The sequence below is a fragment of the Sphingobium sp. LSP13-1-1.1 genome (assembly GCF_040676415.1).
In the GTDB taxonomy this organism is placed as follows: domain Bacteria; phylum Pseudomonadota; class Alphaproteobacteria; order Sphingomonadales; family Sphingomonadaceae; genus Sphingobium.
Genome location: NZ_JBEGHU010000010.1, coordinates 1 through 56520 on the forward strand (window position 1 = coordinate 1; position 56520 = coordinate 56520).

At 62.7% G+C, this 56520-nt stretch carries 54 protein-coding genes and 1 pseudogene (1 of these 55 only partly in view); 20 read left to right on the forward strand and 35 right to left on the reverse strand.

The genetic code is table 11. The features are described from left to right. Positions 1 to 399: 399 nt before the first annotated feature. Positions 400 to 852 carry a PA2169 family four-helix-bundle protein gene (locus MRBLSP13_RS06970; protein ID WP_363753608.1) on the reverse strand — a complete coding sequence of 151 codons (453 nt, stop codon included), beginning with the start codon at positions 850 to 852 and terminating at the stop codon, positions 400 to 402. Positions 853 to 958: 106 nt separating this feature from the next. On the opposite strand from MRBLSP13_RS06970, the gene MRBLSP13_RS06975 reads away from it, so the two are divergent. From MRBLSP13_RS06975 to MRBLSP13_RS06985, 3 genes are all read left to right on the forward strand, one after another. Continuing rightward, complete coding sequence (locus tag MRBLSP13_RS06975) at positions 959 to 2674, forward strand: FAD/NAD(P)-binding protein (protein ID WP_363753610.1); 1716 nt, start codon at positions 959 to 961, stop codon at positions 2672 to 2674. 204 nt (positions 2675 to 2878) lie between these two features. Then, complete coding sequence (locus tag MRBLSP13_RS06980; RefSeq protein WP_363753612.1) at positions 2879 to 4966, forward strand: catalase; 2088 nt, start codon at positions 2879 to 2881, stop codon at positions 4964 to 4966. After that, positions 4963 to 5424, forward strand: a complete 462-nt coding sequence (locus MRBLSP13_RS06985) for a hypothetical protein (RefSeq protein WP_363753614.1) — start codon at positions 4963 to 4965, stop codon at positions 5422 to 5424. Before MRBLSP13_RS06980 ends, MRBLSP13_RS06985 begins: the two co-directional genes overlap by 4 nt. A 20-nt stretch (positions 5425 to 5444) precedes the next feature. Here the strand turns inward: MRBLSP13_RS06985 and MRBLSP13_RS06990 are convergent, their stop codons facing one another. The 4 genes and pseudogenes from MRBLSP13_RS06990 to MRBLSP13_RS07005 all read right to left on the reverse strand — a co-directional run bounded on the left by MRBLSP13_RS06990 (position 5445) and on the right by MRBLSP13_RS07005 (position 9223). Next, the gene (locus MRBLSP13_RS06990; protein WP_363753616.1) at positions 5445 to 6290 is read right to left on the reverse strand and encodes a M3 family metallopeptidase; all 846 of its coding nucleotides are present in this window, start codon (positions 6288 to 6290) and stop codon (positions 5445 to 5447) included. Next, positions 6179 to 7366, reverse strand: a pseudogene (locus MRBLSP13_RS06995) (M3 family metallopeptidase); the annotation flags it as partial. The pseudogene MRBLSP13_RS06995 and the gene MRBLSP13_RS06990, both read right to left, overlap by 112 nt. Positions 7367 to 7463: 97 nt before the next feature. After that, the gene (locus MRBLSP13_RS07000; RefSeq protein ID WP_363737695.1) at positions 7464 to 8279 is read right to left on the reverse strand and encodes a transglutaminase-like domain-containing protein; all 816 of its coding nucleotides are present in this window, start codon (positions 8277 to 8279) and stop codon (positions 7464 to 7466) included. Positions 8280 to 8284: 5 nt separating this feature from the next. Continuing rightward, positions 8285 to 9223, reverse strand: coding sequence for a transglutaminase family protein (locus tag MRBLSP13_RS07005; protein WP_363737693.1), 939 nt, complete (start codon positions 9221 to 9223; stop codon positions 8285 to 8287). Here MRBLSP13_RS07005 and MRBLSP13_RS07010 point away from each other — a divergent pair. After that, positions 9217 to 10011, forward strand: a complete 795-nt coding sequence (locus MRBLSP13_RS07010) for an N-formylglutamate amidohydrolase (RefSeq protein ID WP_363753618.1) — start codon at positions 9217 to 9219, stop codon at positions 10009 to 10011. The two genes, MRBLSP13_RS07005 and MRBLSP13_RS07010, sit on opposite strands and share 7 nt — an antisense overlap. Before the next feature lie 258 nt (positions 10012 to 10269). Here the strand turns inward: MRBLSP13_RS07010 and MRBLSP13_RS07015 are convergent, their stop codons facing one another. From MRBLSP13_RS07015 to MRBLSP13_RS07025, 3 genes are all read right to left on the reverse strand, one after another. After that, positions 10270 to 10398: a hypothetical protein gene (locus MRBLSP13_RS07015; RefSeq protein WP_363737689.1), complete on the reverse strand. Its 129-nt coding sequence runs from the start codon at positions 10396 to 10398 to the stop codon at positions 10270 to 10272. Between the two features lie 25 nt (positions 10399 to 10423). Next, complete coding sequence (locus tag MRBLSP13_RS07020; RefSeq protein ID WP_363737688.1) at positions 10424 to 11248, reverse strand: transglutaminase-like domain-containing protein; 825 nt, start codon at positions 11246 to 11248, stop codon at positions 10424 to 10426. A gap of 648 nt (positions 11249 to 11896) precedes the next feature. Next, positions 11897 to 12796, reverse strand: a complete 900-nt coding sequence (locus MRBLSP13_RS07025; RefSeq protein ID WP_363753621.1) for a TolC family protein — start codon at positions 12794 to 12796, stop codon at positions 11897 to 11899. Between the two features lie 283 nt (positions 12797 to 13079). Here MRBLSP13_RS07025 and MRBLSP13_RS07030 point away from each other — a divergent pair, with 283 nt between their 5' ends. Further along, complete coding sequence (locus MRBLSP13_RS07030) at positions 13080 to 13373, forward strand: helix-turn-helix domain-containing protein (protein WP_363737684.1); 294 nt, start codon at positions 13080 to 13082, stop codon at positions 13371 to 13373. An 11-nt stretch (positions 13374 to 13384) separates the two neighbouring features. Continuing rightward, positions 13385 to 14641 (forward strand): type II toxin-antitoxin system HipA family toxin, encoded by a 1257-nt coding sequence (locus tag MRBLSP13_RS07035; protein ID WP_363753624.1) that lies wholly within the window; start codon positions 13385 to 13387, stop codon positions 14639 to 14641. A gap of 229 nt (positions 14642 to 14870) precedes the next feature. On the opposite strand, the gene MRBLSP13_RS07040 is transcribed toward MRBLSP13_RS07035, so the two are convergent. The 14 genes from MRBLSP13_RS07040 to MRBLSP13_RS07105 form a co-directional block, all read right to left on the reverse strand. After that, complete coding sequence (locus MRBLSP13_RS07040; RefSeq protein ID WP_363753626.1) at positions 14871 to 15107, reverse strand: helix-turn-helix domain-containing protein; 237 nt, start codon at positions 15105 to 15107, stop codon at positions 14871 to 14873. Between the two features lie 238 nt (positions 15108 to 15345). Beyond that, positions 15346 to 15567 (reverse strand): DUF2274 domain-containing protein, encoded by a 222-nt coding sequence (locus tag MRBLSP13_RS07045; protein WP_363753628.1) that lies wholly within the window; start codon positions 15565 to 15567, stop codon positions 15346 to 15348. A 9-nt stretch (positions 15568 to 15576) separates the two neighbouring features. Next, positions 15577 to 16773: a TrbI/VirB10 family protein gene (locus MRBLSP13_RS07050; protein ID WP_363753631.1), complete on the reverse strand. Its 1197-nt coding sequence runs from the start codon at positions 16771 to 16773 to the stop codon at positions 15577 to 15579. Further along, entirely contained in the window at positions 16770 to 17735 is a 966-nt protein-coding gene (trbG, locus tag MRBLSP13_RS07055; RefSeq protein ID WP_363737676.1) for a P-type conjugative transfer protein TrbG, read from the reverse strand. Before trbG ends, MRBLSP13_RS07050 begins: the two co-directional genes overlap by 4 nt. Then, positions 17732 to 18565 carry a conjugal transfer protein TrbF gene (trbF, locus tag MRBLSP13_RS07060; protein ID WP_363753633.1) on the reverse strand — a complete coding sequence of 278 codons (834 nt, stop codon included), beginning with the start codon at positions 18563 to 18565 and terminating at the stop codon, positions 17732 to 17734. The genes trbG and trbF overlap by 4 nt, the downstream gene beginning before the upstream one ends. 5 nt (positions 18566 to 18570) lie before the next feature. After that, positions 18571 to 19875: a P-type conjugative transfer protein TrbL gene (gene trbL / locus MRBLSP13_RS07065; RefSeq protein ID WP_363753635.1), complete on the reverse strand. Its 1305-nt coding sequence runs from the start codon at positions 19873 to 19875 to the stop codon at positions 18571 to 18573. 127 nt (positions 19876 to 20002) lie between these two features. After that, entirely contained in the window at positions 20003 to 20758 is a 756-nt protein-coding gene (trbJ, locus tag MRBLSP13_RS07070) for a P-type conjugative transfer protein TrbJ (protein WP_363753637.1), read from the reverse strand. Beyond that, on the reverse strand, positions 20755 to 23232 hold the full coding sequence (trbE, locus tag MRBLSP13_RS07075) for a conjugal transfer protein TrbE (RefSeq protein ID WP_363753639.1): 2478 nt from the start codon (positions 23230 to 23232) through the stop codon (positions 20755 to 20757). The genes trbJ and trbE overlap by 4 nt, the downstream gene beginning before the upstream one ends. After that, positions 23226 to 23501, reverse strand: a complete 276-nt coding sequence (locus tag MRBLSP13_RS07080) for a VirB3 family type IV secretion system protein (RefSeq protein WP_363737666.1) — start codon at positions 23499 to 23501, stop codon at positions 23226 to 23228. The genes trbE and MRBLSP13_RS07080 overlap by 7 nt, the downstream gene beginning before the upstream one ends. Next, positions 23498 to 23833 (reverse strand): TrbC/VirB2 family protein, encoded by a 336-nt coding sequence (locus tag MRBLSP13_RS07085; protein ID WP_363753642.1) that lies wholly within the window; start codon positions 23831 to 23833, stop codon positions 23498 to 23500. Before MRBLSP13_RS07085 ends, MRBLSP13_RS07080 begins: the two co-directional genes overlap by 4 nt. Before the next feature lies 1 nt (position 23834). Continuing rightward, on the reverse strand, positions 23835 to 24827 hold the full coding sequence (gene trbB, locus MRBLSP13_RS07090; protein ID WP_363753644.1) for a P-type conjugative transfer ATPase TrbB: 993 nt from the start codon (positions 24825 to 24827) through the stop codon (positions 23835 to 23837). Further along, the gene (locus MRBLSP13_RS07095; RefSeq protein ID WP_363753646.1) at positions 24827 to 25231 is read right to left on the reverse strand and encodes a CopG family transcriptional regulator; all 405 of its coding nucleotides are present in this window, start codon (positions 25229 to 25231) and stop codon (positions 24827 to 24829) included. Before MRBLSP13_RS07095 ends, trbB begins: the two co-directional genes overlap by 1 nt. Positions 25232 to 25238: 7 nt before the next feature. Next, the gene (locus tag MRBLSP13_RS07100; RefSeq protein WP_363753648.1) at positions 25239 to 27263 is read right to left on the reverse strand and encodes a conjugal transfer protein TraG; all 2025 of its coding nucleotides are present in this window, start codon (positions 27261 to 27263) and stop codon (positions 25239 to 25241) included. A gap of 161 nt (positions 27264 to 27424) precedes the next feature. Continuing rightward, complete coding sequence (locus tag MRBLSP13_RS07105; RefSeq protein WP_363753650.1) at positions 27425 to 28330, reverse strand: HEPN domain-containing protein; 906 nt, start codon at positions 28328 to 28330, stop codon at positions 27425 to 27427. A 219-nt stretch (positions 28331 to 28549) separates the two neighbouring features. Between MRBLSP13_RS07105 and MRBLSP13_RS07110 the strand changes: the two genes are divergently transcribed. The 11 genes from MRBLSP13_RS07110 to MRBLSP13_RS07160 all read left to right on the forward strand — a co-directional run bounded on the left by MRBLSP13_RS07110 (position 28550) and on the right by MRBLSP13_RS07160 (position 42715). After that, complete coding sequence (locus tag MRBLSP13_RS07110) at positions 28550 to 29737, forward strand: Fic family protein (protein ID WP_363753652.1); 1188 nt, start codon at positions 28550 to 28552, stop codon at positions 29735 to 29737. Between the two features lie 122 nt (positions 29738 to 29859). After that, positions 29860 to 30090, forward strand: coding sequence for a type II toxin-antitoxin system prevent-host-death family antitoxin (locus tag MRBLSP13_RS07115; RefSeq protein WP_363753654.1), 231 nt, complete (start codon positions 29860 to 29862; stop codon positions 30088 to 30090). Next, entirely contained in the window at positions 30090 to 32099 is a 2010-nt protein-coding gene (locus tag MRBLSP13_RS07120; protein WP_363753656.1) for a type I restriction-modification system subunit M, read from the forward strand. The genes MRBLSP13_RS07115 and MRBLSP13_RS07120 overlap by 1 nt, the downstream gene beginning before the upstream one ends. Beyond that, a complete protein-coding gene (locus MRBLSP13_RS07125; RefSeq protein WP_363753658.1) occupies positions 32096 to 33331 on the forward strand; it encodes a restriction endonuclease subunit S in 1236 nt (411 codons plus the stop codon). Before MRBLSP13_RS07120 ends, MRBLSP13_RS07125 begins: the two co-directional genes overlap by 4 nt. Next, a complete protein-coding gene (locus MRBLSP13_RS07130; protein ID WP_363753660.1) occupies positions 33328 to 34650 on the forward strand; it encodes an AAA family ATPase in 1323 nt (440 codons plus the stop codon). The genes MRBLSP13_RS07125 and MRBLSP13_RS07130 overlap by 4 nt, the downstream gene beginning before the upstream one ends. Beyond that, the gene (locus MRBLSP13_RS07135; RefSeq protein ID WP_363753662.1) at positions 34647 to 35267 is read left to right on the forward strand and encodes a hypothetical protein; all 621 of its coding nucleotides are present in this window, start codon (positions 34647 to 34649) and stop codon (positions 35265 to 35267) included. Before MRBLSP13_RS07130 ends, MRBLSP13_RS07135 begins: the two co-directional genes overlap by 4 nt. Before the next feature lie 5 nt (positions 35268 to 35272). Continuing rightward, entirely contained in the window at positions 35273 to 38305 is a 3033-nt protein-coding gene (locus MRBLSP13_RS07140) for a type I restriction endonuclease subunit R (protein ID WP_363753664.1), read from the forward strand. Then, a complete protein-coding gene (locus MRBLSP13_RS07145; protein ID WP_363753666.1) occupies positions 38298 to 38441 on the forward strand; it encodes a hypothetical protein in 144 nt (47 codons plus the stop codon). The genes MRBLSP13_RS07140 and MRBLSP13_RS07145 overlap by 8 nt, the downstream gene beginning before the upstream one ends. Then, on the forward strand, positions 38428 to 40647 hold the full coding sequence (locus tag MRBLSP13_RS07150) for an AAA family ATPase (RefSeq protein WP_363753668.1): 2220 nt from the start codon (positions 38428 to 38430) through the stop codon (positions 40645 to 40647). Before MRBLSP13_RS07145 ends, MRBLSP13_RS07150 begins: the two co-directional genes overlap by 14 nt. Then, positions 40644 to 41390 (forward strand): PGN_0703 family putative restriction endonuclease, encoded by a 747-nt coding sequence (locus MRBLSP13_RS07155; protein ID WP_363753670.1) that lies wholly within the window; start codon positions 40644 to 40646, stop codon positions 41388 to 41390. Before MRBLSP13_RS07150 ends, MRBLSP13_RS07155 begins: the two co-directional genes overlap by 4 nt. Continuing rightward, the gene (locus MRBLSP13_RS07160) at positions 41387 to 42715 is read left to right on the forward strand and encodes an McrC family protein (RefSeq protein ID WP_363753672.1); all 1329 of its coding nucleotides are present in this window, start codon (positions 41387 to 41389) and stop codon (positions 42713 to 42715) included. Before MRBLSP13_RS07155 ends, MRBLSP13_RS07160 begins: the two co-directional genes overlap by 4 nt. Before the next feature lie 94 nt (positions 42716 to 42809). On the opposite strand, the gene rlxS is transcribed toward MRBLSP13_RS07160, so the two are convergent. The 11 genes from rlxS to MRBLSP13_RS07215 form a co-directional block, all read right to left on the reverse strand. Continuing rightward, positions 42810 to 44798 carry a relaxase/mobilization nuclease RlxS gene (rlxS, locus tag MRBLSP13_RS07165; RefSeq protein ID WP_363753674.1) on the reverse strand — a complete coding sequence of 663 codons (1989 nt, stop codon included), beginning with the start codon at positions 44796 to 44798 and terminating at the stop codon, positions 42810 to 42812. Positions 44799 to 45141: 343 nt separating this feature from the next. Then, positions 45142 to 45501, reverse strand: coding sequence for a hypothetical protein (locus tag MRBLSP13_RS07170; RefSeq protein WP_363753676.1), 360 nt, complete (start codon positions 45499 to 45501; stop codon positions 45142 to 45144). A gap of 321 nt (positions 45502 to 45822) precedes the next feature. After that, a complete protein-coding gene (locus MRBLSP13_RS07175) occupies positions 45823 to 46452 on the reverse strand; it encodes a lytic transglycosylase domain-containing protein (protein WP_363753679.1) in 630 nt (209 codons plus the stop codon). Then, positions 46440 to 47012 (reverse strand): S26 family signal peptidase, encoded by a 573-nt coding sequence (locus MRBLSP13_RS07180; RefSeq protein ID WP_363753682.1) that lies wholly within the window; start codon positions 47010 to 47012, stop codon positions 46440 to 46442. Before MRBLSP13_RS07180 ends, MRBLSP13_RS07175 begins: the two co-directional genes overlap by 13 nt. After that, a complete protein-coding gene (locus tag MRBLSP13_RS07185) occupies positions 47005 to 47229 on the reverse strand; it encodes a helix-turn-helix transcriptional regulator (RefSeq protein ID WP_363753685.1) in 225 nt (74 codons plus the stop codon). The genes MRBLSP13_RS07180 and MRBLSP13_RS07185 overlap by 8 nt, the downstream gene beginning before the upstream one ends. 359 nt (positions 47230 to 47588) lie before the next feature. Further along, on the reverse strand, positions 47589 to 47909 hold the full coding sequence (locus tag MRBLSP13_RS07190) for a DUF736 domain-containing protein (protein ID WP_363737631.1): 321 nt from the start codon (positions 47907 to 47909) through the stop codon (positions 47589 to 47591). Positions 47910 to 48224: 315 nt separating this feature from the next. Then, a complete protein-coding gene (locus MRBLSP13_RS07195) occupies positions 48225 to 48548 on the reverse strand; it encodes a hypothetical protein (protein ID WP_363753688.1) in 324 nt (107 codons plus the stop codon). 2 nt (positions 48549 to 48550) lie between these two features. Beyond that, on the reverse strand, positions 48551 to 48994 hold the full coding sequence (locus MRBLSP13_RS07200; RefSeq protein ID WP_363753691.1) for a hypothetical protein: 444 nt from the start codon (positions 48992 to 48994) through the stop codon (positions 48551 to 48553). 107 nt (positions 48995 to 49101) lie between these two features. After that, positions 49102 to 50985: a ParB/RepB/Spo0J family partition protein gene (locus MRBLSP13_RS07205; RefSeq protein ID WP_363753693.1), complete on the reverse strand. Its 1884-nt coding sequence runs from the start codon at positions 50983 to 50985 to the stop codon at positions 49102 to 49104. A 110-nt stretch (positions 50986 to 51095) separates the two neighbouring features. Then, the gene (locus MRBLSP13_RS07210; RefSeq protein WP_363753696.1) at positions 51096 to 51512 is read right to left on the reverse strand and encodes a DUF2958 domain-containing protein; all 417 of its coding nucleotides are present in this window, start codon (positions 51510 to 51512) and stop codon (positions 51096 to 51098) included. Further along, complete coding sequence (locus MRBLSP13_RS07215) at positions 51509 to 52666, reverse strand: ArdC family protein (RefSeq protein WP_363753698.1); 1158 nt, start codon at positions 52664 to 52666, stop codon at positions 51509 to 51511. The genes MRBLSP13_RS07210 and MRBLSP13_RS07215 overlap by 4 nt, the downstream gene beginning before the upstream one ends. Positions 52667 to 53190: 524 nt before the next feature. On the opposite strand from MRBLSP13_RS07215, the gene MRBLSP13_RS07220 reads away from it, so the two are divergent. Then, positions 53191 to 53460 carry a hypothetical protein gene (locus MRBLSP13_RS07220; RefSeq protein WP_363753701.1) on the forward strand — a complete coding sequence of 90 codons (270 nt, stop codon included), beginning with the start codon at positions 53191 to 53193 and terminating at the stop codon, positions 53458 to 53460. Between the two features lie 271 nt (positions 53461 to 53731). Here MRBLSP13_RS07220 and MRBLSP13_RS07225 read toward each other — a convergent pair whose 3' ends face one another. Both MRBLSP13_RS07225 and MRBLSP13_RS07230 read right to left on the reverse strand, forming a co-directional pair. After that, positions 53732 to 54844: a DNA alkylation repair protein gene (locus tag MRBLSP13_RS07225; protein WP_363753704.1), complete on the reverse strand. Its 1113-nt coding sequence runs from the start codon at positions 54842 to 54844 to the stop codon at positions 53732 to 53734. 63 nt (positions 54845 to 54907) lie between these two features. Beyond that, positions 54908 to 55801, reverse strand: a complete 894-nt coding sequence (locus MRBLSP13_RS07230) for a LysR family transcriptional regulator (protein WP_072894990.1) — start codon at positions 55799 to 55801, stop codon at positions 54908 to 54910. Positions 55802 to 55920: 119 nt separating this feature from the next. Between MRBLSP13_RS07230 and MRBLSP13_RS07235 the strand changes: the two genes are divergently transcribed. Together MRBLSP13_RS07235 and MRBLSP13_RS07240 are read left to right on the forward strand one after the other, a co-directional pair. Beyond that, positions 55921 to 56250 (forward strand): nuclear transport factor 2 family protein, encoded by a 330-nt coding sequence (locus MRBLSP13_RS07235; protein WP_072894987.1) that lies wholly within the window; start codon positions 55921 to 55923, stop codon positions 56248 to 56250. Continuing rightward, positions 56247 to 56520, forward strand: partial view of an SDR family oxidoreductase gene (locus tag MRBLSP13_RS07240; protein WP_363753706.1) — the 5' portion only. It continues 530 nt past the right edge of the window; only the first 274 of its 804 coding nucleotides appear in the window; its start codon is at positions 56247 to 56249; its stop codon lies off the right edge, out of view. The genes MRBLSP13_RS07235 and MRBLSP13_RS07240 overlap by 4 nt, the downstream gene beginning before the upstream one ends.

Genomic DNA, 56520 nt, shown 5'->3' on the forward strand with positions numbered 1-56520 from the left:
GTAAACCTGTCCGGGGCGCAGGTGGCGCTTGAGTTCGCTGAGAGCCGACATGTCATATCTCCTGCGCCCCAGATAAGCGCTTGGAGTATGTGATGCAACGATTCTCATTAAAAACTCATGCAGATGAAGCCATGCGCGAACAGCATAGCGCGCAATCCTGTGCCCGCCGAACGAGCGTTGAGCCGCTTCGCCACCGTGGCGGATACCCCAAGGGGTTCAAAACGAACGACGCAGCAGCAGGGAAAGAGACTTGATCATATGGATTGGCGTACACTCGGAAGCGGTGAAGCCCGCAATAAGCACGGTACGCAAGGGAGGCAGGGCTATCACAGCCAGCGTCATTCAACCATAGCTGTCTTGCTCCATAGATGGGGGCGGGGGCTTCCCCCGCCACCCTCTTCAATCCCGCAGCGCGTGCTTCAGGTCGCGCATTTCGTCATGGCCTTCCTTGACCGATGCATAGGCGGTCTCGATCAGTGAGCGGACGGCGGGGGACAGTTCCCGATCCGCCAGCGCGTCCTCGAACTTAGCCTTGATATGGTCTTCTCCGGCCTCGACCTCGTTGACGATCGCCTTGTCGTCATGGCCGGTAACTGCCGCCTTGAGGTTGATGAAGAGGCGGTGGGCGCCCCCCGCGATGGTGCCGTCGTCTTCGGGCTTGCCACCCAGCGTCGCGACCTCCTGCTGCAGCCGTGTCGCGACTTGCTGGCGCTCGCTTGCGCGCGAAGTGAACAGCGCGCCGTAACGGCCGGTCTCGCTCTCCTTGGCGGCTTCACTATAGCCTTTCACGCTGTCGAGGGTGGTGGCGATGAGACCGTTGAGGGTGGAAATGTCGTGGCTGTTCTCGGACATGATAATTCCTGTCATTAAGGACGGCGCTGGGGCAACGCCAACACCCCTTAACGACGGGCGGCCGAGAAAAGTCCCATCGACATTGACCTGGATCAGCACGATTTGCGTGACGGTCCCGGCACCGAACAACATTGCCGAACATTATGCAGGCATGAACCCAACCATCGCCTTCGTCGGAGCCGGCCCGACGACGATCTATACGCTCAATGCGCTTATCGACCATGCGTCCGTACCTTTCAACCTCACCATCTTCGAGGAGCAGGCGGGCGTCGGTCGCGGCACGCCGTATCGACCGGGCTGGAACGATCCGGCCATGCTTTCGAACATATCCAGCGTGGAGATCCCGCCGCTCGCCGAAAGTCTGGTCGAATGGCTCGGTCGTCAGTCCAATGAGAGACTTGTCCGGCTGGGCATAGAACCATGCGAGATCGACGATCGCGCCTTCTACCCCCGCCTCGCCCTCGGCGAATATTTCGTCGATCAGCTCCACGCGCTCATCGACCGGGCCAGGAGGAAAGGGATCGACGTCACTGTCCGGACCAACTGCAAGGTGATCGACGCCTCAAGCGGCCCCGTCGGCATGACGCTGTCGGTCAGACCGAAGCGAGGTCCGTCATTCGAACAGGCCTTTACCCATGTCGTGCTGGCCACCGGCCACCAGTGGCCGGCCGAGCCGGAGGTTCGCCCAGGCTATTTCCTCAGTCCCTGGCCAGCCTCCGCCCTTGCCGGCATCCCACCCGTCCCGGTCTGTATCCGGGGATCATCGCTCAGCGCTATCGACGCTGCGGTGGCTTTGGCGGTGATGCATGGGGAATTCGTCGAGGCGGCGGACGATATGCTGTCCTACACGCCGTTGCCTGGGACGGACGCCTTCGCCATCACCATGATTTCCCGCAAAGGCCTGCTGCCCGAAGCGGACTTCTATTTCCCCCTTCCCTACGAGCCGCTGGCCGTCTGCAACCGCGAGGCGATGGCAAGGTTGGCGGAGGACGGTGGCGGCGACCTTCTCAACCGGGCCTACATGCTCTTCAGGCAGGAGCTGACTGAGGCCGACCCGGACTATGCGCGGAGGCTGCAAGTGGCGCAGCTTGACCTTGAGGGGTTCGCCGAACGCTATTTCGCCGAGCGGATGGCCACGCCGACATTCGCGTGGGCGGAAAGCAACCTTCGCGAGGCCCAGGCCAATTACGAAGCCCGCTACACCGTCCCCTGGCGCTACGCGATCCTGCGCATGCACGAAGTGCTGGAAACGCTGGTCCCACATCTGAACGATGAGGAATTCGAACACTTCTCTCGATTCCTCGCTCCTGTGTTCATCGACGACTATGCGACAGTGCCTCACGAATCCGTCAAGCGGATGCTGGCGCTGCATCGCGCGGGAAAACTGGACGTGATCGCGGTGGGCGAGCAGTACCGCGTGGACAGCCACACCCTCGAAGGCGGCGCCACCCTCATAAAGGACGGCGAACGCACGCACTATCCCGTGTTCATCGAGGCCATGGGCCAGCGCTCGCTCCGCGCCAAGGATTTTCCCTTCCCTTCACTCCGCCGCCAGGGCGTGATCCGCGACGTCAATCCGGCGAATGGCGACAGTCCGTCGCGCGGCATCGTCATAGACGATGCGTTTCATCCGATTTCCGAAGACATTCCCGAGGACCAGATCTTCTGTCTCAGCCTGCCCTTCCTCATGGGCCGCCACCCTTTCATCCAGGGCATAACAAGCGCGCACGACATGGGCGAAGTGGTCGGGGAAAGGCTGGCCGCTGCCATTGGCCGTTGTCACGACGATAATGCCACGCTGGTGGAGCGGACTGCCGTTTGAAGCTGCTCGAAGATCCACACTGCCTCCCCACCCCGTCCGACAATGAGGGAACGGCATGGCAATCGACCTGGGTTCCGCTGATGCAGATCAGTCTGACCTGAGAATGATCCGCAACAGGGACGGACCTGCTTTTCGGACGTTTGGATGATCGAAGGCCGGTGTCCGCCGCGCCGACCAGACATCCCATCATGAAAAGGACGCCCGATGGCCAACCGCACTTCAAACACGTCGCCTTCACAGGGTGGAGAAACGCATCAGACGGCGGCCAGGGGCGCCGGCGCCGATGCCATCCTCACCACCAATCAGGGCATCGCCGTTTCCGACAATCAGAACAGCCTGCGATCGGGCACGCGCGGCCCTACCTTGCTGGAGGATTTCGTCCTCCGCGAAAAGATCTTCCACTTCGATCATGAGCGTATACCCGAACGCATCGTTCATGCCCGCGGGACGGGCGCGCACGGCTATTTCGAAGCAACCGACGATATTTCCGACCTCAGCAAGGCGGCGCTCTTTACCAAAGGCGAGAAGACCGAGGTCTTCGTGCGCTTTTCGACCGTGGCGGGCGGCGCGGGGTCAGTAGATACGCCGCGCGACGTGCGCGGCTTCGCGGTAAAATTCTACACGCGCGAAGGCAATTGGGATCTGGTCGGCAATAATATCCCCGTCTTCTTCATCCAGGATGCGATGAAATTCCCGGACTTGGTCCATGCCGTGAAGATGGAGGCCGACCGCGGCTATCCGCAGGCCGGCAGCGCGCACGACACCTTCTGGGACTGGGCGAGCCTGATGCCCGAGACCACGCACATGCTGATGTGGGCGATGTCCGACCGGACCCTGCCGCGCAGCCTGCGCATGATGGAGGGGTTCGGCGTCCACACCTTCCTGCTCGTCAACGCGGCCGGCAAGACGCATTTCGTCAAATTCCACTGGAAGCCGAAACTCGGCCTGCAATCGACCATTTGGGACGAGGCGCTGAAGCTGCAGGCGGCCGACAACGACTATCATCGCCGTGACCTGTTCGAATCGATCGATGCTGGCGATTTTCCCGAATGGGAACTTGGCATCCAGGTCTTCGACAAGGCCTTTGCCGACGCCCAGCCTTATGATGTGCTCGACGCGACCAAGTTGATCCCGGAGGAGGATGTGCCTGTGCGCATCATCGGCCGGCTGGTGCTGGATCGCAATGTCGACAATTTCTTTGCCGAAACCGAGCAGATCGCCTTCTGCCCCGGCAATATCGTACCGGGCATCGATTTTTCCAACGATCCGCTGCTTCAGGGACGGCTCTTCTCCTATCTCGATACGCAGAAGTCCCGGCTGGGCACGGCCAATTTCCACCAGATTCCGGTGAACGCGCCACGCTGCCCGTTCCAGAATTTCCAGCGCGACGGGCACATGCAGATGGCGGTGCCCCAAGGCCGGGCCAACTACGAACCCAACAGCCTTTCCGACCATGGCGAGAACGGCGGTCCTCGCGAAAGTCCGCAAAGCGGCTTTGCGACATCGACCGCATTTTCAGGTGAAGAGGAAACTGGCGAGAAGCTGCGGGTGCGCGCGGAAAGCTTCGCCGATCATTATAGCCAGGCGCGGCTGTTCTACCTATCGCAGAGCGAGAATGAACAGGCCCATATCGCCTCCTCCTTCGTATTCGAGCTGTCGAAGGTGGCCGTTCTCGACCAGGTGCCAGCGCGCCTGGTCGCCAATTTGCGCAACGTCGATGAGGATCTGGCGAAGCGGGTCGCCGATGGACTGGGCATCGCACTGCCCAAGGCCGCGCCGGCGGCAAAGGCGCCGGTAGACATGGCATCCTCCGATGCGCTTTCGATCCACAAGAATATGAAGGCCACGCTGGAGGGCCGGGCGATCGGCATATTGATCGCGGATGGCACCGACGCGCAGGAACTGGACAGCCTGATCGCGGCGATCGGAAAGGCCGGGGGCAAGGCCCTGGTCGTCGCGCCCAAGGTTAGCGGCGCCAAACTGTCCGACGGCAAGATGCGCAAGGCCGATGGCCAGCTGGCCGGGTCGCCGAGCCAGATTTTCGACGCGGTCGCGATCATCCTGTCACAAGAAGGATGCGCCGCGCTGGTGAAGGAGGCGGCCGCCGTTCAGTTCGCGATGGATGCCTTCGGCCACCTCAAGGCGATCGGCGCGAGCGACGCCGCCAAGCCGCTGCTGGACAAGGGGGGCGTCGAGCCGGACGAAGGCGTGGTCGGAACAGGCGAGGCCTTCGTAAAGGCGGCAGCATTGCGATATTATGCACGCGAACCCGCGCTGCGGACGCTCGCATGAGCGCGCCGCAGACGACCTCACCGCTCGCGACCTGGTCGCAAATGTTCGTAATCGGCTTCGACCTGCAAAGGACATGGATGAAGGCGACGGAGACGCTCCTGACGTCGCAGCGTGCCATCGATGCCCGAACCATCCTTATTTGCAATGCCGGTCGGTCTCCCCTGACCGGCGATTATCGCGAACTGTCGCGCATGGTGCCGGAGAAGATCGAGGCCTTTACGCAAAGCGGGGCGGCGCTGACGCAGAACATAGCTGTCATGCATCAGGCGTTCCTGTCGCAAGGGCAAGCGATGGCGGCGGCGATGCTGTCAGGCAATCCCTTGTGGATGCTTCAGGGCCGCAGCCAGGCGCTGCGGTCGATCGATGCCGTTTCGCGCATGGCAGCAGTGACCTTGGCACCGATCCACAAGACGGCGACGGCTAATGCCCGGCGGCTGAAGAAACGCGAGAAACAATAGAACAGCGGATCCGCCTCAAATCAGCCGGATAACAGATGCCGTACCCTCATCAGGGCTTTTGGATCGGGACCGCGACCACGAAAAGCATGAAATGAGGCCATGGGGTCACGGCTGTCGCCCCGTTCCAGGATTTCCTGCTTGAAGCGATGCGCCAGGCCCGTGTCGAATATGTCGCCGGATTCAACAAAGGCCTCAAAGGCATCGGCGTCCAGCGCCTCGGACCAGGCATCACTGTAATAGGCGCTGGCGTAGCCGCCATCGAAGATATGCGTGAAACAGGGAAAGCGGTGCCGCAGGCCGATTTCCCGTGGCATGCCGAGCCTGTTCAGTTCCGCATCGATGAAGGCGCGGGGATCGGCGGCGGCATCCGGCGCGCGGTGGACTGCGAGATCGACCAGGGCGCAGCTGATCAGTTCGACCGTCGCAAATCCCTGGCCATAGGCTTCCGCTTCATGGATCGCCGCGATCAGCGCATCGGGCACGCCAAATCCCAACAACACCTCCCGGCTGACGATCCAGTTCTCCATGAACTTGCTGGGGAACTCGACGAAGTCCCGCGCGACGGCGGTGCCCGACTGGCTGGGATAGGTGACGCGGGACAGCAAGCCGTGCAAAGCATGGCCGAATTCGTGGAAGAGCGTGCGCGCCTCATCGATCGAGAGGCGAGTGGCGGCGGTGTCGGGCGGCGGCGCGGCGGCGCGGCGGCGAAATTGGCGACCAGATAGACGATCGGCCGCACGTCGCCGTCCATGTTTTCCTGCACGCGCAGGCTGCCCATCCAGGCGCCGCCATGCTTTTCCGGGCGGGCGAAATAGTCTGTGAAGAGCAGACCCACCGGCGCATCTCGATCGTCGCGCACCTCCCAAGCCCGGACATCGGGATGATATCCAGCGATGTCGGCCCGGTGAATGAAGCGCAGGCTATAGAGGCGTGCTGCGGTATCGAACGCCGCCTGCCGCACCGCGTCCAGCCGCAGATGCTGCGCCACCGCCGCTCCGTCCAGCGCGTAGCGTGACCGGCGGACCTTCTCCGCATAATAGCGCCAGTCCCAGGGTGCGAGCGCAAAGCCGCCGCCTTCGCTGTCGATCAGCGCCTGCAATTCCGCCGCTTCCTCGGCGGCGCGGCGCTTGGCGGGCTCCCATAGCTGCAACAGCAACGCATGGGCGGCATCGGGCGAATGCGCCATGCTGTGTTCCAAGGCATAATGTGCGTGATCGGCATAGCCGAGCAGCGTGGCGCGCTCGCGCCGCAGAGCCAGCGTCTCGGCAATCAGCGGCCAGTTGTCGTGGGCGCCCCCGTCGCAGCGATCGGTGAAGGCGCGCCACAATCGTTCGCGAACGTCGCGTCGCGCCGAAAAGGTCAGGACGCTCTCATAGTCCGTGCGGTCGAGCGTGACATGATAGCGGCCCGGTGCGCCGCTCGTGGTGGCGCGCCCGGCGGCCGCTGCGCACAGCGCTGGCGGCAAGCCTGCGAGATCGTCAGCGCCCAGGTCCAGTATCCAGGCGCCGGTCGCGGCCATCACATTATGCCCGAACTGCACGGCGATCGCGGCGAGGCGCGCGTCGATGTCCGCGAAGCGCGCCTTTTGCGCCGGCTCCAGCATCGATCCGCTGCGAAGGAAACCGGCATGGGTCGTTTCGACCAACCGGATCTGCGCGTCATTCAGGCCGGCGTCATGCCGCCCCGCATGAGCCGCCGCGATCCGCGCGGCGAGCCTGTCATCATGGCCGATTTTGGTGGAATGAGCGCTCAGCCGCGCCGCAATGTCGCCCTCGATTGCACGAATGTCGGGCGTCGCTTGCGTGGAGGACAGTGTCCAGAAAAGCCGGCGCACGCGCGCTAGCGCCTCGCCCGACCGTTCCAGCGCGGCGATCGTGTTGTCAAAGTCCGGCGCGGCGGACTGGTCGGCGATCGCCGCGATCTCGGCACGATGCCACGCCATGGCCGTATCGAAAGCCGACGGGAAATCTTCGGGCCGCACCTGCGCGAAGGGCGGCGCGCCGAGCGGACCGTCCCATGGCCGCAACAGGACGGGGAGATCAGTCAATCGATTGCACCTCGTCACAATGGACCTCGAACAGGGTCAGCGTCGCCGGACCAAAGGCCGTGGTCAATGCGACATCGGTGGCGTCACGTCCGCGCGCCATCAGGATGCGGCCGATCCGGGGACGGTTGTGGCGGGCATCATGCGTATACCATTGGCCATCGATATAGACGTCGAACCAGGCGCTGAAATCCATCGGCGCGTCCACCGGCGCAATGCCGATATCGCCCAGATAGCCGGTGCAGTAACGGGCCGGAATGTTCATGCACCGGCACAACGTGATGGCGAGGTGGGCAAAATCGCGGCAGACGCCCTGCCGCTCCTGATAGCCATTCCAGGCGGTCTTGTCAGGCCGTGCATGATGATAGCCGAACTCGATGTGATTGTGGACGAAATCCACGATCGCATCGACACGCTCGCTGGCCGTCCCATAATGGGCGAAATTGGCCCAGGCCACGTCCATCAGCCGGTCGGTCTCGCAATAGCGGCTGCCGAGCAGGAAGATCATCACATCGTCCGGCAGATCTTCCACCGGCATCTGCGGCCCCGTCGGCGCGCGGCGATCCGGCGCGCCGCTGTCCTCGATCACGAAATCGCAGGACAGTGTGACGCCGCCTGGCGGAACGGTGAGGCGCGTGGCCAGGTTCCCGAAACCGTCTTCATAATGATAGAGCGGAATGTCGGGGCTGATCGTCAGCCTCTGCGCCGTTTGCAGGTCCTGATGGCGCGAGGGATGCAGGCTCAGCATCGCCATCATCGCGGTTCGGGTCTCGGCCTGGAAGCTGATGTCATATCCGCAACGGATCAGCATGCATGTCACTTTCCTGAAGAGCCGACGGGTCGGCTGTTGATGGCGCCATGGGAAGAGCGCGGGAATTTGGCGGGATCGGCGCGAGAGACATCGACGGTGACGTCCATGCCCAGATAGCTGGCGGGCAAGCCGAACCAGGTGCCGGACAATGGCAAGGCCTGATAGGGATCGCGCGCGATGGCGACGCGGATCAGGCCGCGATTGCCGATGATGCCGTTGGTCGGATCGAATTCGACCCAGCCCGAACCGGGCAGGAAGATCCGCACCCAGGCATGGGTGTTGCCGCCGCCCAGGACGTCTTCCTTGCGCGAGGGATTGTAGACATAGCCCGACACGAACCGCGCGGCGAAGCCGAGCGCGCGCACCGCCTCGATCATCAGTACGGCGAAGTCGCGGCAGGTGCCCTGCCGCTTCCTCAAGGTCTCGATCGGCGACTGGGTGCCCTTTTCGTGCCGGGGCACATAGGTGAAATCGCGCTTGATGCCGGTCGCGATGGCCGTCAACAGGGCGACGGTCTCCGTATCGCCATGATTGCTGACGAAACCGCGCGCCCAGTTGTCGACGATCCGTTCGGGGTCGTGATGCTGGCGCTCGATCGACCGGAGCAGATCGGGCATGTCCTCGGACGAATAGGTGAACGGAAACAGCCGCGCATAGGGTTCGACGTCGACCTGCCCTTGCGCCAGAGGCGCATGTTCCAGCGTCGTCTCGCTCGTGACGGTCAGTTTCGACGTCCGCCGCTCGAACAGCGCCATCGCCACCGAATTGCCGAACACATCATGCAGCCAACGCAATTCGCTGGGCTTGGGATCGATATCAAGGCGAGCAGACAGCAAATGCTGGTCAAACGCCTCGCGTGGGCGCATCATGATGCGATGTTCACCCAGCGATACCGGCGCCTTGTAGCGATAGTCAGTAACATGGCGGATCGTCAGCAATGGCATGGAATGGGATCCTGACGGTCGGGCGCGCAGTGGACGGACTGTTGGGCCCGGATGATCCGGCGCCGTTCACTCTGTTTAACGCAGGGGGCGCCGCGCCGTTCCTGCTGATCGGCGATCATGCCGGTTCGGCCATTCCCAGCGCGCTCGGCGACCTGGGACTGGGGCCTGCCGATCGGACTCGCCACATTGCGCTGGATATCGGCGTGCTTGGCATGGGACGGAAACTGGCGCTGTTGCTCGACGCGCCTTTTCTGCATCAGACCTATTCGCGCCTCGTCATCGATTGCAACCGCGATCCAGATCGGCCGGACGCGATGCCGGCGGTGTCCGATGGCATCACTATCGCGGACAACGAAGGACTGGACGCGGTCGCGCGGCAGGCGCGGATCGAGGAGATTCATCGGCCCTATCACGCCGCGCTCGAAGCCATCATCGACGCGCGCCTCGCGGCCGGTCGCCAAACGATCCTGCTGTCACTGCACAGCTTTACGCCGATCATGAACGGTATGACCCGGCCCTGGGATATCGGTATCCTGTATTGGCATGGTCGCATCGACATGGCGGTGGCTATGCTGCATGCCCTGGCGCAACGGGGCGATATCACAGTCGGCGACAATGCGCCCTACGCAATGGACGACACCGACTATACCATACCCCGCCACGCCATTTCGCGCGCATTGCGCTATGCCGAGATCGAAGTCCGGCAGGACATGATCTCGACCCAAGCCGGCCAGTCTAGCTGGGCGCAGCGACTGGCCGATACTATTCTGGCAGCGGCGAGCGCCTAGCGCCAACGATGTTGATGGCTATCTCGCGATCACGGGCGTTTAACCAGTAGTCGCTCGATGGACTGGAGCCCCCCCCTCGCTGGCCATGGCAATCTGGATCGGTCGGCCCGAAAGATCGTCCAGGTGATCGTTTGAGAAAAGCGATAGCGGCCGATACGCCCAGCCTTTCCAGGGCGAGCTTTGTCACGCGGCTCTGGCGGCTGGCCTCCCCATCGGAAAGCTTCACCGCGCCACGCTGTGTAAACGTGTGTCGCATCATCAATTCTTCAATGTCACGATACCGACGACACCGGGCTTGGTCGATGGATTGGACGCATTAGTCTTGCCCGGTTTTTCGGCCTTGGGCTTGCGTACTTCGCGGTTCGATCTCTTCTGGCTCTTGGCCATTCGCAGTCTCCTGGCTGATTGAATATCAGGGCACAATATGCCCGAGGCGATCCTCGTCGGTGTAGATGTCGAAGCGCGTAAGCCTTGCAGTGCCGAAGGTCGTGGTCAGCGCCACGTCAGCCGCATCCCGCCCGCGGGCCATCAGGATGCGGCCACGCCGGGGACGGTTGTGGCGCGCATCGAACGTGTACCATGTGCCGTCGAGATAGACCTCGAACCAAGCCGAGAAGTCCATGTCGCCAACAAGGGCCGGCAAATCCATGTCGCCCATGTAGCCGGTACAGTATCGCGCGGGGATGTTCATGCAACGGCAGAGAGCCATGGCGAGGTGCGCATAGTCCCTGCAGACGCCGACGCGTTCTTCGTTTGTATCCCATGCCGTGCGTGTCGATCGCGCGGCCATATAGTCGAAGCGGATATGCTCATGCACATAATCGCAAATTGCTTGAACCCGTGACCAGCCGGGTGCCGTGCGGCCAAAAAGCGCCCAAGCCTGATCGGACAGGCGGTCCGTCTCGCAATAGCGGCTACCCAGCAGAAAGTGCAAAGCATCGTCGGGAATTTGCTCCAACGGTACCTGCATGGCGCTCGATGCGATGACATCGGGCAGAAAGCTGTCCTCGATCACAAAGCCGCAGGATATGGCGATGCCACCCCGCGGCATCGTCAGCCGTGTGCAGATATTGCCGAACCCATCGACATAGTCATAGGCGGCCACATCGGGCTGGGTGAATATCCGCTGGGCGCTGCGAAGATCCCGGTTCCGGCTGGGGTGGATGCTGAGCATGGCCAGCATCGGCACGGCCTCTTCGGCCGCAAAGGCGATATCATATCCAGCCCGAATTAGCATTCATGATCCTTAGTCTGCCGGATCAAAAGCACCGGGTCGCGGCTGAAATATTGACGCCATGATCAGCGACAATTGCTCAAGAGGGCAATTGCGTCATATCTGGACGAGCCATCAGGTCGAAGAAGATATGAGATTAAATGGTCCTTGCCTTCATGCATTTCAAGCCACCGCGTGGAATAAAACGGAATTAATTGGCCACCGATGCGACAAGCATAAGCCAAATGCCTCCACCTTGATCTGATCGATTGAAATGGCCTGGTACTCACAGCCCAATGAAGCCGCGACATCAGATGGACTTAAGACCACTCTGGAGCTTGTCAGCATCGACCGCCCGTTACAGATCCTTGGGATCTATCGTGATGGTTTGAACCCAACTGGACTTGTAACGGTTTTGTGCCGGTCACTTGAGAGTTTAAGGCTCGTTCACATGACGGCATGCAATCGAGCCATCTATCCAAAACACCGCACGGGTGCGTTCTGGGAGTTAGGCGGACCGCGTTGGATAATGCGAGGCGAACCGTACGCCGCAGGCAGAGGCACGAGCAATTGCTTGGCTCTCCCCAGCTTTTTGGCGATCCAGCATGGGACATGCTCATTGAACTGAAGGCAGGTGCTGATGTGCGCCTGCTGTTGCCATCGCGCGCCCGATTATGCCTCAATATCCCGCCAACCACCTCCGAGGGATTTGAAAAGGTCGACACGCAACGATGACAGGCGCTGGAGCGAGGCCGCTTCCGCGGCCCGCGCGTCCAGCAGTGCCGTCTGCGCGACCAACACATCGAGAAGACCGACAGACCCCGCGCGATAACGCGCAGTGGCAAAATCGAAGGCGCGCTGGGAACGGGTCCGCGCTTCTCCTAGTATGGAGAGTCTTTCCTGTTCGCGCGCGGCATTGCTGAGCGCCTGCTCCACCTGCTTGAGCGCCGTGATGACGGCCCCGTCGAAGGCAGCCAATGAGGCGTCGCCCTGCGCCTCCGCCTGACGGATGCGGGCACGCGCGACGCTGACATTGGGGAAGCTCCAGCTGAGTAGTGGCCCGACCGAGAAGCTGAGACTATCATTGCCACGCACGCTATCGTTGCGGAAGAAATTCCCCGATCCGCCCAAGCTGATCTTGGGATAAAGCGCGGCCGTAGCCACACCGATCCGCGCGGTGTCTGCCGCCAGCTGCCGCTCAGCCTGCCGCAGGTCTGGGCGACGGCGCAACAGTGATGCGCCGTCGCCCACCGGTAATGCCACTGCGGCGGGTGGTTTCGTGCATTGCTGTGCAGCAAGGGGAATGTCGGCAGGCGTACTGCCCAGCAGCGCGGCGAGTTCGAACAGGGCAGCCTGATGCTGCGCCTCCAGCGACGGAATGGCTGCGCGGGCGGTCGCAGCAGCAGCAGCCCGCTCGACATCGAAGCGTCCGACGGATCCCGCCTTCTCCTGCGCTGTCACCAGACGCAGACTTTCATTGCTGGCGCGATAGCTGTCCTGCGCGACATTGAGCGCATGGGCGTAGGAACAGGCGTCGAGATAGGCGCGGGTCGTTTCCGCCGCCACCGTCACGCTTTGCGCAAGCAGGGCGAACTAAAGCGCACGCGGTATTTCTTGAACCTCGGTGAATGATGGCAGGAAGGTGACGGACGGTCTCGACCTATGGCCCCGCCGAAACCCACAACGGTCTGCACCTCTCTCCGCTCCCGAAACGACCATGCCATCGGCGATGACTCGTTTACGTATCTCATTGGTCGATATGATATGAAAAGGGATCACTGAATTTGACGTGCTGGCCGAAGAAAGATATGTAGACGCTTCATGTGATTTCATTTTGAATCGTATGGGGATCATAGTGAGTGCTCAATCCGAAACCCTGCGCGAACTAGGCGAACTCCTACGGCAGGCGAGGCTGGCCGCCGGATTGACGCAAGAGCAGGTGGCCGATCTGGCTGGCATATCCCGTCCACGCTATCGCGATATCGAAACGGGCATTGCTGCTGCGCGTGCCACGACGCTCATGAATGTCGCTCGTGCGCTTGGGCTGGAGATGATGCTGGTGCCGCAAGCGATGGTCCCGGCCGTCCGGGCGTTGTTACGTCCGCATGACGACGACGACCTGCCCGCCTTTGTCTCACACCCCGATTGAAGACGAATATCATGGCTCAAACGTCTCAGGCACCTCAGGCGATCCAGTCCCTAGATGTGTTCCTGAATGCGCTGAAGGTCGGTGTGATCGTCAGGACACCCGGTGACTTCAATGCGTTCAGCTTTGAAGAGGCCTATCGGACAACTGGCGGTGTACCGATTCTCAGCCTGTCCTTCCGCGCGGCCACCGGGGGCTTGCGCAAGGATCCAAAGCCGGTGAGCGGGGCATTGCCGCCCTTCTTTGCGAACCTGCTGCCAGAGGACAAGCTGCGCGAGGCGATGGAAAAGCATCATGCAGGCGCCGTCCGTCCGGGCAATGACTTCGACCTGTTGGCCGCGCTCGGCGCAGATCTACCGGGAGCCGTCCGGGTTCTACCCAGTGACGGCATGAAAGTAACGCCGCAGGACAGTGCAAAGGGAAAACCGAAGGCGCGTTTTTCGCTCGCCGGTGTGCAGATGAAGCTGTCGGTGATGAAGAACACAGGCAAGGGCGGCGGACTGACGCTTCCGCTCGATGACGGCCAAGGGCAATATATCGCGAAGTTCCCCTCCACGGCATTTCCGGGTGTGTCCGAGAACGAGTTTGCCAATCTCGCCTTGGCGGCCGCGATCGGCATGGACGTGCCCGAGCGCGAACTGGTCGAGAAATCCGATTTTGAAGGCATTCCGGAGGATTTCGACACGCTGTCGGAAGGCAAGGTTCTTCTCATCAGGCGTTTTGACCGTGGCCCACGGGGTGAGCGAATCCACATCGAGGACTTCGCTCAGGTGTTTGGCGTCTATCCCTCCCGTAAATATGAGGGGGCGGCCTATCACGATGTGGCCGCCGCCGTGAACGCGGCGGTTTCCCCTGCTGCCGCGCTCGAATTCGTGCGCCGGCTCGTGCTGGCGGTGGTGACCGGCAATGGCGACATGCACCTCAAGAACTGGTCGCTGATCTATCGTGATGACGGCAGCACGCCTGCTCTCGCGCCGATCTACGACATGTTATCGACCATCCCCTACATTCCCACAGACAGCATAGCGTTGTCGCTTGGTGGTGAGCGGTCGTTCAAGGCGCTATCGGCGCCGCGCTGGAAATCCTTCGCGAACCGAGCAAGGCTGCCCGAGCCGGCGGTTCTCCAAGCCGTGGTGGAGACGGTGGCTCGCGTCAACGAGCATTGGTGGCAGTTGCCGGAGCGCGCCGTCGTCCCTGCGAAGGTGCTCGAGCGTATCGACGCGCATGTGAAAGTCATGACGCCGATCCTGAACTCCTGCGCGGAAAAATAAGCACGGAAGAAACTCGGACGATATTGTTGTCATCGCAGGCGGCGGCGAGTTCGTTCCACTGCAGCCCTCTATGTCTTGCGTTCTTCCCAAACGATCTTGGCGAGAGGATGACTATCCATATTCCCGATCGGGAATATGACGCTCCTATCGATCTTTCGCCGCCGCATTCATTCCCGATCGGGAACATTTTTTTGCGTCGCCGCGCGTACGCCCTCGACAATTTGTTGCTTCAGCCTTCAACCAGCCGCCTCAAGCAGCGATAGGGGATGAATGTCGATCTGCCGATCTTGACGGTCTCGATCTCGCCGGACTTGATTAACTCGTAAAGCGTCGATCGGGGGATGCCTGTGAGCTTCACCGCCGTGGAGACCCGCACGCTGATCGGCTCGGTCGGCAATGTCTCCATAGCGGCAAGGGCTTCCTGCCTCGCCTGTCTGCGCTCTTCGATGGTCGGTGATCTCGTCATGGCCGCGATCGCAGGCAATTGAGCGTCATAGTGTGACCCTTCCTGCTAGCCAGCCTTTCGAACGCGGCTACATGCAAGGGTTCGCTGCGCTGGAACGAGGTCCACGCGCCGTTGTCGAGCGCATAGCGGTATCCTTTGGTGCGAAGGACACCGCGTGTCGATGCCATCAGCCGCCATCCGGCGGCATGCAGGGCGTCCAGATTGCGGCGTGTCCCAGTGCGGGAAGCGTAGGCGATCATCATCGCACCGGGACACGCCGGGAGCGCAGGAATGCCCGGTCGCTTTCGAGGAATGCGGCCAGCATTGCTGGAACAAGTTCTGCAATCGGCTCTTCGCGCCCGTAGAACTCTGCATAGAGCGCGGCATAATCCTGGAGCATTTGATGCAGGTCTGGCGTGACGGCAATGGACAGCTTGATCGCCGTCCTGTCCGGCAGCTTGGGGAGCTTGAGTTCCAGCATGTGTTCCTCCTAATTGCGCCACGGTGCGAGTATGAGATCACGGTGCACAATCAGCCGTACCGGCGCGCCAGGTCGGATCGTGATCGTCGGCTGGACAGCCAAATTGCGGGATGTGATCTGGTCGCCGGCGCGGGACACGTTCTGCTGCGTGGATTCCCGGATCGCCTGGACCAGATCGCTTTCGCCGGTGAATGTCAGGTTCGCGCCTACGCCGAGCAGGGTCGATATCGCCACGCCCCTAAGCAGGGCCCAGGTGTGAAAATCAACCTTGTCCGACAGGCCCGCATATCCAGACGGATCGGTAGCCGGCACATTGTCGATCCGGATAGAACCGCCGTCGGGCCTGACGATCCGCTGCCAGATGATGAGCGCGCGGCTCTGCCCGAATGCCACGACCGAATCGTAACTGCCGATCAGCCGCGCGCCTTGCGGAATGAGCAGGATCCGCCCGGTGGCGCTGTCATAGGTGTTCTCGGTGACCTGCGCGGTGACCAGCCCCGGCAGGTCGGAGCGCAGGCCGGTGATCAGGCTCGCTGAAATCACACTGCCCGCCGACAGGGTGTAGGGCGATGGCGGCGGCGTTAAAAGATGGGGATTGACGTCGCCGCGCGGATCGAGGTTTCCGACGAAGGCTTCTTTGCGCCCCTGCGCATTGGGATCGTTCGTCGGATCGAGCGCCAGTTTCGGCAGACTGGGCTGAGCACTCTCTCCGGCTGATACGCTGGGCGTCGGCGCATCGACGGCAGTGGCCGCTTGCCGGCTCTGCACCAGCAAACCGGACTCGCGCGCGGCTTTCAATTCGGCAAGTTGGCGCTCACGCTCGGCTGCTTCGGCCTGCTGGCGTTGTTGGTCGCTCGGGTTGATCTCGGTCGCAAGTTGCTGCTGGCGATCGAGGATCGGCTTGCCGAGGTCGCCGGGAAGCGGCGGCCCGAGCCGAGGCACGTCGCCATAGCTCGTCGGCAAGCCGTTCAGCGTATCGCTGGCGGGACGCAGATCGGGTTGGGACAGTTCCTCCTGCCCCGCGACACGGTGGAACAGGCGTGGCTTCAGCGCCAACCAGGTCACCGCCACGAGGCTGACCGATCCTAGCGCCGCGATGGCGATGATGACGCCGCGCTTGAACCGGATCGCGCGCGGTGGGCGCGAACGGAGTGCCAGGCTCTCGGGATCGAGCTTGGCAGGCTGTGTCGTCGTCGCCTCGGTCACGACGGCCTCCGCCGGCTGGCCGTTTCACCGGTCCGGCTGATCCGCACCACGTCCTGGTGCTTGAGCCCGAGCCGCAGCTCCGCCGCATCGAAGATCCGGTCGACGACATAGTAGCGACCCTGCACGCGGTAGTTGACCAGCTCGGCGTTGCCCTTGGCATCGACCAGGAACAGCGGCGGCGCCTCGCTTTCGCCGAGACTGGCGGGGAACTGGATGAAGGTCTGGCGCCCGTCATCGAACGCGCGCAGCGGCCGCCAAACCGGCTTGTCGCCGGTGATGGCATAGCCGAAATGCAACTGGTCGACGGCAAGCCCCGAAGCCACCGGCTGCGCCGCCCGCGCCGGTTCGGCCGCGGCCTTGAGCGCGATCAGCGCGTCCTGCGGATAGGTCCACGAGAGCGCCGACATGGCCGTGCGCACGGTGCTGCTCAGCGCCAGATGATAAGTCCGCCGATCAGTGGTGATGATCACATTGGTAGCGAGCCCAGCATTGAACGGCTTCACCAAGACATGCGTGCGTCTGGTATCGCCCGAACCGCTCGTTGTATCACCGATCACCCAGCGCACGGTATCGCCCGCCGCCACCGCCACCAGCGTCTCGCCGGGCTGGAGCGCGATGTCGGTGACCTGCCCGGGCGCGGTCAGCACATGATAAATGGCGCCCTCGCTGTACGGAAAGACCTGCACAGCATTGAGATAAGCGCCGGTCGCCGGTTCGAGCGTCGCGGCGCGATTGGCGGCCCGGACACGCAGTTCGGCTGGCGAAGGGGAAATATGGCGACGGCGCGGGACCGGCGTGGCGGCCTTCGGCGGAGACGATACGACAGGTGCGCCCGGCGGTGCCGCGACCGCAACCGACGGCACCGCTGCGTTCGCGGGTAATGCCGGAATCGTCGGCGCGTTCTGGGCGAGAGCGGGAGCCGCGAAGGCAAGTGACATCGCCGCTAGAAGGGCGGTTTTCATAGCTGGGTCTCCTGATTTGTGGCGGCGCCGAGGTTGGGATCGAGCGGCGATCCGGCGGGGATCCTTGCCGGCAGCGGCAGTGCTGAGCGCGCTGGTGCAATGGCTGTTGGGGTCGCTAGGGACGAAACGGTGGGTTCGAGCTCGCGGCTCCAGTCGATCGCATCGACATAGATGCCGAGCGGGTTCTTCCTCAGCGTATCGGCGCTGGTCGGCGGCACCATCTGGATAGTCAGGATCGCGGTCCAATGCGAGGTGCCTGCCTGGGCTCCGCGCTCGTAGGCGGTCTCGACCCATTTGATCTGGAACGACTTGTCCGATGCACGCACCACGCTGGTGACCTGCACCGAAACGGTGCGCTCGCCGATATGACCGAACGGATCGGCGGCGCGGGCGTAATCGCCCAGGAATATGCTCCCGCGCTTCGTCGTGAAATCATAGGCCGAAAGCCAATCCTGCCGCATGAGTACCGGATCGAGCGTGACCGACCGCACGTGCTCGATAAACCGGGAAAGGAACCAAGCGATCTGCGGGTCGGTCGGCTGATAATCCTTGTCGGCGGGGTGGACTGCGCGCGCCTCGCCAAGCTTGTCCACCTCGACCACATAGGGGACGATGCGGCTTTGCAGCGACTGCCAGAGCAGGCCGCCCGAAAGCGCAGTGGTGAGGCCGAGGCAGCCGAAGGCCATCAGCCGCCAGTTACGTGCCTGGACGCGGGCCGAGCCGATGCGTTCGTCCCAGAGTTGGCCTGCGCGTTGATAGGGTGTCTCGGGCTGAGGTGTATGTCCATATCGCTGGACGGCGCGCCTGAAAAATGTCGAATTCGAGATCATGAGGATCAGTCCTCCCTTTCCTTGATGTCGGGGGTTGCGCCGTGACCACCACGGTCGCCGGATTGCACGGCGTGGATGGCGGTCTGGCGGTGATGGCGGGCGCTCTGCTGCGCCCTCATGGCCCGCGCCCATCCGGGCATGGACGAAGCGCTATCCGGGGTTTGCGTGGCGGCGGATGCGTCACGTCCTGCCATGGCGTTGAACGCGGCCTGGCGGCCGGACTCGGCGGCCTCGCCAAGACCCAGCGCGGCCGACATCCGTGACCGCGCGGCGCCGGCCGCGGCGCTCGCCATGCCGCCGATCCCGGCGCCGATGCTGGAGGAGCCGGCGCCTTCCTGACCGAGGGTGTAGGCGGTCGAGGCTGCCGATCCCATCGCCGTGCCCGCACGCACCGCCCCAAGGCCAGCGGCGGCAAGGCCGCGAGCAGCACCGGCCGCTCCGGCACCGCCGAGGTACAGGGCTCCGCCTGCGCCAAGCACGGTGCCGAGCGCTGCGCCGGCCCCCAGCTGCGGCGCGCCCGCGACAAGACCCGAGGCGATGCCGGGACCGAAAATACCGAGCCCGAACAGAGCAAGGCTTGCCAGCACCAGGCTCATGGCCTGTCCGATATCGGGTTCCTGGCCCTGGAGGGCAGTCGTAAACTGGGTGAAGTAGTTCGAGCCGATGCCGACGATGACCGCGAGCACCATGACCTTGATGCCCGAGGAGACGACATTGCCCAGCACACGCTCGGCGAGGAAACTGGTGCGGTTCCACAGCGCGAAGGGCACGAGGATGAAGCCGGCGAGGCTCGTCAGCTTGAACTCGAGGATGGTGACGAACATCTGCACGGCGAGGATGAAGAACGCGAGGATCACGATCACCCACGCGACCAGCAGGACCACGATCGTCAGGAAGTTGTCGAAGAAGGTCGTGAAGCCCAGATACTGGTTGACCTGTTGCAGCAGCGGCCAGGCGGCGGAGAATCCGGTTCCGGCAAGGCGGCCGGGCTTCAGCAGATCGGCAGCGGTGATCGTGCCGCCGCCGGCGGTCAGCCCGGCCTGCGCAAAAGATCGGAAGATGATGTCCGACAGCGTGGAGAAGCTGTTGATGATGAACGCGAAGGCGCCAATGTAGAGGATCTTGCGGATCAGGCGGCCGAGCACATTGTCCTCGCCGCCCAATGCCCAGAACAGTCCGGCCAGCGTGATATCGAGCGCGATCAGCGTGCGCGTCAGGAAGCCGACGTCGCCGCCGAGCAGGCCGAACCCGCTATCGATGTAGCGGATGAAGGCTGCCATGAATTGATCGATGACGTTGAGATCGCCCATACGCTTTGCGTCCTGATGCTTGGTTCAAAGGATGCCGCGGGCCCCGGACTCGGGGAGCGGAAGCCGGACCCCGCGGCGACGGCGGCGACAGAGGCGCGGGGATCGCCGCCGCCCTGGTCGGCCGAGCCTACTGGGGGGTGTAGGCGCTGCCGGACCCGAGGAATTTCGCCGAAGCGCTCTGGGCGTCGGTGCGCGATTGGGACTGGTTCGCCCGTTCGATCGCCTCGGCGCGGTATTGCGCCGCCATCAGCGTCTGGATCTGGAACTGCTGCTTGGCGACGAGTGCGAGGAGCTGGTTGGTCGCCTGGCTGGCCTGCAGCGCGCCTTCGGCACTCTGGCTCCGCGCCACGATGCCGGTCAGCACCGCCTGGTCGGCGGCGATATTCTCGACGACCTGCGCCTGCACGGTCATGGTCTGTTCGAAGGCCGCGCGCGCGGTATCCATCCGCGCCCGGGCGCTTTGCACCTGCTGGCTGGTGGTCAGGCTTTGCGCGAAGCTGTCGGGGTAGAGCGAGCGGAACTGCTGGTCGAGGCTTGCGACCTTGAACTGGATGCCCTGCGCCTGGCCCATCAGCTGGTCGATCTGTTGCATGGTCTGCTTGAGCGCCTGCAACTCGGGAAAGCTGATCGTAGTCAGGTTCTTCGCCTGATTGATGAGGCCCTGCGCCTGGTTCTGCAGCATGTGGATCTGGTTGTTGATCTGCTCGAGCGTGCGCGCGGCAGTAAGGATGTTCTGGCTGTAGTTCGACGGATCGAAGACGACGATCGCGTGGGCAGGGTCGCTCATCGCCAGCGTGGCGAGGGTGAGCGCGCCGGTGACGGCACAGCCGAGCACTCCGGCGATGAGGGGCTTCTTGAAGGGCAGCGTTCTGGTCATGGTCATTCTCCGGGGGCTGGAGGTTGGGGAGCGGTGGATCGGGCGGCGCCGGGAAACTCGCCGATGAGGTCGGCCGCCCAGGCGAGATCGGCGGAGCGCAGGAAGTGACCGGCGAAGCCGTCCGCGCCGTGCTCGGCGAGAATGCCGTCAATCCGCTTCTGGCTGGCGGGATCGGAGGTGCCGCAGAGCGCCAGCGCGATCGGACCCAGGCCGAGTTCGAACAGGCGATGGCCGCGCGCCGATTGCAGATAGTAATGCCGCTTGGGGGTGGCGCGGCTGACCAGTTCGATCTGCCGGTCGTTGAGACCGAAGCGCTCGTAGGCGGCGTGCGACTGCGGCTCGATGGCGCGGTCGTTCGGGAGCAATATGCGCTGCGGGCAGCTTTCGATGATGGCCGGCGCGATGCTGCTGTCGGCAATGTCGGCGAGGCTCTGCGTCGCGAAGAGCACCGCCACGTTCTTCTTGCGCAGCGTCTTCAGCCATTCGCGGATGCGGGCGGCAAAGAGCGGATGGTCGAGGAAGATCCAGGCCTCGTCGAGCACCAGCAGCGTTGGCCGCCCGTCGAAGCGTTCCTCGAGCCGGTGGAAGAGATAGGTCAGCACCTGGGCGACTACCCCGGATTGCCCCATCAGCGCCTCGGTCTCGAAGCACTGGACATCGGCCAGCGCGAGATGCTGCTCGGCCGCGTCGAGCAGGCGACCATAGGGTCCCTCGAGCGTATAGGCCGTCAACGCGGTGCGAAGCGCGTTCGACTGGAGCAGCATGGCGAGCCCGGTGAGCGTGCGCTCCTGCGGGGGCGCCGATGCGAGGCTGTTCAGCGCCGACCAGACGGCGTCCTTGACCTCGGGCGTGACCACGACCTTTTCATGCGCCAGCAGCGCCGCAATCCATTCCGCCGCCCAGCTGAGTTCGCCGGCATCGTCGATCCGGCGCAGCGGCTGGAACGCCAGGGCATCCTCGCCGTTAGGGCCGCCCTCCGCGCCGAGCCCGAGGGCATGGTGCGCGCCGCCCATCGCCAGCACCGCCGCGCGCGCCGAGAAGCCCTTGTCGAAGACATAAACCTGCGAGCGGGCGTAACGCCGGAACTGCAGCGCGATCAGTGCGAGCAGAACCGACTTGCCGGCGCCTGTCGGCCCGACGACGAGCATGTGTCCGACATCGCCGACATGGGTCGACAGGCGGAACGGGGTCGATCCGCTGGTCTGCGCATGGAGCAGCGGAGGCGCCCCGAGGTGACGGTTCTCCGGCGGCCCCGCCCAGACCGCAGACAGCGGCATGAGATGGGCGAGGTTCAGCGTATGGACCAGCGGCTGGCGGACGTTTGCATAGGCTTGGCCGGGGAGCGAGGACAGCCAGGCCTCGACCGCGTTCAGGCTCTCGCGAACGCAGGTGAAGCCGAGGCCGTTGACGATCCGCTCGACCGCGCGGACCTTGTCTTCCACCCGCGTCCGGTCGGTATCGGCGACGGTGATCGTGGTGGTCAGATAGCCGAAGGCGAGCATGTCTGCCCCGAGCGCCTGCAGCGCGAGATCGGCGTCGACCACCTTGTTGTCCGCGTCGGTATCGAGGAGCTGGACTGGCTGGTTGTACATCACCTCGCGCAGCAGCGCGGCGATCGACTTGCGCTTGTTGAACCATTGCCGCCTGATCCTGGTCAGCGCCTTGGTCGCGTCCTGCTTGTCGAGCGCGATGAAGCGGGTGACCCAGCGATAGCCGAAATCCTGGTGGTTGAGCGCGTCGAGGATTCCCGGCCGGCTCAGGTTCGGGAAGCCCAGCACGGTCAAGGTGCGCAGATGGGTTCGGCCGAGCCTCGGCTCGAGCCCGCCGACGAGCGGCGTGTCGGCGAGCAGCGCATCGAGATAGATTGGCGTCTCGGGTGCCGCCACCGAATGGCTGCGATCGGAAATCGTGCTGTGGAGATAGGTCAGCGTCTCGGCATCCTCGAGTGCCCGGACTTCGGCCATGAAGCCGGAGAGAAGGTCGAGGATGCGATCAGTTTCGGCGATGAAGCCGGCAAGGCTTGCGCGCCAGTCGCGGCCCTGCGCATCATCGGGCCGCTCGACCAGGCTCCGTCCGGCAGCATCGCTGCTGTCGGCGGGCGGCAGCCATGTCAGGGTACCGTGATAGATGCTCTCGAAATGCTGGCCTTCGGCTTCGAACCCGGCACGCCGTTCCTGATCGACCAGCCAGGATGCGGCATCGGGAAAGGCGCCGTCGGGGTAGCCCTGGCTGCCGCGCCGTTCTGCTTCGAAGAACAGCGCCCAACCCGTGCCGAGGCGCTTCAGCACATTGTTGGCGCGCGCGCAGGCCGACACGAGTTCGGCCTCGGTCGCGCTTTCGAGATCGGGACCGCGAAAGGCAAAGCTGCGCTGGAAACTGCCATCCTTGTTGAGGACGACGCCGGGCGCCACCAGCGCGGCCCAGGGAAGATGATCGGCGAGGCGGTCGGCCCGCGACCGGTATTCAGCGAGGTTCAACATGCCAGATATCCCTTCTGGCGCAGGTGGCGGAGCAGCACGGGCGCGAAATCGGGATCGCGGCGGGCGGCGAACACCGCGATGCTGTGGCCGACTGCCCAGAGCGCGATGCCGACCAGCCATTGCTGGAGGCCGAGACCGACTGCGGCGGCGATCGTGCCGTTGACGATCGCTATGCCGCGTGGTGCGCCACCGAGCAGGATCGGCAAGCCCAGACTGGCGTGGATCGGCGCCTCGAAGCCAGCAACATGACCGTTGTCGATGTGACTCACGCGACGAGCGCCCCGCCGCCGAAGCTGAAAAAGGACAGGAAGAAGCTCGACGCGGCGAAGGCGATCGACAGGCCGAAGACGATCTGGATCAGCCGACGAAACCCGCCCGCCGTCTCGCCGAACGCCAGCGTCAGGCCAGTCGTTATGATGATGATCACCGCGACGATCTTGGCGACGGGTCCCTGCACGGATTCCAGCACCTGCTGGAGCGGCTGCTCCCATGGCATGCCGGAACCGCTGGCCTGGGCCGTGCCGGTCAGGATGAGCGAAAGGCCAAGCGCCAGACCGGTCAGGAAAAAGCGGTCACGATTGGGAATGGGAAAGATGCGCATGTCAGTCTCCTGTGTTGTCAGGGGTTGGGGAGAGATCGACGACGGCGTAGCCGCCATCGGGGTCGAGGCCCGCGACGCAGGCGATCGTTTCGATGCGTCGCGCGGTGCCGCGGCCAGCGATGAAGACGATCAGGTTGATCGCCTCGGCGACCAGGCGGCGCGGTACGGTGACGACGGCTTCCTGGATGAGTTGTTCGATCCGGTAGAGCGCAGAAGACGCGCTGTTGGCGTGGACGGTCGCGATTCCGCCGGGATGGCCGGTGTTCCAGGCCTTGAGCATGTCGAGTGCCTCGCCGCCGCGGACCTCGCCAACGATGATGCGGTCAGGCCGAAGCCGCAGCGTCGAGCGCACCAGGTCGCCCATCGTGACAGCACCGGCCCGCGTCCGCAGCGCCACCGTGTCGCGGGCGGGCGACTGCAGTTCGCGGGTGTCCTCGATCAGGATGACCCGCTCGTCGAGATGCGCCATCTCGGCGAGCAGCGCATTGGCGAGCGTGGTCTTGCCCGAGCTGGTCCCGCCGGCGATCAGGATGTTCCGGCGATCGAGCACCGCGAGAGAAAGCATGCGCGCGGTCTCCGCCGGCATGATGCCGTCGGCGACATAGTCCATGAGCGTGTAGACCCGCGCCGCGGGCTTCCGGATCGAGAAGCATGGCGCTGTCGAAACCGGCGGCAGAATGCCTTCGAAGCGTTCGCCGGCGCCTTGTCCATGCGGCGGCAGTTCGGCCGAGACGATGGGCTTGTCGCCATGGACCTCGGTACGGGCATGCGACGCCACCAGTCGGATGATCCGCTCGACCTGGGGTGCATCGAGCTTCACATCGGTATCGACCCGGCCTTCGCCGAGAATATCGACGCGCAGCGCGCCGTCGGGATTGACCATAATTTCGATGACGCGCGGATCGGAGAGCGCGGCAGCGATTGCCGGCCCCATCGCGGTGCGCAGCATGGCGCGGCGACGGTCGGCAGATACCGTGTCGGACCCGGCGGGCATCACGACTTGCCTCCCTTTGGTTCGGGCGGCGCCAGCGTGCGCGTGCCTGCCGCGATCTGGCGGCCGACTTGGGCGACGAAAGATTCGAAGCGGTCGCGCCCGATGGCGCCGCCTGCGGCATCGGCCTCCGGCAGCGGCGCCGTCACCATCAGCTGGTAGCGGACGAACAGCGACAGACTTTCCAGTAGCACGTCGATGTCACGGCGAGCGCCGTCGAGTTCGCGCGACAGCCGGTCGAGGCGGACCTTCAGAAGATCGTCGATTTCCTTTGTGCCCCGGCGCGCCAGCCAGTCGCGGAGCGCGTCGTTGACCAAGTGGCTCTTGTTGCCGCGATTGCCGGCGGAGAGCGCTTCGAGCGCGTCGCCGATCTCGCGATCGAGATAGAGGTTCTGGCGGACCTTCATCGCCGCCTCACATGCCGGGCACGAGGTCGCGGTGGGCGCCCTCGTTGATCGCATAACCGCGGGCAACGGCGCTCAGGCCCTGTGCCTGGTCCATGGCGCGTTTGTCGGCCGCGACATTGTCGTCGTCCGGAACGAGCTGGGGATCGCGCGTTTCGGCGGCGTCGACGCTCTTGCCTGATTGCTCGGGAAGGCCGGGATGACGCTGCTGTTGCATGCCGCCATCGTCCTCACCGCCCACGGCATCGTCGGCCTGATGCAGCCGGACATCGATGCCGCGCACTTGGTCGGACCAGTCATCGCCGCGCGGCTTGGGGCAATCGGCATAGCGGCCCTGAGTCAGCTTCGGTGCAGGCGCAACACGTGCGGTGAAATTGTGATCGCTGAAATAGCGCAGCTTGCGCGCGCGGATCGGTGCAAGCCCCGACACGAGCACGATCTCCTCGTCGGGCGAGAGCTGCATTACCTCGCCGGGCGTCAGGAGCTGGCGGGCAGTCTCCTGGCGGCTGACCATGACATGGGCAAGCCAGGGCGCGAGGCGATGGCCGGCATAGTTGCGCATCGCGCGCTGCTCGGTCGCGGTGCCGAGCGCATCGGAAATGCGCTTGGCGGTGCGCTCGTCGTTGGTCGCGAAGGCGACGCGGACATGGCAATTGTCGAGAATGGCGTTGTGCTCGCCATAAGCCTTCTCGATCTGGTTGAGGCTCTGGGCGATCAGGAAGGCGCGGATGCCGTAGCCGGCCATGAAGGCAAGGCTGGTCTCGAAGAAGTCGAGGCGGCCCAGCGCGGGAAACTCGTCGAGCATCATCAGCAGTTGGTGACGGCGCGGGGATGTGCCGGGCTGGTCCAGCCGCTCGGTCAGGCGGCGGCCGATCTGGTTGAGCACGAGCCGGACCAGCGGTTTGGTACGGCTGATGTCCGATGGCGGGATGACGAGATAGAGCGACAAAGGCTGCTTGGCCTCGATCAAGTCGGCGATCCGCCAGTCGCAGCGCGAGGTGACTTCGACGACGGTCGGGTCGCGATAGAGGCCGAGGAATGACATCGCGGTCGACAGCACGCCCGAGCGCTCGTTCTCGCTCTTGTTGAGCAGCTCGCGCGCGGCCGAGGCAACGACCGGGTGGACCTTGGGATCCTTGTCATCGCCGAGATGATTGGTGGTCATCATCCGGCGCAGCGTGGCGACGAAGCTGCGCTGCGGGTCGGACAGGAAGGTCGCGACCCGCGCGAGCGTCTTCTCTTCCTCGGCATAGAGAATGTGAAGGATCGCGCCGACCAGCAGCGAATGGCTGGTCTTTTCCCAATGATTGCGGCGTTCGAGTGCGCCCTCGGGATCAACGAGGATGTCGGCTATATTCTGGACGTCGCGCACTTCGTTTACGCCGCGCCGGACTTCGAGCAGCGGATTGTAGTGCGCCGAGGCGGCGTCGGTGGGGTTGAATAGCAGACAGTGCGAGAAGCGCGCGCGCCATCCGGCGGTCAGCGTCCAGTTCTCGCCCTTGATGTCGTGAATGACCGCCGAGCCGGTCCAGGAGAGCAAGGTGGGGACGACGAGGCCCACGCCCTTGCCCGATCGGGTCGGCGCGAACGCCATGACATGCTCGGGGCCGTCATGTCGCAGATAGCGGCCGCAGAGCGTGCCGAGCATGACGCCATGATCGCGATGTAGGCCGGCGCGCACGATTTCGCGGCGGCTTGCCCAGCGGGCGGAGCCGTATGTGGTGACATTGTTCGACTGGCGCGCACGCCACAGCGACCCGAAGATCGCCGCCGCGCAGCCAATGAAGCCGCTGGCGCCGGCGAGCATGCCCGCCCGGTCGAAGACATGCGGGGCATAGGCGTCATAGTGATACCACCAGGGGAACAGCGCCCAGGGATGATAGACCGGCAGGCCATCGAGCCGGAACCAGGGCGCACCCAATTCGGGCTGATAGGCCAGCATAGCTGCTGCCCATTGTGTCGCCGCCCAGATGCCCAGCAGGACGATGGCGAAGACAACGTTGATCTGGCCGATGAGCAGTTTGGTGGGTGTCACGTCGAGGCTCCCGCCCGCCGGACAGGACCGGTTCGGGCGGTTTCAGCCTCGGTGACAGGCCCCGAAAATTGAACGGTGCTGATGGGCGCAGATGGGCTCGGGGCGGCTTGTTCCGGTCAGATGCCGGAACGGAAGGCTATCAGGGAGTGGGTGCCTGGCGGTTAGAGGCCGGCGTCAGCCTTCAGTGTTTCGAGGCGTTCGCGCGAAACGGTTTCGACGATGTCACGCAGGTCATGGACCGACTGCGACAGGGCGTCGAGATCGGCATTGCCGATCTCATAGCTCGCCGAATAGCGGGCCTCGACATAAGCGCGCTTCAGCAGCTCGAACCGGCGGCGGTCGATCCGTGTGGCGCGGGGCCAAGCCTCGATCAACCGTGGTTCACTGTCCTCGGCAAGCGAACGCAGGAACTTGATATTGTGCGAACGGGGGAAATATAGGGTCCGGACCAGCAGGAAGCAGATATAGGCGCGTTCTGTTGTTTGATGCAGCAGAAAAGCTGCGTCCTTTTGCTCGCCTTCCTGCGTTGCGAATGCTGCAAGCTTGATACCGCTATCGACCTTTGCCAGCCAATCTTGAAAATATGCCGACGCCATCTCATACCCATCGGCCGCCGTAAGCGGATTCGGCATGGCGAGCGCGCTGCCCGGCAATTCGTAGAGCACGATCCCGTCACGGGCGATATCAGTCCAGAAATACTCACCCCGGCTCAACGCCTGGTTCACATCGTCCAGCGTGTGGACGATGATGTTGACGGGGCGCGCGATCGTGCTGTCATGCAGAATTTTGTCCTCGGCGACATACCAGTAATCGGCAATGTCAGTGAGGTCCGGGTGGCTGACGATGACGAGCAGGTCGAAATCCGACTGGTAGCCGTTCTCCGGCTCATCCACCCAGTCGGTCCGGGCATAGCTGCCGAACAGGATGATCTTGAGGATCTTGCCGTTCTTCTTCCACGGCTGGTTTGCGCGCGCGATCGCATCGGCAAATTCGCCCATGAGCGTTTGCTTCACGCGGTCCAGTTCGCTTTGCTGGACCGGGGGCAGATGATCGATATCACTTCGCACGCAGGGGATTCTCGCGGCAGACCATGAAGTTGGCAAGCCTTGACCACATCGACGGGTGCGCCGATGATCGCGCGTCACGCACCAACGCTATCCCGCGTGTGTTCCGGATGATCGCGCACCTTGCTGCCTCCCTTATTTAAGCCTGCTTATCTTAGCGCATTTGCTAATTAAGTGAAGTGGTGATTGCTTTAATAAGGCGCGCCATGCATATTGGCGCTCATGGCTGAGCCAGAACCGAATCCGCGGCTGGGCCGTTTCGTGGAGACCCTCGTCGCCGGGGAGATGGTCAGGGCATTCGTACCGCCGCCGCTCCCGCCCGAGCCACCGATCGACGTGCTGGCGCTGCTCGACCGGCTCAGCCTTGCGGAGCGTGCCCTGGGCCGCCTCGACGGCATCACCATGCTGCTGCCGCGTCAGGAACTCTTCCTCTACATGTACGTGAGGAAGGAAGCGGTGCTGTCATCTCAGATCGAAGGCACGCAATCGACACTCTCCGACCTGCTTCGCTTTGAAACCGAAGTGCAGGCCAGTCAGCCGATCGACGATATCCGCGAGGTCTCCAACTACGTCGATTCCATGATGCACGGCCTCGAACGGCTAGAGGAAATACCGCTCTCGCTTCGTCTGATCCGCGAGATGCACGGGCGCCTGCTGCAAAGCGGCCAAGGTGGCACCAAAAGCCCCGGCGAATTCCGCCGGTCGCAGAACTGGATTGGCGGCACCCGCCCCGGCAATGCGCTGTTCGTCCCGCCTCCAACCACGGAACTTGATGGCTGCCTCGACGCCCTCGAGCACTTCATGCACGAGGAGGAGTCTCGCCTGCCGGCGCTCATCAAGGCGGGCCTACTTCACGTCCAGTTCGAGACGATCCACCCATTCCTCGACGGCAACGGCCGCATCGGCAGGCTGTTGGTGACATTGTACCTGTGCGTCAACGCCGTGCTGCGCAAGCCGCTGCTCTACCTCAGCCTGTATCTGAAGACCCATCGGAATGATTATTACCGGCTGCTGCAGGAGGTCCGCGAACGGGGAGCCTGGGAGGCTTGGCTCGATTTCTTCCTCGCCGGCGTGGCCGATACCGCCAACCAGGCATTTGACGCTGCCACCCGCATCGTTGACCTGTTCAAGGAGGATCGCGACCGCATAACGACCGAAAGTGATCGTACCGGCTCGGCCCTGAGAGTTCATGACCTTTTCCAGCAGAACCCGTTTCTCAATGCAAACCAACTGGTTGACCGGACTGGCTTATCGGCGCCGACGGTCAACGCGGCGCTAGCCGACCTTGAACGCTTGGGGGTGGTTGAGGAAATCACGGGCAGGCGACGTGGCCGCGTTTTCAGCTACCGCAGATATCTTGCGATCCTCAGCGAGGGTACGGAGCCCTTGCCCTCGCGAAAGATGGGGTGACAGCTTAGCCCTGACGATCCGGAATGGCTACGTCGAACAGATTTCAGCGCTTTGATCACGATGGCTAAAATCACGGGTGGCCTGCGTCGCTTGGCGCAAGGCCATGTCCGTGCACTGTGGAAATGCGCATTGCCTATCAACCCATTATGGCTAAAGTAGCTCCAACTCTGGAGGGGTCCATGCAGCACATGTCGGCGCGCGACGCCAAGAACGGCTTTGGTCGGCTGATCGATTTGGCCCGGGCCGCACCTGTGTCTATCGACAAGTACGGCAGACCGGTCGTCGTGGTTCTATCGGTGGAGGAATATGAGCGGCTGTCAGCTCAGAGGGATAAGAACGGAACGAACGCCTGATGGCCACGCACACTGACCTTGCCAACCTAATCTGGGAAATCGCCAACCTGCTGCGCGGCCCCTATCGCCCGCCGCAGTATGAACGCGTGATGCTGCCGCTGGTGGTCCTGCGTCGTTTCGATTGCGTGCTGTCCGATACGAAAGATGCGGTGGTTGCCGAGGCCAAACGCCGCGAGGGCAGCAAGATTCAGGGCGGTGCGCTCGATAGCAAATTGAACCAGGTGGCTGGCCATCGCTTCCACAACCGTGCGCCATACGACTTCAAGAAGCTGCTGGGCGATCCCAACGACCTTCGTCAGCATCTTCAAAGCTACATCGACGGGTTTTCTGCGAATGTCCGGAAGATCTTCGACTACTTTGAGTTCACCAACGAAATCGAGCGGATGGACGAAGCAGGCATCCTGTTCCTAATCGTCAAGGAGTTCGCAAACGTCGACCTCCACCCCAACAAGGTCAAAAATGACCAGATGGGGCTGCTCTTTGAAAACCTAATCCGGCGCTTTAACGAGCTGGCAAACGAAACGGCTGGTGACCACTTCACGCCGCGCGAGGTCATCACGCTCATGGTCGACCTGCTGTTCTATGATGATGACGACCTGTTCGTGAAGGAAGGCGCTGTCCGCACCATCCTCGATCCGGCGTGCGGCACGGGGGGAATGCTAGCTGAGGCGCAGGCCTATATGCGGCGGCACAATTCGCCTGCGAAGTTGTATGTCTATGGCCAGGATTACAACAAGCGCGCCTTCGCCACCGCCGCGTCAGACATGCTGATGAAGCAGGTGGACCACAATGGGCACGGCGAGAACATTCAGTTCGGTGATACCTTTACCGACGACAAGTTCGCGGATGAGGGCAAGAACCGGTTCGATTACTTCATAGCTAATCCGCCTTTTGGTGTGGATTGGAAGAAGCAGCAGAAGGAAATCGTGGCTGAGCACGAGCGCGGCAAGTCCGGCCGCTTTCATGCCGGGCTGCCGCGTGTGAACGATGGGTCATTGCTGTTCCTGCAGCACATGATCTCGAAGTTCGAAGACTATGCTCCTTCCAAACAGAAATACGGTTCCCGCGCGGCCATCGTCTTCAGCGGTTCGCCATTGTTCACCGGCGGCGCTGGCGGCGGGGAAAGCAACATCCGCAAGTGGATCGTCAAAGAGGACATGCTGGAGGCGATTATCGCCCTGCCTGAACAGATGTTCTACAACACCGGCATTGGCACCTACATCTGGATCGTCACCAACCGGAAGGCGAAGCCTCGCAAGGGCAAGATTCACCTGGTCGACGCGCGCGACACCTGGATCCCAATGCGCCGCAGCCAGGGTGACAAGCGGCGCAAGATCGGCGAAGGCCCCACGTTGGAGGGCGATGACCGTCCGGAAGAGCCGGATCAGATTGCCGACATCGTTCGCCGCTATGGCCAGTTCGCCCAAAGCGAATATTCAAAGATCTTCGACAATGACGACTTTGGCTACACCCGGGTCACGGTCGAACGGCCCTTGCGGCTGCGCTATCAGATGACAGTGGAGGACAAGGCACGCTTCCTCGATGCCGCACCGCACCTGCTCGACGACATCCAGGCGATCGACAAGGACCTTGGCCGCGACCTGTTGATGGATTGGAATGCCGTGTCAAAATCCATCGAGCGTATTCTGAAGAAGCGCGGATCAAAATGGCGTGCGGCGGACGAAAAGCTGTTCCGCAGCGTGTTCACCACCAAGGACCCTGCCGCCGAAAAGGTGCGCAAGGGCAAAGGCTTCGAGCCCGATCCCGATCTGCGCGATTTCGAGAACATCCCGCTCAAGGTCGATATCGACGCCTTTTTCGCGCGCGAAGTGCTGCCCCATGTTCCCGATGCATGGATGGATCGGACCAAGGACAAGATCGGCTATGAAATCAACTTCAACCGCCACTTCTACAAGTTCACCCCGCCCCGTCCGTTGGCAGTGATCGATGCCGAGCTGAAGCAGGCGGAAGAGGAAATCCTACGCCTGTTGCGGGAGGTGACAGAGTGAGCGCGTTTGCGAAAATCGCCATTCGTCATCTCTTTTCAATCGGAAGCGGTGCAACGCCGGAGAGTGGCAATCCCGACTACTGGGACGGCGATATTTTTTGGGTAACGCCTGAGGACGTAAGTGCGGCGAAAGAAGGGAAAATATTCGGTACTAAACGCCGCATCACAGATGAGGGTTTGAGTAGTTGCAGCGCGCGATTATCGCCGCCTGAAACTATCGTTCTTACCAAACGCGCACCCATCGGACAAATCGCTGTCGCAGAGGTCGAACTCTGCTCCAATCAAGGGTGCTTCTTGCTTGAGCCAGGATCAGGCGTTGACCCCCAATTTTATTTCCACTGGATCAGTGCGCATTCCGCCTATTTGCAGATCCTGGGCCGTGGTTCGACATTCATGGAGCTAAGTACGGACGATCTGAAGTCCTTACGCGTTCCGCATCCTCCTATCGATGTTCAAAACTCGATTGCCGGATTTTTGAACGAAAATACCGCGCAAATCGATACCCTGATCGAGGCCAAACAGAAGCTGCTGGGCCTATTGGCCGAAAAGCGGCGGACGCTGGTGGCAGAGGCAGTGATGCGCGGGCTGGACCGCTCCGCCCCCTTGCGTCCCTCCGGCATCGACTGGCTCGGCGACATTCCGGCCCATTGGGAAATTGAGCGGTCCCGCTGGCTGTTCAACGAACGTGATGAGCGTTCGGAAACCGGCGAAGAGGAAATGCTGACCGTCTCCCACATTACCGGCGTCACGCCCCGGTCCGAAAAAGACGTCAACATGTTCGAGGCAGAGACGACCGCAGGGTACAAGCTGTGCTTCACCGGCGACCTCGTCATCAACACACTTTGGGCATGGATGGGCGCGATGGGCACGGCCCCGGTCGATGGTATCGTCAGTCCCGCCTACAACATCTACACACCTGGCCAACGTTTGCTGCCCGCCTATGTCGACGCACTGGTCCGCATCCCTGTGTTCGCACAGGAAGTGACGCGATACTCCAAGGGCGTCTGGTCATCCCGCCTACGCCTTTACCCGGAGGGCTTCTTCGAAACTTTCTGGCCCGTGCCACCGCTTGACGAACAGGAGCAGATCGTCTCCCGCATTGCTGAGGAGCGCGCGAAAATCGACAAGCTGGCAACGGCCACCGAACGCTCCATCGCCTTGCTGAAAGAACGCCGCAGCGCCCTGATCACCGCCGCCGTCACCGGCCAGATAGATATTCCGGAGGACGCATGAAGATTACGGGTCTGGCGCTATTCAACCTGCGGTCGTTCGAATTCGCAGAGTTCAAATTCAACCCTCAGTTCAACCTGATCGCCGGCATTAACGGCGCGGGCAAGAGCACCGTGCTGGATGCAATCCGTACTTGTGCGTCGCACATCCTCCCTGCGCTCAGAAAAGGCCCGTCCCGGTCATTCGGGTTCACGGTCGACGATATTCACGACAACTCACCCATCGCCGACGCGACTTTGCACTTCACGATCGATAACGAGCCTTGTCGCTTTTCTCTGCGCGAATGGCGGGAGCCAAGAGCATTCGACAATGCCGAAAACCTGGAAAAGCTTCGGCGGGAAATCCTGGAATCTGAACGCTTGGGCGATCGTCCTCGCAATCTGATTCGCGACTTGGCGGAGACCTTGGATACACCAAGTCCAACGGTCTTCTATCCACCCGAGCAGCACCTTCAGGGCTTGGCTGCGTTGAGCGTTAGTGCTCCCCTCGTAATCTATTTCTCGACGGCCCGCACCCAGTTGAGTGGGCGAAAAGAGAGCAGTTCTGCGGCAGCCCAGGGCGCCGGTGCGGCCTATGTGCGCGCTTTGGGCGTCCGCGACCTAAGTGTCGTGCAACTAGCGGACTGGCTACGCGCGCAGCAGGCCTTGGCGGTTGAGCGGGACGCATCGCGGCGGTTGGTGGATGTTGTCGAAGACGCCGTTCACCGATTGCTGCCCGGCTTTGAGAATTTACGCCCAAGCAAGGTGGGACCGTCCCAGTTACTAATCGATCACGAAGGAACGACTCTTCAACTGAGGCAATTGTCCGACGGCGAGCGTAGCGTGCTGGTGCTGATGTTGGACATCGCCAAGCGATTGACACAGGCAAATCCGCGGCTGACCGACCCCATCGCTGAAGCGGAAGCTGTGATTCTCATCGACGAGATCGATCTCCACCTGCACCCGCAATGGCAGCGCAAGATCGTTGGTGACCTGACGCGGACATTCCCCAACTGCCAGTTCATCGCCACAACGCATTCGCCGCAAGTGATTGGCGAAGTGCCCCACGAGCAGATTCAGATGATCGATGGCGACAACGTGTTCGTGCCGCCGCACTCTTTTGGCGTAGACTCCAGCCGGGTTCTTGAAGAGCTGATGAGCACCAAGCCAAGGAATGCCGGGGTTGAGGACAAGCTGACAAAGATTGCCAAGCTCATTGGCGAGGAGAAGGAAGCGGAAGCGCGCAATGTCATCGACGCGCTGGCGAAGGAGATCGGCGAAAGCGATCCCGAAATCACCCGCGCTCGTCTCCTGCTCGATTTCCTCGATGAGGGCAGCGAATGAGGGCCATCACGAAGGGCAATGAACCCGCCTGCCTGACCCAGCATCGTGTAACAGCACACAGTTCTTATCAAAACTATGCGGGCAAAGATGCGCTGCGCGTTGCCCTTGTCGCTGAACAGCGCGGTCTGTGCTGCTATTGTATGTCACGCATAGTGGTCGACCGCCAGAAGATGAAAATTGAGCATTGGCAAAGCCAATCGGACCCGGCGACCCAGCATTTGCAATTGACGTTCAGCAATCTGCTTGGTGCCTGCAAAGGCGGTGAGGGCGGAAGGCCTGACCAACAGCATTGCGATACGCGAAAGGGCAACCAATCCCTGATGTGGAACCCCGCGACACCAGCCCATGCTATAGAAGCGCGTATACGATATCAGAACAACGGCGAGATCCGTTCTGATGACCCGCAGTTCGATAGCGAGTTGGATACTGTGCTTGGGCTAAACATTTCGATCCTCAAGAACAGTAGAAAAAGTGCACTCGAAGCGGTGCTAAAATGGTGGCAAATAGCGAAGCCAAATAAGGCGCAACTTAAGGCTAAAGTCGCAAAATATGATAATGGCGTCGGAGAACTTGAACCATTCAGTCCAGTCGCAGTCTGGTATTTGAAACGAAAGTAGGACGCATGACCCAGGTAAAGCCCGCCCGCCATACCGAAGAAGCGTTCGAGATCGTCGTCGCGGGTGTCTTGCTGGCGAATGGCTATGCCTCGATTACATCGGAAAAATTCGACCGTGCATCCGCCATCTTCCCCAACGCTGTGCTCGATTTCATCCGGACCACCCAGCCGAAGGAATGGAAGGCGCTTGAGGCGCTCCACGGCGAGAGAACTGGCGCGCAAGTACTGGCAGACCTGGTCAAGTGGATAGATGCCAATGGCTCGCTCGCCACACTGCGGCACGGCTTCAAGTGCTATGGCAAGACGTTGCGCGTAGCCACGTTCAAGGCGGCGCACGATCTGAACGCAGAGCTGGAGGCACGATATGCCGCCAACGTTGTCAGCGTCACACGTCAGCTTCGCTACTCGCTGAGCAACGACAATGAGCTCGACCTGGTGCTGAGCGTCAACGGCATTCCGGTGATCTCCGTCGAACTGAAAAACGCCATGACGGGATCGACCGTTGAAGATGCCATTCGCCAGTACCGCCGCGACCGCGATCCGCGCGAGCCAATTTTTGAGTTCAAGCGGCGGATCCTCGCGCATTTCGCCGTAGATACCGATGCGGTCTTCATGACAACGCGATTGGCCGGACCAGCCACTCACTTCCTGCCCTTCAACCGCGGGAATGATGGAGGCGCAGGCAATCCTCCTGACCCGAAGGGCCGGAGCTATCGGACAGCCTACCTGTGGGAAGAAGTGCTTCAGCGCGACAGCCTGCTCGATCTGCTGGCCCGGTTCATCCATTTGCAGGTGGAAGAAAAACGCGACGACGCGGGCCGGAAGGTCAAGAAGGAAACCCTGATCTTCCCCCGCTACCATCAGCTTGAGGCTGTCCGCGATCTTGTCGCACGGGCGAAGTCCGAAGGCCCAGGCCACAATTATCTGATCGAGCATTCGGCGGGCAGCGGCAAGAGCAACACTATCGGCTGGCTGACTCACCGACTCGCGTCGCTGCATGACAGCGCCAATGATCGCGTATTCGACAGCGTCATTGTCATCACCGATCGCGTGGTGCTCGACAAGCAGTTGCAGAACACGATCTACCAGTTCGAGCACAAGCACGGGGTGGTGCAGAAGATCGACGACAATTCCCGGCAGCTGGCGGAAGCTCTGGAAAGCTCCGTGCCGATCATCATCACGACCTTGCAGAAGTTTCCGTTCGTTTCGCGCCAACTGATCCGGCTGGCCGAGGAGCGCGGGGACGATGGTGACGGGGTGCTCAAGACCCGGAATTTTGCGGTCATCATCGATGAGGCGCACAGCTCACAGGGTGGTGAAGCGGCGACGGACCTGAAGGAAGTCCTCGGTGGGCAGCGGCTGCGCGAAGAGGCCCAGGGCTATATGGCGGAGAACGACAGCGTGGGCGAAGACGAGCTGTTTCGCAGCATGGCAAAGCGTGGCCGCCAGGCAAATATCAGCTTCTTTGCGTTCACCGCGACCCCGAAGCACAAGACATTAGCGGTGTTTGGAAATGGCGGCAAACCGGCCCACCGCTACACAATGCGCCAAGCTATCGAGGAAGGTTTCATCCTCGACGTCCTCAAGCATTACACTACTTATGCCACCTATTTCCGGCTGTTGAAGGCCAGTGACGACGATCCGAATGTCGTCAGGAAAATGGCGGCGCTGGCGCTGGCGCGCTTCCTGAAGCTGCATCCGCACAATATCGCCCAAAAGACGGAGGTAATGGTCGAGCACTTCCATGCAGCCACCCAGCACAAGGTTGGGGGCCGCGCCAAAGCGATGGTCGTTACCGGTTCGCGGCTGGAAGCAGTGCGGTACAAGCAGAGCTTTGACGCCTACATCAAGGCGAAGGGGTATGCGATCAAATCGCTTGTCGCATTCTCTGGTTCGGTGGCCGACGACAAGCTTCACGATGTCACGTACACCGAGGAGGCGATGAATCTTGGCGTCCGTGAAAAAGAGCTGCCGGACGTCTTCGCTACGTCGGAATATCAGGTTCTTCTAGTCGCGGAGAAGTATCAGACCGGATTTGACCAACCGCTTCTCCACACGATGTATGTCGATAGGCGTCTGTCAGGCATACAGGCTGTCCAGACCCTATCCCGACTCAACCGCACTCACCCCTTCAAGGAAGATACGTTCATTCTCGATTTCGTGAACGACCGGACCGAGATCCAGGAGGCCTTCAAGACCTACTACGAAGGCGCAGAAATCGGCGAGGAAGTAGATCCGAGCCGAATGTATCAGATCAAAGGCGAACTGGATTCGAGCGGCATTTACGCCCTGAGCGATATCGACTTTTTTTCAGAGGCATACTTCAAGCCGAAATTGAAACAGAGTCCAGCCGATCACCAGAAGATGAATGCCATTATTGATCGGCCAGTGTCAAATTTCTCGGATCTTGCGAAAACTGATCCGGCCGAAGCTGAGGTGTTGCGCGGAAAGATCTTAGCGTTTGGCAGTCTCTACAGCTTCCTGAGCCAGATCATTCCATATCAGGATTCTGATCTGGAAAAGTTGTATGTCTTCCTGCGCCATCTGGCCGCTAAGCTACCAAAGAAGGGAGGTGGCCCTTCCTATCAGTTCGACGACGAAGTCCGGCTCGATTACTATCGCCTTCAAAAGGTTAGTGAAGGTTCAATAAGCCTCTCCGAGGGGACTGCCAATAAGCTCGACGGGCCATCCTCTGTCGGCTCGAAGGTGGCACGTGAGGAGGAGGTGCCCCTATCCCGGCTGATTGATGTCGTGAACGACCGCTTCGGCACTGATTTCAACAACGCCGACCAGTTGTTCTTCGATCAGATCGTTGAGGCCGCGATGGCGGACGCCAATTTGCGGCAAGCCGCCATTGCTAACCCTGGCGAAAAGTTCGAACTGTTGTTCAAGAATTTGCTTGAAGCGCTGTTTGTTGAGCGCATGGATCAGAATGAAGAGATCTTCGCACGGTTCATGAATGACAAGGCCTTCCAAGGTCTTGTCACCAACTGGCTTGCGACTGAGGCTTACGCCAAGCTGCGGAGATCACATGAATAACTGCGTGAAGGTGGATCAGAATTCGTCAGCGCATTGCGATGCTCAGCCTTTTGAGCTCTGCAATGTTGCGCGCGCGAAGCAAATCATCACCGCAGAAATTCGTATCATGCAGCAGGATGGCTATGCGCGACGTTGAGTTCAAGGAATGGCTGGGTCGGCGGCTTTACCAAGGGAAGCCGCTCAAGACTGTCGGCAATCGTGTCGGATGGGTCAAAGCTGCAGAGCGAGCATTAAGCGAGCTTGGTTTCGAGGAGGCCACTCTCGACGACGTTCACAGGGCTGGACATTGGGATAGCCTTTTGCAGGCCCTAGCCCGGCTGCGCTCCGACTGGCGCACTAATGAAGCCGCGGCAAAGGCCATCGCCCCGCAATCGGCCGACCCGCATTTACAGGTTGCCAATACGCGCCAAGCGGTCGGCATGTATGGCAAATTTCTAGACGGTGCTGATCCGAACTACGAGGGCGACGGTCAGGAGGACGTAGCCAACATGAGCGGGATACAAAGATCTGACGTCGAAGCGGCCATGGACGAATGCGATACAATGGGCGTCGACGCATTCATGGACGAGTACGGTTATAGCTGGAACAATCTGCGCTATTGGGCAGAACGCGGTGCAAAATCCTATCCGTCCAAAGCTGTATTCGGTGTCGCGCATAGATTTCTTGATCAAGGTGCGGCGCTCAGCAATGACGAGTGCAACGGGACAACCGCGCGTAAGAAGCTTTCCTCATTGGGCTTCAAAATTATCGAACAAACGGGACTTCCGCAAAATCTGCCCGCTCGCCCCCACCATCCGGCGGAATCGCAAGGTTCTACCCTGCCCACGAATCTTATTCTGTATGGCCCGCCAGGCACCGGTAAGACCTACCGCACTGCCCTGGAAGCGGTGAAGTTGTGCGATGGTATCGCCAGTTATCCTGAAACCAAGGAGGACCGTGCTGCGCTGATGGCGCGGTATAATGAGCTCGTTGCCGACAAGCGGATCGCCTTCGTCACCTTTCACCAGAACTATGGCTACGAAGATTTCGTCGAGAGCCTGCGCCCTGTGCCCATCGGGAACAGCGATGGGAAATCCGTTGGCTTCCATCTGCAACCAGAGCCAGGACTATTCCGGCTGATCGCAGAACGCGCAGAAACTGGCGGTCTCGCGGTCGGAAGTGAGCCTTTGAATATCGCCGATAGAGCGGTCTACAAAATGTCGCTTGGGGACGTTGCTGACTCAGCGTCCGATTTCGTTTTTACGGAGTCCCTCAAGAACAATTACGCACTGTTCGGCTTTCGTGACATCGACTGGACCAACCCCCGCTTTTCGGATCGAGAAGAGATATTCTCTGAGATGAAAAGGCGTTTTCCTGATGACGATGTCACCCCCAACAAGGGTGTGGTACAATCGCCGGATGTATTCCGCAACCAGCTGGAAATCGGCGATATGCTGGTTGTCGCCAAAGGCAATCATCGGTTTCGAGCAATTGGGATTGTCGAAGGCGAATACGAATATGCGCCCCGGCCCGATGGCCGATACTGTCACCGCAGAAAAGTTCGATGGCTTTGGCGAGACAAAAATGGGCTGGACGTCAGCGAGTTGTATCCTCCAAAGTTCATCCAGAAAGCGCTTTATCGGCTCAAGGACGTGGAACTTAATCGCTCCCTTATTGCCCGGCTTATCTCAGATGCCGGTAGCGAAGGGGCCGAAGGCGATCCATTGCCGCACGTACTGATCATCGACGAAATCAACCGCGCCAATGTATCGAAGGTGTTCGGCGAACTCATCACACTGCTGGAATCTGACAAGCGGGCGGGCATGGATAATGCGCTGTCGGTGACGTTGCCGTATTCCAAGCGGCAGTTCTCCGTGCCCGCCAACCTCCACATCATCGGTACGATGAACACGGCGGACCGCTCGATCGCTCTGCTCGATACCGCCTTGCGACGCCGGTTCCAGTTCCGCGAAATGGCTCCGAAACCCGATTTGCTCGGCCTCGTCGAGGGTATCGATCTCAAGGCCGTGCTGACGACGATCAATCAGCGCATCGAGTATCTGATCGACCGGGAACATCGCATCGGACATGCATTTCTCATCGGCTGCGAGACAGCCGAGCAGGTGCGCGCCGCCATGCGCGACAAGATCATCCCCTTGTTGCAGGAATACTTCTTCGAGGACTGGAGCCGGATTCATGCGGTGCTAGGTGACGGGTTCATTCGGGAAGACAAGCTTGATCCGCCACCGGGCATCGAAGGCGACCGGGTATCAAGCTGGTCGGTGCTCACACCGTTCAGCGCCGACGCATTCGACCAATTGACCGGCAAGGTCGTGAAGGTGGCGGAGGAACCTGGCGAGTGATCGGCGAGCTGGCCAGCCATCTCCTCCCTGGCGTGCCTGTCGATCGGGTTGCTGCCGCGCTCGGCGCGGCAGCGGGGCAGGAACTGGCCTCGGGCAAATTCAGTAGCCCGCAAAGCAGTTCGGCACTTGCAGTCAACGGGTTCGGCTTCTTTCTGGAAGATCCCGCCTCCTTGCCTGCGTTTCCATGCCTTTCTGACCTCGATTGGCCGTCTCTGTACGTCGGAATCGAGCGTCAGATGCGCTTCCCTTGGTCAGGTGGTCGCCATCCCTGGCTCGATGCCGCCGTGGAAACTGCAACGCACCTGATCGGAGTGGAATCGAAACGGTACGAGCCGTTCCGCGATACCAAGCTAGCAAAGCTCTCGCCTAAATATGCGTCACACCGATGGGATGATGGCATGGAGCCATGGTGCACCCTGCGGGACCGGCTTCTAACGGAGCCTTCCGCGTTTCGTCACCTCGACGCCGCGCAGCTGGTCAAGCACGGCTATGGTCTTGTGACCGAAGCGCATCGGCGAGGGAAGCAGCCGATCCTGCTGTACCTTTACGCCGAGCCCACTGAAGGTCGCGTCATTCCAGCTGAAGCCTTTGCCGACCATCGGTGCGAGATCGCCAGCTTTGCCCAAAGCGTGGCTGGTTCAACGGTCCGCTTTGCTGCTTGTTCGTGGCGCGAATGGCTGGCAACATTTCCGCCAGTGTTGTCCGGCCATGCTGACCGGGTCATTGCCCGGTTCCATCCGTGACACATCTGACTGTTCACGAATGGGGGCGCACGCTCGTTCATAATGTCACCGGCCCCGCGCCCATGGGGACCTTCACTCGCACCGAAGCCAATGCTCTGCTTCGGGCTGCGCGGTCGCACGCACTGGCCAACCAGTCCGGGACCAACATCCTTGTTGACCTCTACAGCGAATTAGGAGCGCAACAAGTTGTCGGCGTGATTGCCGCACCGGGTTGCAGTCTGGAGATTCTGCCCAAGATCGACATCGCTACGGACGAAAGCGACGAGACAATCCGTGCTCGGCTAGTTGCCATGCTCAATGTCGCGCTGGGGCTCAAACTGGGCGATGGGCAGGCCTTGGCCATGGCTCGCCAGAAGGAAACCCTGCTCGACATTCTGATCCGCCTGTTTGCTGATCGTCTGCTGGCCGAGGCGCGGCGCGGCTTGCCCCGCGGCTATATGGCGCAGGAAGACGATCTAGCAGCACTGCGAGGGCGGCTCGATGTCATTCGCCAATTCACCCATCACGCCGTGCGACCCGACCGGCTTGCCTGCCGCTTCGACACCCTGATTCCGGACACCCCCTTGCTGCGGATCATGAAGGCCTGTGTCGTGCTGCTGCGCCGTCACGCGCGCGCGCTGGAAACGCAGCGGCGTCTGGACGAACTCCGTTTCATCCTCGCGGATGTGAGCGATGTGGCTGTCGGTGCCCTACCCTGGGCGCAGGTGCGCATCGATCGGACAAATCGTCGCTGGGAAAGCCTCTACCAACTGGCGAAGCTGTTCCTGAAACGCGAATGGCAGCGCACCAACCACGATGCCAAGGCGAGTCAGGGGATCACATTGCTGTTCGCCATGAACGATCTATTCGAGGAGTATATTGCCGCTCTGGCGCGCAAGGCTATGCAGGGGAGCAATCTAACCGTCCATTCGCAGGGTGGATTGCGCTATTGTCTGATGGAGGAGGGCGAAAGCGGCAGACCACGCTTCCAGACGACACCGGACATTCTGATCAAGCGGAATAATCAGGTCCAGATGGTGATCGATACCAAATGGAAGCTGATTGTCCGAAACCCTGAAGACAAGAAGCGCGGCGTTTCCCAATCCGACGTTTATCAGATGATGGCCTATGCCCGGCTGTATCGGTGCCGCCAGGTGATCTTGCTATACCCCCATCATGCCGGTCTTGGAGCCGAGGCACAGGATGTCGGTTATAGCATGATGGAGGGCAATGAACGGCTGCGGATAGCTAGCGTCGATCTCTTGTACGGGGAGGCCGCTATCACTCAGCGACTAAGGGAGCTCATTTTTCAAGCCAAGTTTCTACACACACCAACAGCCGTGTAATCATACGACGCATTTTGGGTACACTCCACGGCTTTCTATGGTCGCGGCACCGACAGCCTTTGTCTTACGACGAGCGACGGCATGCCTCGGTCGATCACGAAATCACCGGCCCGCTCCGACCGCGCCCGATCGACCAGCTGATGCCGTCGCCGCGCATCAATCCCGAGACCGATTTTCCTACTTGGCGCTCCAGGACCGGTCGCCATGGCACCAGCGTGAAATCCCGCGCCCTTTCGATCAGCGCGAATCGCCCGATGACGAGATCGACCGACCGCCGATAAACGCCCTCGATACGGTCGCCTTCGGCAGCTTCCCGAAACGGCATCTTGATCTCGCCGGAAAGCTGCCCCGCGACCCGCAGCAACTCGCGCCGCTGGAGTGCCGCAATCATACCATTGGGAAACATCGTGCCGCTGCCCGTTTCCTCGGCAAATCCCTGCGCCACCAGCCACTGCCGGCGGCGCGCCTGGGCATCGCGCAGGTTGTGGCCGAACCCAGCATCGCGGAAGGGCTCGGGCATGCCCGATACCAGATCCCGGTCGATCCAGGTCGCGGCGTCGGCATCGACCAGCCGCTCGATCGGCTGTGCCGACAGCAAGGTGATCGCGACCGGACGGTCCCGCAGGCGGGCTGCCTCATAGGCTTCCACCCGATCGAGATGATCGAGCGCGATGACCCAGTGCCCCGACGGCTCACGCTCGACGATGCCCGCTGTCCGCCGCATCGCCTCAAGCCGCCGGACATGGGTCTCGGCAAAGGCTTCGGTCGCGGTCGGATCGTAGCGCAGATGGGCGTCCACGTCGTAGAGTCCGCCATTGGCGGCCGCGATCTTGGCGACAGTGCGATCGACCTCGCGCACCTCGGGCCGGATCGGCTCGATGCGCACGACGGAGCCATGGGTCAAAACCGCATCGGTCTCCGCACCCTTGCCGATCCCGACATAATGGCTGCGCCCATCCGTGCCATCGACGATCAGGTATTGGCGATCGGCATGTTCGTCGGCGAGCCCGCGCGCCAGTACGCGACCGACCAGCGGACGCGCATCGCGCGCAGAGGGATCGTATATCGCCTGGTCGGCGGGCGCTTGTTCAAAAGCGGCGCGGGAAAATTCGCGCTGCATCGTGCGGATAATGTCGCCGCGCTCGCCCAAAGCCCGGAGCGTGTCGGCGAGGTCGAGCGCGAGGCGGAAGCGGCCGGCACCGAGCGGCTCGGCGAGGCCAAGCCGGGCCAGCTTCGCCAGCCGGCCGGAGCGCAGCGTCTGGTCGAAGGCATCGCGGCCGTGGCTCGCCACCACCCGCTCGGCGTCCGCGCCCTTGAGCAAGGCCCGGTCGATCGAGGTCAGCCGCTCCTGCTCCACGTCGGCGCGCAGCGACTGCTGGATTTCGCGCTGCGTGCGCGGCCCGAGGTCGAGGTCGACCAGCTCGGCGGCGCGTTCGCGGATGCCGGTCGTCATATAGTCGCGGGCGAGGATCAGATCGGCGCCGCGCCCGTCCTTCCCGCGCACCACGATATGCGTGTGCGGATGGCCAGTGTTGAAATGATCGACCGCGACCCAGTCGAGCTTGGTCCCGAGATCCTCCTCCATGCGCGCCATCAGCCGCCGGGTCAGGGGTTTCAGATCGTCATATTGGTCGCCGTCCTCCGGCGACACGATGAAGCGGAACTGGTGGCGATCGCCGACCCCGCGCTCGCCGAACGTCTTGCCATCGACTGCATCGGCGTCGGGGCCATAGAGTGCGCCCCGTGCCCCATCGCGCGTGGTGCCGTCGCGCTGGAGGTAACGCAGGTGCGCGGCGGCGGCCGACGCGCCCTTGCCGGCGAGCTTGACCACGCTCGCCTTGACGATGACGCGGCGCCGGCTCGCGGTGGCATGGCCACCACGGCTGGCGAGCAGGCGGCCAACACCCGCGCCGCGCCCGATCCGGCTGCCGGTGAAGTTCCTGCTGACAGGCCTGCTTCCAACCCCGCCGCCGCGCGCGAGATTGGCGGCGGCGAGCACGCGGCCGAGATAGCGTCGGGGGAGCTTGCCACCCTGGCTGCGCTGGCGTCCAAGGCGCGGCTCGAAGTTGTCGTCGTCGGCCATCTTCCTGCTTCCGAAAGGCTTGGGCGGGCGAGCATGACCTGCGCCCTAACAGATGAAAACCGGTGCCACTGAGCGTCGCGGATTTCCGCCAGTTTCGCAGGCAATGGCACCAGCACGTCAAGAGCAGTGCCGTCGATCCGGCCAAATAACGATGTGCAGACAAAGGTTTATGGAACGGCAGTGCCATAGCTTTATCTTGCCTTACGCCGCCCTCCCGTCTGAACCGCTCCTGCCGCCTATTTCCGCCATCCTGCTGCCCGTCCATTTCGCCCGAGCCGAGGCAAAAAGAAGCCGGGACACGATGCCTGTCCGGCACCCTGTCCCGGCGTTTCCGATGCCCCGATCAATGCGTCGCCGCAACGGCTTCGCGTGCCTGGCGTTCGCTCCTGAAGCTGCGCCGCCCCATCAATCCATGTGCGTTGCCATCGCCATCGACGATGCTCACCGCGACGAACCAGCGGCCATCCAGCCGGCCGACGATCGCCACCCGATCGAGCTCGAAATCCTCTTCATCGATGCTCTCATACGCCCCGAGCCAACGCTCCGACGCCCTCGCATCCCACAGGAAATCGCTCTCCTCAGCCTCCAGGAACCGCTGCGCCAGCGCCTCGCCCGCGCCCCGTCCGAATTCGATTTCGAGCCCCGCCACCAGCGTTGCCACCACGCGGTCCGACGCCGCACCGATGGATTGAAACATGGTCATGATCGCCTCCTTCGCTTGAAATCCTCCTCATTGAGGACAGCCCTCCGAAGACGGGTGGCGGAGCGGCTGTCAGGACCGCTGGAGGCGAAGCCGGAAGCGCCGCGCAGCGGCGGCGGAGGAACCGATTTTGTTGCGCGCAAAACAAGGAAGCGCGCGTGCGAAGCACGCTCTATTTCGCGGCAAAATTGGAGGGGCCGCTGGCCTTGCACAGCCGCTTCGCCGCCCGTCATGCTGGGCCTTGCCGAGACGAGCCCCTCCAACGTCTGCCGTCGCGCCGTGCCCTCTCAACAGGCGCTGTTTGAGGCTGCCGGATATGCTGGATCAGCGGGGTGCGCGAACCGCGAACAGGGTATCGGGCGGTTCATCCGGCGCGCGCGATGGCGATGGGTCGGCCGATGTGTTGCTGGTCCGAAGCGTGATGAACAGTGCGGGTGGCTGCTGCTGAGGCAAGGATTGCGAAGGACCCGACGGCGTGCCCGACACCATTGCGAGATAGGCGCGCGTTTCGGCCGGCAGTGCGCGGCCAGATGCGAGATGCGCGGCATAACGGCTCGGGCCGGCATTGTAGGCACCGAACAGCCTAGGATAGCCAAAGCGATCATACATCGCGCGCAGATAGGCTGTCCCTGCGAGGATATTGTCGTGCGGATCATGAGGATTGGCGCCCAAACCGTGCGCGGCCCGCATCGCCGCCCAGGTCGCCGGCATCAATTGCATAAGGCCTATCGCGCCCGCCCTGGAGGTGATTGGTCGCCCGCCAAGCATGGTCTGGCCACCGCTTTCGGCGCGCATCACCCGCTCGATCCACGCCACCGGCACGCCGAACCGCGCGGATGCCTCGGCGATCTCCGCCCGCCAGCCGGATACCGGATCGGTTCTCGGTGGATCGGCGGCGGCGGGCGTCGCCGCAAGCAGCGCGACGGTAACCGCGAAAACCCTCAGCGCAGCCACAGCGGGGTCGCCTTGCCGATCACATCCTGCGCCAGTGTCGGCCCGAAATAGCGCCCATCGAACGAGTCCGGGGTCTCGGTCATGAGCAGGAAGACCATGCTTGGGGCCAGCCGGATGCACCCGTGCCATGCGGGTAGTTCGCGGCCCGCAGCATCGGCGGCACGGCGCACCGCAACGGGCCGGCCGTCCACCGTCACCGCGCGATCGACCGCGCAGATCGTGTCTCCGGCAATGCCGGCGACGCGCTTCACTAGCGGCACGTTGCTGGGCAGATAGTGGCGGCTCGCGGCCAGGTGCCGCGCTTCGGCCGGTGGCCAGGCGATCACCATGTCGCCGCGTTTGAGCACTGCACCGGGTGAGACCGAATAGAGGCCGATCGGCGCGCTGGCGCTCGCGTTCCAGACCAGCCGGGGCAGCGGTGGCAGCGCGATCGTGAGGCCGAGGCAGGCGATTCCGGCGCCCATCACCGCGGCGCGGCGGCGCAGCCTCGTGCGGCGTGCGCGGGCGGCGCGCAGCGCGTTGCCCCAGGCGAAAAGCGGCAGGTCGCGGCGCTCAACCACGATCGCCTCCGCGCGCGCGGGCCGCCGACCACGCCTCGATATCGTCTATATGATAGCGCCAGGTGCGGCCATGCAGGCGGCATTTCGGACCAGTTCCCGTCTGGCGCAGGCGCTTCAGCGTCGAGTAGGCGAGGTCGAGATGAAAGGCCGCCTGCTTGGCGGTGAGGAAGGGGCAGGTCTCGCGCGCAGCCTGCGCACGTTCGGCGGTGTCGTCCATGATTCCAGTCCATGTGGGCCGGCGCATCGTGCGCCGGCTGATGAGCGCGGATTGGATCGATCCGGCCGTCTTCGGCAGGGTCGCAAATCGACCCATGCGATTCCGACCCCCCTCGTTTCGGGCCGGTGGCGATGCCCCGCGCCCTTGCGGGACGTGGCGCGGCGGGTTCAGTCGGCCGGAATCCTGAGGCTCGATTTCGTATAAAGCGGTGTGGGTTGAATCGGGTGGCACGGGCTTTCGTCCGTGCAACGGAAGGCGGACGGTGCAGACGCCCCCGCCTGCAGAGTCCCTCGCGAGCTATGGCAAATCCGGCGCACCGCTTTATGCCCCGCACCCGGCTCGGGCGCGGGGCGGCTCGCTCAATCGGCCGGGTTCCAGATGATCGCGAAGGCGTCGTCGTCGTCCTGCCCGGCGGCGCGGCCGAGATTGGCGTAGAGCCGGCGCGGGCCGAATTCGGGGGCGGCGAGCGACAGCGACACATAGTCGCGGCCGCTCATTTCGCCGCGCCGGACCCATCCGGCCCCGACCTCGACGCCTGCCGCCGACACGCGATAGTCGGGCTGGGTGTCGCCGGACTTGCGGGTGTTGGGAATGATCTCGATGTCGGTGCGGATCGAGAGCGTCTTGAGCTGGCCCTTGAAGCCGTTTCCGTCGCGGGTGACATAACCGATGGCTGGCATTGTTCGTCTCCTGAAAAGTCGCCCCGAACCGTTTCCGGGCGATGGGCGGACCGGAGGGACGGTCGAAGCAGGCCTGCGAACCGGAGGCCGGAGCGGCAGCGGAGGACCGGAGCCGGAGACTTATTTGAAGCGCAGCGCCCGCGAGGAGCCCGCAAGCTCGGGGTCCCCAAGCGGTGTGCCGCGTGGGGTGGGCGCGGGCGGGGAAATAAGCCGCACGGCGATGGTTTGGCGGGACTGCGGCCGTCCCAGGTCATGCGCCCGAGGAGCCGAAAACGGTGTGGGACACGCAGTGGTAACGACGACAATGCCGCCGGTTCAACCCTCGCGATGGATTGGTCGTGGACTGCGCGGACGCACCGCCGCACCAACGGATCGATCGTCCAGGGCACGCACCGCGACGCTGCCGCCATTGCCGGTTGTGCGGCGGACAACGACGGGCCAGGGTTCCTGGTGCGGTACGAAAGGCGGTAAGGTCAGCGCCATGTCGATGATCGCCATCCGCCTGCCGGCGAGCTGCGCCGCGCTGCTGCTGATCGCGGCCGCGCTGGCGCAAGCCCGACTGGTGCGTGCGCCCACGCTGATGAGTACAAGGGAATAGCCGCGCCACGGCCCGCGCCAGCAGGCCGGGGCGCGGCGCATATTCAGGGCATCAGCCGCAGCGGCGGCACGGCGAAATCGCCCGCCGCGAAGTGGGCGAGGATCGCCTCGTAGCTGCCGAGACGTTCTACGGTGCAACGGCCGATCAGGAGATAATCGTCCTCGTCGGCGGCATAGCACTGCACCTCGCCCTCGCCGGTGAACACCGCCCGCTCGGCGCCCCATTGGCCGGAATAGGCGCCTGACCAGCGGGCGAAGGACAAGCCATGCGTGATGCACCAGCTTTCGAGGCCCTCGAACCGGCCCCGGGCCACTTCATGCGCCATGAGTTCAAGCGGCACGCCCTCGCGAAACATCGCGGGCGTGAAGGTTTCGCCGTCCCATTCGGTGGACAGTCCCTGCTCCTGAACGAGAGCAGCGAGATCGGGCAGGAGGGATCGCGGCAGGGTGCCGCCGATGGTGATGCTCGCGGATACGCGGTCGGCCATGATGGTCTCCTTTCCCGCGCGGCCGAGCCCATCAGGGCGAGGGCGCGCGGCTGAATTTTCGACAATGGCAAGGATGCGGGCGGCGGCTTCCCGCCGCCCGCAATGGATCAAGCGGCGAGGCGGTCGGCCTCTTCGCCGTTGAAGGGAGGCACGGGACTCCCTTCAACCGGCAGGGCTATCGCCGCGCCGGGTGCGGTCGGATCAGGATCGTCGTCGCTCGGGCGGAACCGCTCGATCTCGCGCGCGGCCTGTGCCTTGGCATGGGCCGCGACGGTGCCGACACCGCCGCGCGCCGTGTAGGCGGCGGGCGGGAACGCCATCCAGCGCGGCACCCAATTCTCGCGCCGTGCGCGTCCGTTGGTGCCGTCGAGATGATCGCGGACGATGCGTTTCAGCGTCTTGGTCTTCTCGCCCGCATTGGCGCTGGCGACGGTTTCGCCCGCCACCTCGGCGACGATTCGGGTCAGCACTTCCCGGTCGCGGATCAGCTCGAAAAAGGCATCGTCGGCCCGCCAGCAGCGGGCCATATCGACGCCGATCTCCATTCCCACCGCCTCGACGGCGGCGCTGCCCGACGCCAAGGTTTCGCCCATGACGATGGCGATCACCTCCATGACAACCGCATCGGGTAGGTCGAGCAGCCGGTGGAAGATGCCGACGACACCATAGTCGTCGCCATTGCCCCCGGTCACGGTCGGTTCCTCGGCGGAGAAGCCGAGAACCGCCAGCACGGCACGGCGGCGCTCGTCGAAATCGGCCTCGGCCTCGCTGTTGTCGAGGCTGTCGCGCACCTCATCGTTGCGGGTGGATTGCGGCTCGGGCGTGACGCGCCAGAGGTGCGAACCGCCGATGGCATGCGCCACCATCAAGCGTAGAGCGATGGCCGGATGGCCAGTCAGCGCGGTGCGGACGGCGGCATGGCGATGCAGGTTCACATAGGTCTGCATGGTCGATGTCACCTCGGGCCGCGCCGCGTTCTGGCCGGTCCCGGTCCCGCTCTCCGACCCCTCGGCCTTGGCGATCCGGCGGGCTTCCTTGCCGGACACATAGCCTTCATGGACGATCACCTCGCCGGTCGCGCGCACGTCGATATAGACGCGCCCGCCCTTGCGCTTGCCCGCCTTCTCATATTCCCATGTTGAGAAATGTTCGGACGGCGGCACGATGATCGCGTCGGCCCAGCCCTGTTCGACATAGGCCGCGCGGTGCGCCTCGATCTCGGCATTCTGCGCCGTCCAGAAGGCATCGGCATCGGCGACATAGCGGTCCTCGCCGAACAGGTCGGCGATGGTCGCAAGGCCGCTCGCCTCCACGTCGAACAGCGCGTGGCGGGCCGGGATCGACTGCCCGCCGAACAGCCATGATTTCAACTGGTGGCCGGTCGGCAGATAGGCATTCTCGTCGTCGGCGAGCGCCAGCCATGCCTTTTGCTGGCTCTTCGAAGCCATGGTCAGATGACGCACGGTGGCAGCGTCGATCTCTTCCCGGCGGTAAAGGTCGCGGATCGCGGGGAGCAGGTTGCCGAGCGCCAGCACCCGCCTGACCGTGAGGTCGGGCAGGCCGAAGGTCGCGGCGATGTCCTCGACCTTGCGGCCCTCCTTGACCAGCCGGGTGAAGGTTTCCCACTGCGTCACTTCGTCGGGGTCGAGCCGCGCCAGATTTTCGATCAGCGAGGCTTCGACGGCGGCGGCATCGTCGCCTGCGTCGAGGATCGCGCAGGGCAGCAGTGCGGTGTCGGTATCGGCTTCGGCAGCGCCGTCCTTGGCCGCGCAGCGTTCCTCGGCGACGATCTTCGCGGCATGGAAGCGGCGGCTTCCGGCGACGATCTCGTAGCCGTCGGGTGCGCAATTGGGGCGGACGATAACCGGCTGGATAACGCCACGGCTGCGCACGGTCGGCAGGATGTCGGAGACATCGGGAGCCTTCCTTCCGTAGCGCATGTTGGCCTTGCTCACGACCAGCTTGTCGAGCGGGATGAATTCGAGTTTCATGTCAGCACTCCTTGTGAGGGTTCGGGAGTCGCTTGCCTCCCTCACCGGTCCGTCGATCTTTCCGGGGTTGGCGGACCGGCTTTGCGAAAAGCGGCGTTACGCGCCGCGCGTCATCCGCCGTTCCCCGCGTCGGGATCGGACGGAAGCTCGGGAACCGGCGCTGCTTCGATGCGCCAGATGATCGATTGGGCTTGGCTGATCGAACCGACCCGGCGCGCGGTGTCGGCCCAGACCGACAGGCTGGTGCTGGTCGAAAAGCCGATGTCGCGTTCGATGGTCAGGCCGAACGGCAAATATAGCCGCGCGATCTCGCCGAGCGAGAAATAGCCGAGTTCGGGACAGCCAAACCCCAGGTCGGCGAGGCCGAACAGCGTATCACCATCGTCAAGCAATTCGGTCGCAAGCCATGTCGCCGCGCCCAGCGGGTTGAACAATTTGATGACCGGCACGGGGTCATGGGCGCTCTCGTCAGCACGGTCGGCGTTCATGCGCAGTGCCGCGTGAAGTTCGGGGGTGAGCAGGATCATGCCGCAGCCCTCCGTTCACCAAAGTCATTGCGGGAAGTGTCGCCTTGGGTAGCGTCGGTTTGAACGGCCTCGGGTTGGACGGTTTCGGCTTGGGCGGCGGCGTGCTTCGCCAGCAACCAGTCGGCGGCCTTGCTGGCCGCGCTCGCTGCGCGGAAGATCGCGCGATTATCCTCGCGCAGCACGTCCAGCCAGCTTGCCAGATAGTCGGCATGGCGGACGGTCGGCACGATACCGAGTGCGGCGCAGAGGAAAGCCGATCCCATTTCGGCGACCAGTTCCTCGCGGGCATAGTCCTTGGTGCCAAAGCCGGTCGTAAGATTGCGCGCCAGCCGCGAGCCGTGGCCGGTGGCGTGGGTCAGTTCGTGCAGGCAGGTCCGGTAATAATTGATCTGCTCGAAGAAGGCCGGTTGCGGCGGCACCTGGACATAGTCGTGCGCCGGAGCATAGAAAGCACGGTTGCCGCCGACGCGGAAATCGATGCCGCTCGCCGCGATCACTTCCTCGGCGACCGGCACGATCTCACGTTCGGGCAAAGGCGCGGGTTCGGGGCACAGCCCGGCACGCAGTCCCTCGCACTGCGCCACGTTGAACACGGTGAAGCGCTTCAGGAAGGGAATGGCGCGCGCCTCGCCGCCCTCGTCGCGGGCGCGGGCCTTCTCGGCTTCGGGCCATTCGCCCCTAGCAGACGGCGCGGCGCTCCCCCGGAGCCCCGCTCCATCCGTCTGCTTCGGAACAAATCGGTCGGCATAGACGACGGTGGTGCCACGCTCGCCCTTGCGGACGCAGCCGCCTGCCTCCAGCGCCTGTTTGAAGGTCAGCCAGCCCTGCGAGGGATAGCCATGTTCGATCACCGCGCCCCACAGGATCAGGACGTTGACACCCGAATAGCGCCGTGCGGTCAGCGCATTGCGCGGCAGGCCGGGACCGATCGCGCCGCCGTCCGCATCGGGCTGGCCCCACGGCTGAACCCATGGGAAACGGCCTGCCTCAAGCTCGCCGATGATCCGCGCCGTCACCTCGTCATAGAGGTTCGCTCGGGATGCCTCGGCCCCTACACTTTCCGTCCGGGTCTTGGCCGGCACCGCTTGCCCGCCCTTGTTCGCGTGGGGTTTGCGACCCTTGCCGGTCGCGCTGGGACAAGTGGAAGAACGCATCGTTCACCTCCTCAAGCCGCCCGAAAACCACCATGGCCTCCCCGGAAAAGCGGGGGTAGGCGGCAAGATGCGACCGGAAAGGCCCGCCGCGAGCGGCGCCTGCACCCAAGCCGGGGTCCCCGTCGCGCCAGCGACGGGGTGGCGCAGGGCCGGAACGATAGTGGAGGAGCCGGTCCCGAGCGCAGTCGAGGGCCGGCTTGCCGGCGACGCGGGCGGGCCTAGCAGGGAGCGCCGACCACCCGCGCTTGACCGGGAGAGGCCACCAACAGCGCCGCCGCGCACCCGCGCGGCGACCGCGTCAAGGACGGGCACAGCCCGTCCGCTAGCGCCAGCCGATCGTTACCGTCAGGACGAGACCCGGTGAAATCCGGGGCTCGGTGGCGAAGAGGACGGAAAGCCTTTGACGTCGCCGAGCCATCGAGCGCGGTCGCGCCGTCAGGCGCGAGGCGCCTTCGAGGACCGCTCTCTCTTTCCACCGACAGAGTGTGATTTACACGACCACCTCGGCACCATAGATTATGTCCATGGCCGATCGTGATCCCAATCTTGTCGTTTCCGGACTTTCCGGCACCGTCACACAGGACGGTGTCACCGTGGAAGTCAATATTGTCCGGCTCGAGGACGAACCCGACTGGTCTCTCGAAGTGGTCAACTCCAGTGGCACTTCGACGGTGGGGGATGATCAGTTCGCTACGGACGCGGCCGCTCTGGATGCATTCCGACAGGCGGTTTCCGAGGAAGGCATGGCCTCCTTTCTTGACAGCGCCACGGTTATTCCATTCCCGAGCCGCTAGCGCGACCGGCAATTTCCGACCAGCATACGTCGTTCGGTAGTCATCGGGTGAACGGCCGCCCATGACAGAACCTGCCGTTCATCCCAACCTGAAGACCCGCTCCGCTTAACGGAGCTGGAAACCAAGCTTCTCCGCGAGCGCCAATGTCTTCGAGGGCTGCGTGGCCGGATCCTAAGCGAGGCCGCTTGCGAGCAAATGTTTAAATCCCTTGAGCAGCCTCGCGCTGAAAAAGGGGGAGCGACAAATCTGGCCGATGGCTGCTGTGGTTGCCTCAGGCGGCGGGATCGCTCGCGATGTCGAACGCAGTGCTTGCCATGGTCAGTCCATTGATGATGAGTTCGACCTCGTGGCGGCCGGGATGATGGCGCCGCGTACTGAAATCCCGGATAGCTTGGCGTAGTCCAAGCTTCACGGATTGCCCGGCGGAAAGGTCAAATGTCCTCAGCTTGAAAACTTTGGCCGCAGTCTTGCCGCCGGCACACGCATAGTGGACGCGATAATCGACGACCAGGCGTTGATTATCGGGGGAAGTCGACAGGAGTTCGGCATCGACAGCGATTGTTTCGCCCAGACGCACAACCTGAGGCTCAATCGAAAAGCGGCGTACCGTGACTGAGGCGCCGTGCTCAACGCCAATGAGAGCCAGCGCGCGCGGTTCGCCCTTCTTGATCAACGTGCGCAACGCATGACGGATGATCCAGACCGTTTGAGGGTTGTCGGTCGGCCACCCGGCAAGACGATCCAGTAGCCAGTCCGGGCGATCCTTTGCGATATCGTTGAGATGGTTGCCGACCGACTTGCGAACATAAGCGCTGGGATCAGCCTTGAGCGCTTCGAGGATTGAGGCTGCGAGCGTCGGGTCGTCCCGAAGAGCCGGGATGCGCGATGCCCATGGCAACCTTGGCCTGCTGCCTTCGCTGGCAAGCCTACGGACATGCTCGTCAGCATGGCTGGCCCACCCTTCCATGACGGCAAGGGTCCGCCCGCTATCCTGAGCGAGAAATGGGCGAATGGCGAATTCGGCGGATCCGAAGCGGGTAAGATCGGTAAGCGCATCCAGCGATCTGTCGAAATCGCCAAGCCCGTATCGCGCCACGAACTCGGTGACAGCGACCACCTGGAAACCATGGGTGAGTTGTGGCGCCATGGCACGGATGATCTCAAGCGCAACCTCATATCGGGCCGGTAGTGCGACATGGAGGGCGTCAGCGATATGGCGCACGCGCTCCATGATCGACAGCGCATCGAGTCCTTCCGACGCGGCGCTGAGAAAGCTGGCGCGATCGAAGCGCGCCGATACTGAACCGCCAGCGTCGGCGATGATGGTCAGCGCCTGCGGACCGAGTATGTCCTTGAGCAAGGCAGGTGTAGTCTCGTCCGTCATCGCGAAGCCGTTTCCAATCTCATTGTCGCCAAATGACCTTTGAACAATGCGCCCGGCTTGCCGTCATCCGGCGATTTGACGGGCCATTCCGATCAAAGCCTTGAATGCAGCCGATGGATTGCGCCGGCTGGGATAGTAGAGACACAAAGGCACCAACGGCGGGGTCCAGTTTTCCAGAACGCGAACGAGACGCCCTGCCTCGATGTCTTCGCGGATGTCGGACTCCATGAAGTAGCCTATGCCGACATTGTCCAGCACCGCGATACGCGAGAGACTGGCCTCATCGAGCGTGATCGGGCCGTGCACGTCTATCTGAACAGGCTGCCCGTCTTTCTCGAATTGCCAGCGGTGCAGCGCACCGTTTGGGAGCCGGATGCGAAGGCACGCATGGCCCAGCAGGTCGGGAGGGACGCGAGGCTTTTCATTCGCCTTGAAGTAAGCAGGGGTCGCAACGACGGCAAAGCTGCGGGGTGGGCCGACGGGGATGGCGATCATGTCGCTGGGAACAAGGTCGGCACTCCTAAGGCCGAGATCGAAACCCTCGGCCACGATGTCCACGATCCGCCCCTCGGTGACGAGATCGACATGCACCTGGGGATAGCGACGCAGGAATTGTAAAAGGAGCGGCTCGAGGATTTCACGGGCTGCCGTTGGGAAGGCGTTGATACGGAGCGTTCCGGAGGGCGTCTCCTGTTGCGAACGCGCGATGTCCATCGCATCATGAATATTCCTAACTGCAGGGCCAACCTGATCGACAAACTTGCGTCCAGCGTCAGTCAGGGCAACGCTTCGGGTCGTGCGATTGAACAGGCGGACGCCGAGCTGCCGTTCCAGCTTTGCGATGGCATTACTCAGCGCGGTAGTCGACAGACCAAGCTCCAGCGCGGCCGCCCGGAACGATCCGCGCCGTGCGATGGCCAATACCGCATCAAACTCGACCAAACCGTCCTGGTGCATTGTCCTACTTTTCGCAACATCGCATGACGATCTATCCCGATTATCATCGCAAAGGTCCAGCCCTAAGTTGGCGTCACCAGGAGAAGCAAAGCGCTTTTCCGGAACAATGGAGACGTATAATGACCCTCAAGTTGCCCGAAATTATCGCCGACTATTTCGACGCCGACAGGAAACGAAGCGCTGAAGCTGTTGCCGACTGCTTCACCAATGCCGCCGTCGTCATGGACGAGGGACATACCTACACTGGACGCGACGCCATCCGGCAATGGAAGGCAGACTCCTCCACCAAGTACACCTACAGCGTGGAGCCCTTCTCGATCTCGACGGAAGGCGAGCGAACGACCGTGTTCAGCCATCTCGCTGGTGATTTCCCCGGAAGTCCCGTGGACCTGCGCTATCTGTTCGTCCTTGAAGGGCAAAAGATCGCTGGGCTGGAGATCACGCTGTGAGCGTGCCCGTTCCAGGCGATAGCCATCCGTTCCTCGATCTGGGCGGAAAGCGCGCGCTGATTACCTCCGGCACGCGCGGTGCGGGCGCCGCAACCGTCAATCTCTTTCGGGAACTCGGAGCGCAGGTTCTGACGACCGCCCGAACCCTGCCCGATGACTTTCCGGAATCGCTGTTCGTCGCGGCCGATCTGACAAGCGCGGACGGTTGCTTAGCATTGGCGGCTGCCGTGAAGGAACGGATGGGTGGCGTGGATATCATCGTCCACATGC

Bases quoted from the DNA above. Each gene is read 5' to 3' on its own strand.
- MRBLSP13_RS06970 (WP_363753608.1), bottom strand. From the start codon at position 852: ATGTCCGAGAACAGCCACGACATTTCCACCCTCAACGGTCTCATCGCC.
- MRBLSP13_RS06980 (WP_363753612.1), top strand. From the start codon at position 2,879: ATGGCCAACCGCACTTCAAACACGTCGCCTTCACAGGGTGGAGAAACG.
- MRBLSP13_RS06985 (WP_363753614.1), top strand. From the start codon at position 4,963: ATGAGCGCGCCGCAGACGACCTCACCGCTCGCGACCTGGTCGCAAATG.
- MRBLSP13_RS07000 (WP_363737695.1), bottom strand. From the start codon at position 8,279: ATGCTGATCCGTTGCGGATATGACATCAGCTTCCAGGCCGAGACCCGA.
- MRBLSP13_RS07010 (WP_363753618.1), top strand. From the start codon at position 9,217: ATGGCATGGAATGGGATCCTGACGGTCGGGCGCGCAGTGGACGGACTG.
- MRBLSP13_RS07005 (WP_363737693.1), bottom strand. From the start codon at position 9,223: ATGCCATTGCTGACGATCCGCCATGTTACTGACTATCGCTACAAGGCG.
- MRBLSP13_RS07015 (WP_363737689.1), bottom strand. From the start codon at position 10,398: ATGGCCAAGAGCCAGAAGAGATCGAACCGCGAAGTACGCAAGCCCAAG.
- MRBLSP13_RS07020 (WP_363737688.1), bottom strand. From the start codon at position 11,248: ATGCTAATTCGGGCTGGATATGATATCGCCTTTGCGGCCGAAGAGGCC.
- MRBLSP13_RS07035 (WP_363753624.1), top strand. From the start codon at position 13,385: ATGGCTCAAACGTCTCAGGCACCTCAGGCGATCCAGTCCCTAGATGTG.
- MRBLSP13_RS07040 (WP_363753626.1), bottom strand. From the start codon at position 15,107: ATGACGAGATCACCGACCATCGAAGAGCGCAGACAGGCGAGGCAGGAA.
- MRBLSP13_RS07045 (WP_363753628.1), bottom strand. From the start codon at position 15,567: ATGCTGGAACTCAAGCTCCCCAAGCTGCCGGACAGGACGGCGATCAAG.
- trbG (WP_363737676.1), bottom strand. From the start codon at position 17,735: ATGAAAACCGCCCTTCTAGCGGCGATGTCACTTGCCTTCGCGGCTCCC.
- trbF (WP_363753633.1), bottom strand. From the start codon at position 18,565: ATGATCTCGAATTCGACATTTTTCAGGCGCGCCGTCCAGCGATATGGA.
- trbL (WP_363753635.1), bottom strand. From the start codon at position 19,875: ATGGGCGATCTCAACGTCATCGATCAATTCATGGCAGCCTTCATCCGC.
- trbJ (WP_363753637.1), bottom strand. From the start codon at position 20,758: ATGACCATGACCAGAACGCTGCCCTTCAAGAAGCCCCTCATCGCCGGA.
- trbE (WP_363753639.1), bottom strand. From the start codon at position 23,232: ATGTTGAACCTCGCTGAATACCGGTCGCGGGCCGACCGCCTCGCCGAT.
- MRBLSP13_RS07085 (WP_363753642.1), bottom strand. From the start codon at position 23,833: ATGCGCATCTTTCCCATTCCCAATCGTGACCGCTTTTTCCTGACCGGT.
- trbB (WP_363753644.1), bottom strand. From the start codon at position 24,827: ATGCCCGCCGGGTCCGACACGGTATCTGCCGACCGTCGCCGCGCCATG.
- MRBLSP13_RS07095 (WP_363753646.1), bottom strand. From the start codon at position 25,231: ATGAAGGTCCGCCAGAACCTCTATCTCGATCGCGAGATCGGCGACGCG.
- MRBLSP13_RS07110 (WP_363753652.1), top strand. From the start codon at position 28,550: ATGGCTGAGCCAGAACCGAATCCGCGGCTGGGCCGTTTCGTGGAGACC.
- MRBLSP13_RS07115 (WP_363753654.1), top strand. From the start codon at position 29,860: ATGCGCATTGCCTATCAACCCATTATGGCTAAAGTAGCTCCAACTCTG.
- MRBLSP13_RS07120 (WP_363753656.1), top strand. From the start codon at position 30,090: ATGGCCACGCACACTGACCTTGCCAACCTAATCTGGGAAATCGCCAAC.
- MRBLSP13_RS07130 (WP_363753660.1), top strand. From the start codon at position 33,328: ATGAAGATTACGGGTCTGGCGCTATTCAACCTGCGGTCGTTCGAATTC.
- MRBLSP13_RS07135 (WP_363753662.1), top strand. From the start codon at position 34,647: ATGAGGGCCATCACGAAGGGCAATGAACCCGCCTGCCTGACCCAGCAT.
- MRBLSP13_RS07140 (WP_363753664.1), top strand. From the start codon at position 35,273: ATGACCCAGGTAAAGCCCGCCCGCCATACCGAAGAAGCGTTCGAGATC.
- MRBLSP13_RS07145 (WP_363753666.1), top strand. From the start codon at position 38,298: ATGAATAACTGCGTGAAGGTGGATCAGAATTCGTCAGCGCATTGCGAT.
- MRBLSP13_RS07150 (WP_363753668.1), top strand. From the start codon at position 38,428: ATGCGCGACGTTGAGTTCAAGGAATGGCTGGGTCGGCGGCTTTACCAA.
- rlxS (WP_363753674.1), bottom strand. From the start codon at position 44,798: ATGGCCGACGACGACAACTTCGAGCCGCGCCTTGGACGCCAGCGCAGC.
- MRBLSP13_RS07170 (WP_363753676.1), bottom strand. From the start codon at position 45,501: ATGACCATGTTTCAATCCATCGGTGCGGCGTCGGACCGCGTGGTGGCA.
- MRBLSP13_RS07185 (WP_363753685.1), bottom strand. From the start codon at position 47,229: ATGGACGACACCGCCGAACGTGCGCAGGCTGCGCGCGAGACCTGCCCC.
- MRBLSP13_RS07190 (WP_363737631.1), bottom strand. From the start codon at position 47,909: ATGCCAGCCATCGGTTATGTCACCCGCGACGGAAACGGCTTCAAGGGC.
- MRBLSP13_RS07195 (WP_363753688.1), bottom strand. From the start codon at position 48,548: ATGCGCCGCGCCCCGGCCTGCTGGCGCGGGCCGTGGCGCGGCTATTCC.
- MRBLSP13_RS07200 (WP_363753691.1), bottom strand. From the start codon at position 48,994: ATGGCCGACCGCGTATCCGCGAGCATCACCATCGGCGGCACCCTGCCG.
- MRBLSP13_RS07205 (WP_363753693.1), bottom strand. From the start codon at position 50,985: ATGAAACTCGAATTCATCCCGCTCGACAAGCTGGTCGTGAGCAAGGCC.
- MRBLSP13_RS07210 (WP_363753696.1), bottom strand. From the start codon at position 51,512: ATGATCCTGCTCACCCCCGAACTTCACGCGGCACTGCGCATGAACGCC.
- MRBLSP13_RS07215 (WP_363753698.1), bottom strand. From the start codon at position 52,666: ATGCGTTCTTCCACTTGTCCCAGCGCGACCGGCAAGGGTCGCAAACCC.
- MRBLSP13_RS07220 (WP_363753701.1), top strand. From the start codon at position 53,191: ATGGCCGATCGTGATCCCAATCTTGTCGTTTCCGGACTTTCCGGCACC.
- MRBLSP13_RS07225 (WP_363753704.1), bottom strand. From the start codon at position 54,844: ATGACGGACGAGACTACACCTGCCTTGCTCAAGGACATACTCGGTCCG.
- MRBLSP13_RS07230 (WP_072894990.1), bottom strand. From the start codon at position 55,801: ATGCACCAGGACGGTTTGGTCGAGTTTGATGCGGTATTGGCCATCGCA.
- MRBLSP13_RS07235 (WP_072894987.1), top strand. From the start codon at position 55,921: ATGACCCTCAAGTTGCCCGAAATTATCGCCGACTATTTCGACGCCGAC.